38 protein-coding genes (2 of these 38 cut by a window edge) are annotated in these 57,671 nt (G+C 48.5%); 8 read left to right on the top strand and 30 right to left on the bottom strand.

The features are described 5' to 3' along the window. Positions 1-1,172, bottom strand: the 5' portion of a protein-coding gene (locus BLS69_RS21810) for a glutamine--tRNA ligase/YqeY domain fusion protein (protein WP_091036167.1). It extends 562 nt beyond the left edge of the window; 1,172 of the gene's 1,734 nt are visible here — the first part of the coding sequence; its start codon is at positions 1,170-1,172; the stop codon falls past the left edge of the window. Positions 1,173-1,431: 259 nt separating this feature from the next. Between BLS69_RS21810 and BLS69_RS21805 the strand changes: the two genes are divergently transcribed. Further along, positions 1,432-1,695: a DUF2164 domain-containing protein gene (locus BLS69_RS21805; RefSeq protein ID WP_076253656.1), complete on the top strand. Its 264-nt coding sequence runs from the start codon at positions 1,432-1,434 to the stop codon at positions 1,693-1,695. A 46-nt stretch (positions 1,696-1,741) separates the two neighbouring features. Then, on the top strand, positions 1,742-2,290 hold the full coding sequence (locus BLS69_RS21800; protein ID WP_036612698.1) for a GNAT family N-acetyltransferase: 549 nt from the start codon (positions 1,742-1,744) through the stop codon (positions 2,288-2,290). Positions 2,291-2,408: 118 nt separating this feature from the next. Here BLS69_RS21800 and BLS69_RS21795 read toward each other — a convergent pair whose 3' ends face one another. Then, the gene (locus tag BLS69_RS21795; protein ID WP_091036164.1) at positions 2,409-3,197 is read right to left on the bottom strand and encodes an SDR family oxidoreductase; all 789 of its coding nucleotides are present in this window, start codon (positions 3,195-3,197) and stop codon (positions 2,409-2,411) included. A 26-nt stretch (positions 3,198-3,223) separates the two neighbouring features. After that, positions 3,224-3,724, bottom strand: coding sequence for a GNAT family N-acetyltransferase (locus BLS69_RS21790; protein ID WP_091036161.1), 501 nt, complete (start codon positions 3,722-3,724; stop codon positions 3,224-3,226). Between the two features lie 262 nt (positions 3,725-3,986). Between BLS69_RS21790 and BLS69_RS21785 the strand changes: the two genes are divergently transcribed. Then, complete coding sequence (locus tag BLS69_RS21785; RefSeq protein ID WP_176872926.1) at positions 3,987-5,186, top strand: methyltransferase domain-containing protein; 1,200 nt, start codon at positions 3,987-3,989, stop codon at positions 5,184-5,186. A 78-nt stretch (positions 5,187-5,264) separates the two neighbouring features. On the opposite strand, the gene BLS69_RS21780 is transcribed toward BLS69_RS21785, so the two are convergent. Both BLS69_RS21780 and BLS69_RS21775 read right to left on the bottom strand, forming a co-directional pair. Further along, on the bottom strand, positions 5,265-8,657 hold the full coding sequence (locus BLS69_RS21780; protein ID WP_091036159.1) for a GH36-type glycosyl hydrolase domain-containing protein: 3,393 nt from the start codon (positions 8,655-8,657) through the stop codon (positions 5,265-5,267). A 162-nt stretch (positions 8,658-8,819) separates the two neighbouring features. Continuing rightward, positions 8,820-9,809 (bottom strand): LacI family DNA-binding transcriptional regulator, encoded by a 990-nt coding sequence (locus BLS69_RS21775; protein ID WP_091036156.1) that lies wholly within the window; start codon positions 9,807-9,809, stop codon positions 8,820-8,822. Between the two features lie 528 nt (positions 9,810-10,337). Here BLS69_RS21775 and BLS69_RS21770 point away from each other — a divergent pair. The 3 genes from BLS69_RS21770 to BLS69_RS21760 all read left to right on the top strand — a co-directional run bounded on the left by BLS69_RS21770 (position 10,338) and on the right by BLS69_RS21760 (position 15,076). Beyond that, positions 10,338-11,984 carry an AraC family transcriptional regulator gene (locus tag BLS69_RS21770; RefSeq protein WP_091036153.1) on the top strand — a complete coding sequence of 549 codons (1,647 nt, stop codon included), beginning with the start codon at positions 10,338-10,340 and terminating at the stop codon, positions 11,982-11,984. A 110-nt stretch (positions 11,985-12,094) separates the two neighbouring features. Beyond that, positions 12,095-13,123, top strand: a complete 1,029-nt coding sequence (locus BLS69_RS21765; protein ID WP_091036146.1) for an ABC transporter substrate-binding protein — start codon at positions 12,095-12,097, stop codon at positions 13,121-13,123. A 240-nt stretch (positions 13,124-13,363) separates the two neighbouring features. Continuing rightward, on the top strand, positions 13,364-15,076 hold the full coding sequence (locus BLS69_RS21760) for an ABC transporter ATP-binding protein (RefSeq protein ID WP_091036143.1): 1,713 nt from the start codon (positions 13,364-13,366) through the stop codon (positions 15,074-15,076). Between the two features lie 144 nt (positions 15,077-15,220). On the opposite strand, the gene BLS69_RS21755 is transcribed toward BLS69_RS21760, so the two are convergent. The 20 genes from BLS69_RS21755 to BLS69_RS21660 form a co-directional block, all read right to left on the bottom strand. Further along, positions 15,221-16,510, bottom strand: a complete 1,290-nt coding sequence (locus BLS69_RS21755; RefSeq protein WP_091036141.1) for an ABC transporter substrate-binding protein — start codon at positions 16,508-16,510, stop codon at positions 15,221-15,223. Beyond that, positions 16,489-18,264, bottom strand: a complete 1,776-nt coding sequence (locus BLS69_RS21750; RefSeq protein WP_091036138.1) for a sensor histidine kinase — start codon at positions 18,262-18,264, stop codon at positions 16,489-16,491. The genes BLS69_RS21755 and BLS69_RS21750 overlap by 22 nt, the downstream gene beginning before the upstream one ends. A 92-nt stretch (positions 18,265-18,356) precedes the next feature. Continuing rightward, positions 18,357-20,006 carry a type 2 periplasmic-binding domain-containing protein gene (locus BLS69_RS21745; RefSeq protein WP_091036135.1) on the bottom strand — a complete coding sequence of 550 codons (1,650 nt, stop codon included), beginning with the start codon at positions 20,004-20,006 and terminating at the stop codon, positions 18,357-18,359. A 27-nt stretch (positions 20,007-20,033) separates the two neighbouring features. Next, the gene (locus tag BLS69_RS21740) at positions 20,034-20,903 is read right to left on the bottom strand and encodes a carbohydrate ABC transporter permease (protein WP_076209737.1); all 870 of its coding nucleotides are present in this window, start codon (positions 20,901-20,903) and stop codon (positions 20,034-20,036) included. Between the two features lie 15 nt (positions 20,904-20,918). Beyond that, the gene (locus BLS69_RS21735; protein WP_235193717.1) at positions 20,919-21,779 is read right to left on the bottom strand and encodes an ABC transporter permease; all 861 of its coding nucleotides are present in this window, start codon (positions 21,777-21,779) and stop codon (positions 20,919-20,921) included. A gap of 548 nt (positions 21,780-22,327) precedes the next feature. Next, on the bottom strand, positions 22,328-23,875 hold the full coding sequence (locus BLS69_RS21730) for a response regulator (RefSeq protein ID WP_091036133.1): 1,548 nt from the start codon (positions 23,873-23,875) through the stop codon (positions 22,328-22,330). Between the two features lie 269 nt (positions 23,876-24,144). Continuing rightward, positions 24,145-25,059, bottom strand: coding sequence for a class I SAM-dependent methyltransferase (locus BLS69_RS21725; protein WP_091036130.1), 915 nt, complete (start codon positions 25,057-25,059; stop codon positions 24,145-24,147). 210 nt (positions 25,060-25,269) lie between these two features. Further along, complete coding sequence (locus BLS69_RS21720; RefSeq protein ID WP_091036556.1) at positions 25,270-26,493, bottom strand: MFS transporter; 1,224 nt, start codon at positions 26,491-26,493, stop codon at positions 25,270-25,272. Positions 26,494-26,686: 193 nt separating this feature from the next. Next, positions 26,687-28,750, bottom strand: coding sequence for a molybdopterin-containing oxidoreductase family protein (locus tag BLS69_RS21715; RefSeq protein ID WP_091036127.1), 2,064 nt, complete (start codon positions 28,748-28,750; stop codon positions 26,687-26,689). A 439-nt stretch (positions 28,751-29,189) separates the two neighbouring features. Continuing rightward, positions 29,190-30,041 (bottom strand): formate/nitrite transporter family protein, encoded by an 852-nt coding sequence (locus BLS69_RS21710; RefSeq protein WP_091036125.1) that lies wholly within the window; start codon positions 30,039-30,041, stop codon positions 29,190-29,192. Between the two features lie 376 nt (positions 30,042-30,417). After that, positions 30,418-31,779, bottom strand: coding sequence for an FAD-dependent oxidoreductase (locus BLS69_RS21705; RefSeq protein WP_091036122.1), 1,362 nt, complete (start codon positions 31,777-31,779; stop codon positions 30,418-30,420). 512 nt (positions 31,780-32,291) lie between these two features. Continuing rightward, a complete protein-coding gene (locus tag BLS69_RS21700) occupies positions 32,292-32,771 on the bottom strand; it encodes a glutathione peroxidase (protein WP_047840764.1) in 480 nt (159 codons plus the stop codon). Between the two features lie 239 nt (positions 32,772-33,010). Beyond that, the gene (locus BLS69_RS21695) at positions 33,011-33,895 is read right to left on the bottom strand and encodes an ABC transporter ATP-binding protein (RefSeq protein ID WP_091036119.1); all 885 of its coding nucleotides are present in this window, start codon (positions 33,893-33,895) and stop codon (positions 33,011-33,013) included. A gap of 485 nt (positions 33,896-34,380) precedes the next feature. Next, positions 34,381-37,572, bottom strand: a complete 3,192-nt coding sequence (locus tag BLS69_RS21690; RefSeq protein WP_091036116.1) for a GAP1-N2 domain-containing protein — start codon at positions 37,570-37,572, stop codon at positions 34,381-34,383. Next, complete coding sequence (locus BLS69_RS21685; RefSeq protein ID WP_024632789.1) at positions 37,569-38,828, bottom strand: TRAFAC clade GTPase domain-containing protein; 1,260 nt, start codon at positions 38,826-38,828, stop codon at positions 37,569-37,571. The genes BLS69_RS21690 and BLS69_RS21685 overlap by 4 nt, the downstream gene beginning before the upstream one ends. A gap of 90 nt (positions 38,829-38,918) precedes the next feature. After that, positions 38,919-39,566, bottom strand: a complete 648-nt coding sequence (locus BLS69_RS21680; RefSeq protein WP_091036113.1) for a beta-mannanase — start codon at positions 39,564-39,566, stop codon at positions 38,919-38,921. Between the two features lie 19 nt (positions 39,567-39,585). After that, the gene (locus tag BLS69_RS21675) at positions 39,586-40,869 is read right to left on the bottom strand and encodes a vWA domain-containing protein (RefSeq protein WP_091036110.1); all 1,284 of its coding nucleotides are present in this window, start codon (positions 40,867-40,869) and stop codon (positions 39,586-39,588) included. An 85-nt stretch (positions 40,870-40,954) separates the two neighbouring features. Then, complete coding sequence (locus tag BLS69_RS21670) at positions 40,955-43,402, bottom strand: transcription initiation factor TFIID (RefSeq protein ID WP_091036108.1); 2,448 nt, start codon at positions 43,400-43,402, stop codon at positions 40,955-40,957. A gap of 1 nt (position 43,403) precedes the next feature. Continuing rightward, positions 43,404-46,793 (bottom strand): tubulin-like doman-containing protein, encoded by a 3,390-nt coding sequence (locus BLS69_RS21665; RefSeq protein WP_091036105.1) that lies wholly within the window; start codon positions 46,791-46,793, stop codon positions 43,404-43,406. A gap of 258 nt (positions 46,794-47,051) precedes the next feature. Continuing rightward, complete coding sequence (locus BLS69_RS21660; protein ID WP_091036103.1) at positions 47,052-48,845, bottom strand: vWA domain-containing protein; 1,794 nt, start codon at positions 48,843-48,845, stop codon at positions 47,052-47,054. Between the two features lie 262 nt (positions 48,846-49,107). On the opposite strand from BLS69_RS21660, the gene BLS69_RS32225 reads away from it, so the two are divergent. Together BLS69_RS32225 and BLS69_RS21655 are read left to right on the top strand one after the other, a co-directional pair. After that, positions 49,108-49,251: a hypothetical protein gene (locus tag BLS69_RS32225; protein ID WP_176872924.1), complete on the top strand. Its 144-nt coding sequence runs from the start codon at positions 49,108-49,110 to the stop codon at positions 49,249-49,251. Positions 49,252-49,253: 2 nt separating this feature from the next. Further along, the gene (locus tag BLS69_RS21655; protein ID WP_091036100.1) at positions 49,254-50,186 is read left to right on the top strand and encodes a hypothetical protein; all 933 of its coding nucleotides are present in this window, start codon (positions 49,254-49,256) and stop codon (positions 50,184-50,186) included. A 480-nt stretch (positions 50,187-50,666) separates the two neighbouring features. On the opposite strand, the gene BLS69_RS21650 is transcribed toward BLS69_RS21655, so the two are convergent. The 5 genes from BLS69_RS21650 to BLS69_RS21630 form a co-directional block, all read right to left on the bottom strand. Continuing rightward, entirely contained in the window at positions 50,667-52,274 is a 1,608-nt protein-coding gene (locus BLS69_RS21650; protein ID WP_074092592.1) for a DEAD/DEAH box helicase, read from the bottom strand. Positions 52,275-53,138: 864 nt separating this feature from the next. Continuing rightward, a complete protein-coding gene (locus tag BLS69_RS31935) occupies positions 53,139-53,330 on the bottom strand; it encodes a hypothetical protein (protein ID WP_143023604.1) in 192 nt (63 codons plus the stop codon). A gap of 341 nt (positions 53,331-53,671) precedes the next feature. Beyond that, complete coding sequence (locus BLS69_RS21640) at positions 53,672-55,123, bottom strand: SulP family inorganic anion transporter (protein WP_091036096.1); 1,452 nt, start codon at positions 55,121-55,123, stop codon at positions 53,672-53,674. Positions 55,124-55,634: 511 nt separating this feature from the next. Then, positions 55,635-57,305 (bottom strand): ABC1 kinase family protein, encoded by a 1,671-nt coding sequence (locus tag BLS69_RS21635; protein ID WP_091036093.1) that lies wholly within the window; start codon positions 57,303-57,305, stop codon positions 55,635-55,637. After that, a protein-coding gene (locus BLS69_RS21630; protein ID WP_091036091.1) for a phasin family protein crosses the window boundary here: on the bottom strand, positions 57,306-57,671 show its 3' portion. The gene runs 15 nt beyond the window's last position; only the last 366 of its 381 coding nucleotides appear in the window; the start codon falls outside the window, past its right edge; its stop codon occupies positions 57,306-57,308.

Here is a 57,671-nt window from a genome sequence, read left to right as displayed (position 1 = left end):
ATCTCACGGGAGAACGGAATTTGGCGATTACCCATCTCTGGGTTCTCCACATTGTTCTCTGCTTCGAGCCATTCCACTTGTCCTTCAGGGTAGTTGGTAATAACCACTTTAAGCGGGTGCAGGACAGCCATCGTGCGCGGAGCTTTCAGTTTCAAGTCTTCACGTACAAAGTGCTCCAGCGTTTGCAGGTCGATAACCCCTTGGCTCTTGGAAATGCCTGTTTCGAATACAAAATCACGAATGGCTTCCGGTGTATATCCCCGGCGACGCAGACCCGAAATCGTTGGCATACGTGGATCATCCCATCCATCCACATGGCCTTCGTCCACGAGCAGTTTCAGCTTCCGCTTGCTTGTCACCATCTGGGACAGGTTCAAGCGGCCAAATTCGTATTGACGCGGCTTACTCTCCATCTCACATTCTGCAATAACCCAATCGTAGAACGGGCGTTGATCCTCGAATTCCAGGGAACAGAGGGAATGCGTTACACCTTCAATTGCATCTTCGAGCGGGTGAGCAAAGGCGTACATCGGATAGATACACCATTTGTCGCCCGTGTTATGATGGTGTGCATGTGAAATCCGGTAAATAACCGGATCGCGCAGATTGATATTCGGTGCAGACATATCGATCTTGGCACGCAGCACTTTCTCTCCGTTCTTGAATTCACCTGCACGCATACGTGTGAACAGGTCGAGATTCTCTTCCACCGAACGATCACGGTACGGGCTGTTCTTGCCCGGCTCCGTCAGTGTTCCGCGCATTGCACGGATTTCGTCGGCGCTTTGGTCGTCGATGTAGGCTTTACCCTTTTTAATCAACAAGACAGCACGGTTGTACATCTCGTCAAAATAATCCGAGGCAAAACGTTTCTCATTCCACTCGTATCCGAGCCATTTCACGTCTTCCTGAATCGATTGAACGTACTCTACATCTTCCTTGACCGGGTTCGTGTCATCAAAGCGCAGATTCGTTTTGCCGCCAAATTCGCCGCCCAGCGTAAAGTTAATCCAGATCGCCTTGGCATGGCCGATATGCAGATAACCGTTCGGTTCCGGAGGAAAACGGGTAATAACTTCCTGGACTTTCCCAGACCGGAGATCTTCGGTAATAATATTTTTGATAAAGTTAGGTGGGGTTGTACGATTGTCCACAGGTATCAAACCTTTCATGAATGGATTGGAGCCTTCGGGAATTGCAGCAATTCCGGCTATAATTCCTTAATAACGAAGTCATTTCCTGAAAAAATCTATTTTCTTGGAAAGTTTCGTACGCGTTTCATTTAAATATACCTTTAACGGGGGAGGAGTTCAATAAAGAACGGCACCAAAGTCAGGATCAGCCGTGCATAAATAGGCCCAAAACCATTTTGACGGGTTCGCTCGAATCATGTAGCATGATAGTAAAAACAAATTAAAGGGAGGGTTTCCCATTCCATCGAACTCGCTTAAACTGACCAAAGAACAGCAGGATGAAGCCATTCGCACCATACAGTCGTATTTCGAAGAAGAACGTGGCGAAGAACTCGGTGATCTGGCCGCTTGGGGTGTCCTCGACCTGTTCATGACACAGCTCGCTCCCTACATATATAATCAGGCACTCCGTGACGCACGCACAACGGTCAATCAACGCATGGCCTCAATGGAAGAAGACCTGTTTGCACTGGAGCAAAAGTTACCCAAGACCTCACGTTAATCCACTACAAACAAACCCATACTAATAAAGAAAGAAGGTTGCATTCATGTTTACCTATTCATTGGATGAATATACCGAACTCCGGCCACTGGCCATGGAACACACCAAACCGCTGTTCGAACTGACGGATCGTTCGCGGGATCAACTGCGACATTGGTTGCCGTGGGTGGATCATGTCACAGAAGTGGAACACACCTCAAACTTCATTACCAACGCGTTAAAACAAGGTGCCGAGAATGGCGGATTCACCGCCGGAGTATGGTCAAAAGGGGATCTCGCTGGCGTCATCGGATTCCACGAGATTAACTGGACCAACCGCTCCGTAAGCATCGGATACTGGCTTGGAAAAGGCTTTGAGGGTCAAGGCTTGATGACAAGCGCTTGTCGCGTTCTGGTAGACTATGCACTAGTCACACTGGATCTAAATCGCGTCGAGATTCGCTCGGCAACAAACAACAAACGGAGTCGTGCTATCCCAGAAAGACTCGGATTTGTTCTCGAAGGTGTCATTCGCCAGGCAGAGAAGTTGCCTAAAGGTTACGTGAACCATGCAGTATACGGCATGCTTCAGCATGAATGGGAACTCTTGCGCTAATTCGCTTACATAATGAATCGGGAGTGATCTCTCCCAACATAATAGATCAACACGAATACCCTCGATCTCCACGTATTGTGGTGACAGAGGGTATTTATGTTATTGTATTCAATGACTTTTATAGGGCTCGGACCATGCCACCATCCACGATCAATGAGGTTCCGGTAATGTACGTATTGGCCCCGGATAACAGGAACACCACCGCTTTGGCAAACTCCTCTGGTTGACCATAACGGCCGAGTGGAATCTCCTTGCGGAACTGTTCAGAGACTTCGTCTTCACTGACTCCGTTCTGCTCTGCCCGTGCGGCATCCAGCTCACGAATGCGGTCTGTTGCAATACGTCCCGGCGCCACCGTGTTGATCAAAATTCCGTATGGAGCCAACTCCTGGGATAACGTCTTCGCCAATCCGAAAACGCCGGTACGGAACGTGTTGGACAGCACCAGACCCGGAATGGGCTGCTTCACCGAAGTTGAAGCGATATTCACAATGTGTCCTCCGCTTTCTTTCATATAAGGAAGAGCAGCGCGAATCAGCCTTACATAACTGAGTACATTTAATTCAAATGCACGCTCCCAATCTTCATCCGTCAGTGACTCAAATGAACCCGATGGCGGGCCACCCGAATTGTTCACCAGAATATCAATCTGCCCAAACAGCTCCGCTGTCTTGTGAATCAGAGCCTCAATATCTTCCTTGCGTGTCACATCGGTTGCACAATATTCCACACGTCCACCACCACCAAGCGCCAGAAGCTCCTGCTTCACTGCTGCGAGCTTTTCTTCGCTCCGGCTGGCAAGCATGACGTCAGCACCTTCTGCTGCCAATTGAGCGGCTACCGCTTTGCCCAGCCCGCGACTGGAAGCCAACACCAGCGCTTTTTTACCTTGAAGTCCCATGTCCATCGTTGTTCCTCCTCCTCAGCTAGTTTCTATTTGGTCTGGATAAAATAACCCATAAGAATATCGTCCACATACTTGCCTCCGATATAAAACTCGGAAACCAACCTGCCTTCCTTCACAAATCCACACTGTGTATAAAACGTGATGGCTCCCGGATTGCTGGAGAGCACGCGCAGCCTGAGCTTGCGAACACCTTGTTGGGCCGCATGCTGCTTGATGGCATCCATCAAAGCTGTGGCAATGCCACAACGCCGATCATGAGGATGAACTGCAATATGAATCTCGTAGACATGACGGTTGACCGGCATACCTGTGGCTGGCTGAAAGCCCACATAACCACATACCCGCTCTCCCTGCACCGCAATCAATTGACTGCCTGGCGGGCAATGCTGCAGATATTGTTGTCTAGAACGCCATTGCATCGGTGCAGGAGAGGTGTATTTGTCCCATACCAGGGCATCCAACCCCATTAGCTGGGCTGCATCTTTAATCTCCGATGGACGAATCGTAAATGTATGGCTGGTAAGCATAATAATTCAACCTTTCGTGCTATAGTCGACAACGCTGTACGTTACAACGTCGGGAGATTTAAGAAAGTTAAGAAATTTATGAAACTTTAGAAATACGTTGTTCGTTTGCTTCATTGTTTACATATGTTCGTTCTATATATTGTAGCATAGCCTCAGCTTTGACTAAAATTCCGCTCGGTCTTGAACCTTTTAGCAAAATGAGAAAAACACTTAACCTTGCCGTAACGTCATGGTTTATACTGGTCCGATAAGGAGGGGATGCATGATGAATATCAAAGAGGCAGCAAGCAGGCTTGGTATATCGGCAAGAGCCATTCGTTTTTATGAAGAAAAAGGATTAATTCTCCCCGCCAAACAGTCCAGTAACGGGTATCGTACCTATACCGAGAATGATATCTGGCGGCTTCAGACCATTGCTGCGCTGCGTGAGATTGGCATGTCCCTACAGGATATAACACACGCGCTCGGAGAGATTGATCAAGGGAATCAGCAACGGCTGGAAGAATATCTGGAGCTGCAACAGGCCGTCATGTATGCCCAGTGGATTGAGTTGAAACGTATGATGGATACAACCCAGCGCATGATTGACCTGAATCGTCAGGACGGTCCGCTGGATGTCAGCCATCTACACGATCTCGCGGACAGTGCCCGTCGCCTGCGCGAAGCCCGGCAGAACTGGCATGATCGGTGGAATTATGACACGCAGGCAGCCATCCATGATCAACGAGTGCAGGCAGAAGGCAGAGTCAGTACTGAACACCCCAGCATAGAGGGCAGGCATCATTCAGCCACCCCCTCGCCTATAAGCGATGAGAATGAAGTTTCACCTCCACACCAGGATGCAGATCATCCCACGCCAGGCGGTTCCAATGATACGGTACAGTCTTCCTTTTATCTGTATCACAACTATGACGAAGCGCTCGAACAGACAACTCATTGGATCTCTCCCGCCCTTGGTGAGAAAGGACTCGATATTGGTACAGGCACAGGTAATCTGGCTGGGAAACTGCTACAGCACGGCGCAGACATGACTGCAATCGACCAATCCCGGGAGATGCTGCGCAGATGCCGCACCAAGTATTCTGAGATGCACGTGAAACTTGGTAATTTTCTGGCGCTGCCTTTTGCCGATCATTCCTTCGATTTTGTTGTATCCAGCTTTGCTTTCCATCATCTGAGTCCAGATCAGCAAACATTGGCATTACAGGAGATGCAGCGGGTATTAACCTCGCGCGGACGTATCGGCCTAACCGATCTGATGTTTGTTGATGCGACTCACCGTGATTCCTATATTCGGGAGGCAGAAACCACAGGACACGAGGAACAGCTGCGCGCCTTGCGCGAGCGTCACTTCCCTCTGCTGGGTGAGCTATGCAGCTGGTTGGAACAACAGGGCTACGTAACAAAGCATGTGCGGCATAATGAGCTGTTGCATACATTGCTGGCGGTTCCGCTGCGGTGACCAATCATGAGCATATGCCAAAAAGGCCATCCCGCCTTGAATAAAGGAGGATGACCTTGGTGTAATCATGCTATGAAATTACATATAGATATCAACAACCGTACGCTCAGTTGCACTGCGTGCTTGTCTGAACTCATCAAGCGAGATGCAGACCCCGCCCTGACGGTAACGGTTCGCTGTACGCTCGGTGCGAATGTCTTTGCCGTTCACCGCTACACGGCTCACAGCACCTTCGTTCAAGTGATAGATAAACGTCACCGGCTCACCCGCATACTCAAATTCGAATTGCATGCCGTTCAGCTCAGCTGGCAATACCGGGTCAATGACCAGATCGCCGCCCTCTTGACGAATGCCAAGTGCATTGGAGATCAGCTGGTTCATGTAGATTCCAGGGCCGCTGGAGTAGATTCTCCATCCGCCTTTCACTTGTACAGTCCCTTTACGAAGATGGTCAAAATGCTCCTGTGCCTCATAACGCGTATTAAACTTGCCGTCCGAACTACTGAAGTATGAGTTCGCTTGGCGAATCTCCGCGTTAGGCACAACCTCACCGATACCAACCGGGTTGATCATCGCGAGACCATTCCACACCTGATCTGTCTTACCGAGCTTCGCCATCGCTTCTACGTAACGGATATGGGCGTGTACATATTGCAACCCAATTTCCCGACCGAAGTTGGATGCTTGCTCTGCACGTTTGAAGTGTGTGCTTACTCCGCCAGCATACTGAGCCGGACGATTCATCAGACGCACGCCATCCGGGCACAGGAACTGTTCACGGATCAATGCATAATGCGATTCTGCTTGCTCCGCATTCAGCAATTCACCGATCATGCTGCGCGTCATTGGCAACAGGCGATATTGAATGCCTGTCTCTGTATCCGTTGGATGAAGCATCAGCTTCGCTTGGTCCGCTTCTTCCATGTATACAAAGCCTGGAATCACATCTGTGCCCAGCATGTAACGGTTAAAGTCCTCACGAATGCCTTGAGCCAGCACGTCCAGCTCCTGTGCAAAGTCCGCATCCTTGAATTTCAGCGCTTGCGAGAGCACATTCACGGACTGATACGTCAATGCCACCGTCCAACTGCTCACCATGTATTGCTTCAGCTGTGCATTGGCTGGTTGGAGCGTATCATCCCAGTCGCCATCTCCGTAGGAAGACAGGAACGTATCATGCAGGAAGTGCGAACGAATATATTCAATCTCTTTTTTCGCGTGATCCAGTACCGTTGCCGTCTCTTCCGTGAACCCGAAGCTATGTTTAACGGTATAAGGTACTTTCTCGTCCAGGATTGCATAGTCGCGAGTCGCTGTCAGGTAATCCGCCAGCACTTTCAACGGCCATACGATGATGTCGCCATGACTCTCTTCCTGTTGAATCGCAAAGTATTTATCAAACATGAACCATTGCGGCCAGTTGCCATCATCTTCATATTGGTGTGTATAAACCATTTTGATGATATCGCGAACTTGCTCATATTTTTGCGTTGCCATAAAGTACTCCACCGGACCTTGGCATACATCCCGTGTACCCCAAGCCGCGCCGCCGTACTGCTCCAAACCATGAGGCACGGAGTAGTGAACCAGCATGTTGTGGGTGTACCACCAAGCCAGCGCGTTTACTTTGAACAGATCCTCTGCACTCTGACCTTCTCCACGGGACAAACGGAACCCGTTCATCACACCTGCGAAGAACTCGCGGTATGCCTGCACTTCCTCTTCAAAAGTAAGGCTTGAACCTGCTACCACTCCGCTATCCGCTTGACCTTCCAATACCCCCTGTACCTTCAGCGTCCATTCAGCACTCGCTTCCAGACTAAGGGTAACCAGTGATGCGGAACCACTGCGGATACCACTTGCCAGCAACGTTTCGTCACCTACATTTACAGTCGCGCCATCCACCGACATACGGTATTGCAGATCCGGATACGTTCCAGCACTAATCGCTTGTGGATCAGCCTTGAAGATCAATGTATCGCCGTCCTGCGTCATATGCAGTGGATACTCGTATTCATTCACATTCATCGTAATCTGGTTTGTTACCAGGTAACGGTATGCCGCGCCACTTGTGGAGCGTACGTTCATGCTTACTTCCGTAGTATGTGCGTCTGTGTAATTGGTCACGATGATCGTATCGGATGCCGTTTTGTAGATCCAACGTACATAGTTAAAGCCAATTTCGAACAGGGAAGGCATCGTCAGCAGACGATATTGTCCGTCCATTTCCACATAAATGCGTTGTCCCGCCGTTTTCGGCACGTTTAATGCATTGCGGGCATTACTGATCATTTTATTAAAATTGGTGTTACCAATAACGAGTTGTGAGTTAAAAATACCGTACATATACGATGTTGTCGTAATAACCTGTGCTCCAAGTTGCACGTTGCCACCACTCATCAGAATGTGACCGTGTGGACGCTCTACGAGCAATTCTTTTGCTTTCAGAACGATATGTTCATAGCTGCCTGTGAAGAAGGATAACAGTTCCTCACCGCTGTGCTCTTCCTGATGACGATCAGGGAACAGATCATGAATCTCATCTTGTGTCAGATCAACTGTAACCAGCGGTTCGCCCAAGAAAGAGGAGAGTTTTACCTGTTCCAACGTATCTCCGTTTTCCACAGTCAGAGCCTGTACTTCATCCCATGCTGCTGTAACTTCATCTCCGAATTCCAGTGCAGAGATTCCTTCCGCATGATTAGGCTTCGCTAGTCCATAAAAGACCACCTGTGCTTCTCCGTTCAGATTCAGCAGTTCAGATTGCAGCGCCGTGTAGGCAAATTCATACTGATACGTCTCATTTGCCAGCGTTGGGCGCTTCAAGCTCTCTGGTTGATTCGTTTCCTTGTACGACAGACCGAAGAATTGGAATCCATCTGTGGAGTAACCGACTGCTTTCGTCAGGGAACCTTGTTGCATATAAGGAAATGCACCACCCTGAGGCTGGTTTTGACGGGAACAAACGACATAACCTTTCGCTTCATCTTCAAACACCGTATGGTCAATGTATTGTGACAGATAAGCTTCATTGCTGCGTACCGCACCTGGATCAGCAAGACCTACATCCTGTCCGTACACCACGTCTACGTTATGTTGTTGTCCTGTGAGCTTCACATCCCAGAACCATACACCTTGCGGTGTAGCCGTAAATACGACCTGATAGCCGATGCCTTGTTCGCTACCTTCCAGCTGGACTGTGCCCTCCCAGATCAACTGGTTGCTGGACTGTGCTTTGCTTGTAATCACCTTGCTGTTCGAACGTACACCGAGCAACGGGAACGAGCTGATATTCTCCCCCTCATGTACACGCAGGTACAGGTTGTTCAGAGATCCATCAATCTGGTTGCTGAGCAACTGGTTCAGCATGGTTGTACCGGATGTAGCCTGGTATAGGTCGCCACTGTTCAAAAAGGTAAAAGATAACTCTCCGGCACTTAAGCGGATCGGTTCATTAATCATCGTTGTCATAAGGTTCACTCCTTGAATTAGTTAAAATCGAAACGTTTCGATAATTTTGAAAAAGAATAGGGGCCTCTTCAAACCGGCTTTTTACAGCCCGTCCGGACGATAACCCCATCATTAAACTTTTACTTCCAGCATGCAGGCAGTTCTTTGTTGTTCAGACTCGGTCTAAACCGAACGTACAGAGCTGCGCTCGATCATATTAATCGTTAACGTATATGAAGGGTCAACCGCTTCGCCATTGAGCATCTGGAATAACAGATGTCCGGCGAGCGACCCAGCTTCATGCTTCGGCTGGCGTATCGTTGTCAGCGGTGGATGCACATATTCGGACAACTGAATATCGTCGAAACCGATCACGGAAATATCATTCGGCACCGATATACCACGCTCTTCCAATGCTTTCAGGCCGCCAATCGCCATCTCATCGTTACCGTAAAATACCGCTGAGGGAAGCTCGCCCTGCATGATCATCATTTTGGTTGCACTGTATCCGCCCTCACGCACAAAGTTACCGTTCAGACGCCATTTGGACTTTTCTTCAAGTCCCGCTTCCCGCATCGCTCGCAGATACCCTTGGTAACGGAGCGCGTTGTCATACGAGTTGGATGGGCCACTGATATAAGCAATCTTCTGATGTCCCGCCTGAATCAGGTGGCGGGTTGCAAGGTAACCGCCCTGCTCTCCATCCACCAGCACGTTGACCAGATGGTCCCTCGACAGCTGACGATCCATCACAATGATGGGAAAACGATGACCGGCAGATTCTACCAGAATATCATCATGAATGTTATGCGCCAGGATGATGGCTCCATCTACTCTTTTTTCACGCAAAAATCGCACTGCCGTTGAATCCCGTCCACCCATGGAGCTGCAAGCAATTAGGTCATACCCGTTCACGAGGGCTACATCCTGTACACTACGGATCAACTCCGAGTAATAAGGGCCCGACAGATCGGTCAGAATCAAAGCGATCGTGTTCGTCCGGCTCCGTTTCAGGTCCATGGCAAAGCCGTTCTTGCGGTAATTCAGTTCTCGTGCTGCCTCAAGCACTTTAGCCTTGGTCTTGGCACTAACCTTGCTATCCCCGCTCAGCGCATAGGAAGCAGTCGAGAGTGCTACACCTGCCAGCTTTGCCACATCCTTAATCGTTGCCATTCCACGTTCGCTCCTTCTAAACTAAAACAAATTCAAGGTTATCTACATTCTATACGATACATGGTTAGAACAACCACTAAATCCTTCATTATCGTTCATTAATCTTTGTACATATCATAGCTATGGATGTCAATCGAAACGTTTCGAGGTATTCTCAAAAAAAATCCTTGTTTCGATCCTTCCGGTACCACTGTTGAAGTACCTCATTCCAATCCGTACCATTAATGATGGTTATGACGCGTCTTTCAATCTGACGCCCCCTGAACAGTTTGTGCCTAACACAATGAAACTGGCAGTAAACGTCAGATTGAAACGTTTCGACATTTTCATTATAGTCGGTGTTGATAGCGATTTCAACCACTTTATCTATTTTTCATAGAAAAAGTTGATTTGTTCAATCTGTCCATCCACGTCACTTCGTTTATAGTATATACTGCATAATAGTCGAGATCCGAGAATTACGCCAGTACACCAGGGGCATGAGAGGAATAATGCCTTTGCTGACTTATGTAAGGAGACAGTTATCTAATGAATATTTCCAAGCCCATTTACCATAAAAAATCGCTGTCCCGTCCCATTTCCTTGCAGAAGATTCAGTCCGTACCTGTTGCCCTTTTCAAGCTGTGCCATCTGGTGCAGCTTCACGACCGCGAGGCATTCTCCCGCATAGATGAGATGTGGAGCACACTTCACGTACTATACGTCATTACTGCTGGCCAGGCCAGGCTGATTAGTGAAGAGGGTAAACTGACATTAAATGCAGGCTGTGCAGTCGTTCGGCAAGCTGGAAGCCTGCTTCAGCACGAGAACAAGCGCGGCACTCTGTCGCCAATACAGGGCATTGCTATTGCTTTTGATTTCACTGAAAATGAACAGCTATTCTGGCCGTTCGGGGTACCAGCTCCCATTGCGAGTCGTACTCTCACTGATAGGGCACTAGAGCTGGTTCAAGCAAGTTCGAAGGGCCATGATTCCAGCCCATTCAAGCCACATATGCTTTTCTATGAGTTACTGGATATTTTGCGGGATCATGTGGCTCACTCTGCTCATGAAGATCACTCCTGGCTCGATGCCGTGCTCAGACATATCCATCAGATGTATACCCATCCGTTAAGCCGCGAACAATTGGCACGGGATGCAAATGTGAGCCCTGAGCATTTTTCACGGGAGTTCAAGAAACATACTGGTCTTACATTTGTTGAATATGTGACTCGTCTCAGAATCAGGATGGCTCAAGAACATCTGTTGTTCGCGAACCCTACACTACAGGAGATTGCACAACTGACAGGCTACAGGGACACTTTCTATCTGAGCCGCAAATTCAAACAGATGGTTGGATCGGCACCAACACACTACCGGAAAATGCCCAAAAAGATTGTATCTTTGACTTACAATTATACAGCCTCACTTCTGGCATTGGGCCACACTCCCCACATGGGTGCCGTCGCCAGCTGGATGGAAGAAAAACGTGGTGAACATGGTCATGATGGTCATGAGCAATTTGAGCAACATTCCGAATACGAGCTGGTTAAACATACGGATCTGATTGCAAACGCTCAGCCCGATGTCATTGTCGGATATGCACCGCATCCCGCTTCCGATGAACTACGTCTGATCGCACCGACCATTCTGATGCCCTTTGAGGAACTCGATTGGCAGGAGCAGCTTCTTCATTTGGGCAGAATTACTGGGCTTGAGTCCAATGCACAGGAGTTGTTAGATCGATATCATCAACTTGAGCAAGAGGCCAATCATACGTTGGACCAACAGATGGAAGGAACACGTGGTTCCGCCGTTTGCATGTTTATGATTGGAGAAGACGGCGCTTATATCTATGGTCATGGCTGGGGCAGAGCTTCTCATGTGCTGTATCAATCGCTGGGCTTCACTCCACCCTCACGTATGGAGCAGGATGGACAGTTACTTACAGGGTACGTCCATGTTCCGTTGTCCGAGATTCACTTGTATGCCGCAGATCACATGTTTGTCGCCTTCCCTGAGGAACCTGCCGAACGAGAAATGCTGGATAACCTGCTGAATCAGGAATCCTGGGGGACCCTCTCCGCCGTTCGTGAAGGACGTGTATACGAGATTGATGCCGACATGTTCTATGGATTCGATCCCTTGTCCGTTATGGAGCAATTGCAGCATATCATGCATCACCTGACATCATAATTGTCCATGCAGTAGTGATCATAGTTGTCCATGTACAAATATTACATCTTCCTCTATGTTATTAATGAGAATAATAATCATTATTGATTATACACAGGGGGAACAAAAATATGTTTGCTGCAAAAAAACGCTTTTCCGGCTTGCTTCTTATGCTCGCCATCATTATGATTCTGGCTGCATGTAGCAGCGGAACAGGCTCAACCGCCACTGAACAGACATCGGCAGCGGGAACCGAAACGACAACAGCCTCTTCAGAGACGAACACAGACACGTCGTCCGGTTCAGACAATTCAAATGCTACACGGACCTACAAGTCATTAAGCGGAGATGTTGAAATTCCGGCTGAACCGAAACGAATCGTTACCGATATGTACGTAAGTGATCTGCTTGCACTGGGTGTGAAACCTGTTGGTGCTGTTCAATATTATTTGGAAAACCCGTTCTATGCGGATCAGGTGGCGGGCATAGAGAGTATCGGTGATCGGGCGGCAGTATCCATGGAGAAGGTTGTTGCCTTGAACCCGGATCTGATCATTACCTACTCTGATCAAGCCGAAGAGATTGAAAGTTATCAAAAAATCGCACCTACCGTGGTCATTCCGTATGGTACATTCACCAATGTGCATGACGAAATCCGGGGATTCGGAGAGCTGATGAACAAATCCGAAGCAGCCGAAGCTTGGCTGAAAACGTACGATGAACGGATTGAAGCCGCTCGCGCTAAAGTGAAAACAGTCATTAAACCGGAGGAAACCTTCTCCATCCTTGAAGTATCCGACAAAAGTTATTATGGATATGGAGACAATTTTGGTCGAGGAGGACAAGCGGTTTACAGTGCTTTGCAACTTGCCCCACTCGAAATCACCAAAAAAGAACTGATGGGTGATACCCAATGGAAAGAAATTTCGCGTGAAGTTGTTGGTGATTATGCAGGGGATCATATCTTCTTAACCGTTGGAGAGAACAATAAAAATTACCAAGGTGACTCCATCTGGCAATCCCTGCCGGCTGTAAAAAACAATCAGGTGTATGAGCTGCTGGAAGACCGTTACTGGTACTTCGACCCGATTGCGATTCAAGGTCAGGCTGAGGAATTCGCCGATATGATCGTAGAACGTGCCGAGCAAAACCGTAAATAACACAAGGATGAATACAGGTGTCCGGATAGGCTAGGGCGCGTCTAAAAACTCCGAAGGAAGCAGATTTTGCCGAATTTTCGTTCCAAGCCAGGAAGTTTTCCGCAGGCGTGCCGGGGCACGTCAAGGGAAAGTGACGCAGCAGGGGGCGAAAAGGCGGTAAAAGATGCACTTCAGCGAGTTTTGAGACACGCCCTAATCAGCCTGCTCGGGCATTTGTGTCATATCGAGGAGGACTTACATATGCTTCGCCGTTTTATGTCTTATTATCGCCCTTACAAAAGGCTCTTTATCTTGGACTTCTCCTGTGCCATCGCCGCCGCTCTGCTGGAGCTGGCCTTTCCACTCGCCGTTAACCGGGTGGTCGATCAACTGCTTCCGGCTGGCAATTGGTCCATGATCTTGGCTGCGTGTGTCGGATTGCTCGGCATCTACCTGCTCAGTTCCTTTTTCCATTATGCAGTGACCTATTGGGGCCACAAGCTTGGCATTAACATCGAATCCGATATGCGGCGTGAACTGTTCCAGCGAGTACAGAAGCAGTCCTTCCGTTTCTTCGATAACAATAAGACCGGACATCTGGTCTCCCGCATGACCAACGATCTGATGGATATTGGTGAGATCGCACATCACGGACCCGAGGACTTATTTATCGCCTTTATGACACTGGCCGGAGCTTTCGGGATTATGCTGGGGATCAACTGGCAGCTCGCTGTGATGACGTTTATCATCGTTCCGCTGATGATCTACCTGTCACTGTATTTCAGTCGCAAAATGTCCAAGGCGTTTAAGCGTATGTTTGCAGATATCGCCGATTATAATGCACGGGTAGAGAACAATGTGAGCGGCATCCGTGTGGTACAAGCTTTTGCCAATGAAAAGCATGAAGTAGGACGTTTCGTTGAGAACAACGAACGTTTCAGACTCACCAAATTGATCACCTACCGCATTATGGCCTGGAACTCTTCACTCAGTTTTATCCTGATGAAATTCGTATCGCTGTTTGTACTGGTATGTGGAACCTGGTTTGTCATTCAAGGCAGTATGACATACGGAGAATTCATCGCTTTTGTGATGTTATCCAATGTATTCCTCGGACCGATTGAAAAGATTAACTCCGTCATCGAGACGTATCCCAAAGGCATCGCCGGATTCAGACGTTACCTGGAGTTGCTTGAAGCTGTGCCGGATGTAGAAGATACACCTCAGGCGAAACCGATTCCGAATGTCAAATGCGATATTGCTTTCCATAACGTTACCTTTTCTTATGGAGAACACAAACCTACGCTGTCTCAGGTCAACCTTAATATTCAGGCAGGCCAGACGGTTGCTCTGGTTGGACCTTCGGGCGGGGGTAAAACGACGTTATGCAGTCTGATCCCACGTTTCTACGATGTGGATGCAGGACATATCTCCATCGATGGCATTCCGGTGAAGGACATGACACTGGAATCACTGCGCTCCCATATCGGGATTGTGCAGCAGGATATTTTCCTGTTTGATGGAACGATTCGCGAAAATATTGCATACGGCAAACTGAATGCTTCCGATGACGAAATCTGGCAAGCCATTCGCCGGGCCCAATTGGAAGATCTGGTACAATCCCAGCCAGATGGACTGGACACCATGATCGGTGAACGTGGCGTGAAGTTGTCCGGCGGACAGAAGCAACGTTTATCCATCGCAAGAATGATCCTGAAAAACCCGCCAATTCTCATTCTGGATGAAGCTACCTCCGCACTCGATACCGAGACGGAAGCTGCCATTCAACTGGCGTTGTCCGAGCTGGCCCAAGGACGTACGACATTGGTGATCGCCCATCGTCTGGCGACGATCAGACACGCCGATCGTATCGTAGTGGTGGAGAACGGCAGCGTAGCCGAACAAGGAAGTCATGAAGAACTACTCGCTCGTAAAGGCCCATACAGCCGACTGCATCAAGCCCAGTTTGGTTAAAGGTAGGCTTAAACGCTTTAAGTTCAATATATGAGTTGTACAAATAAGTCACTACAGCAGTAAAACAACCTTCCTTCTGTACAAGAGGGAAGGTTGTTCTGTCATCGAAGTGGCAAGTGTAAATGACATTTAGTTCAATTTATATCACTTACCACCCAAAATGGCATTCGCTCGCTCACGAAATTCCACCGCCGCCTGCTCAGGCGTAATTTTGCCAAACAACAGGAGATCATATAACTCACGCAATACCGCAGTGACCTCGGGCGCACCTACAGGATCAGGCGGGTCCATCTGAGTGCTGTTATCCGCAACCCAATCAATATAGTCAAACACCTGCGCCAGCTCCGGTTCAACCACCAGCTTCATCCGCTCTTTGACACTGGATGAGACGGGCACCCCCCGCTCCCCTTTGAGCAGCAGATTGGCATCCAAATCATTAACAAAAAAGCTGATGAACTTGGCCGCCTCCTCCTTATGTCTGGAATTGCCCGCCATGGAGAAAAACATGCCTGGCTTCAAAAACAATCCATCCTGGCTGTTTGGCCCAGGCATTGGGGAGATGGTTAAGGGTTTGCCATAACGCTGAGCGGTGCTGATAAATTGGTTGGAATACCCCCAGCTAAACAAAGCCTCTCCCAGATAAAACGGGTCGTTATCAGGCTGGCCAATGTCGGATGTCCAGATATCCGGTGCAAAAATAAGCTTTTTCTCCGCGAGCTGCTGCATCCTGCCAAAGTAATCAATAAACAATCCATCATCCTCATAACCCAACCTCTCGCCATCCTCGGCGTACAGCTTGGAACCGTACTGTCTCAAGTAATACGCGAAAAACTGTTCCGGCGTGAAATAGGTTCCCAGATAGATGCCTTTCCCCAGCAATTGCTCGCCCATCCTATCAAAGTCCGCCCATGTCCACGTCTCCGTTGGCAATTCAATATCATTGGCCTTTAACACTTCCGGATCATAGATGCTGAGCATGGCGTTAACCCCCAAACTGAGACCATAGGTTTTTCCATTCAGGCTACCACTCTCCAGCTGCTCCTTCTCAATATCTGTCGTGTCAATCAACCCGCTCTGCATGTACGGCGTCATGTCTTCCAACAGTTGCAGCGAACTGTACTGGGACAGATAGGAGATGTCCATCTGGATAATGTCGGGCAACGCATTGCCTGCTGCATGTGGGGCAAGTTTTCTCCAGTATTCGTTGAAACTGCTATATTCGTATTCAATGTTTACATGTGGATTCAACTTCTCATACAGGTCGATAACAGCTATCGTTGCATTGTTGCGAAACTCCCCACCCCACCAAGCGATTCGCAGCGTTATCGGCTCTTCGTCCACAATCATGCCTGGCCTTTGATCCAACTGGTTCACGCAGCCAGGAAGAGTCAGCATAAGGCAGAGCATGCCTATCATTCGCATCCATCTTCCCATAACTTCTCCTCCTTACCTGGTGATGGGGGTGGCAGCAGCACCGTTACTCTCGTTCCAAGCCCCGGATTGCTCTCCAGCAGAACATCATATTCTTCGCCAAAAGCCAGACGTAGCCGCTCCCTGATATTCAGTAGACCAATACCTGTGCCTCTGGTTTTCACTTCACCGCGCAGCACCTGTTCCACATATTCGGGTTCCATGCCGGGACCGTGATCCTCCACGATAAGGGCCAGTTTGCCACCTGATATCTCGGCATACACTCGAATCAGACATGATCCAACCTGTGGTTCCAAACCGTATTGAATGGCATTCTCCAGTAGCGGCTGTAGGGTCAACTTGGGAATGGCACAACCCAGATAAGAAGCAGGCACATCCATACGGAAATCCAGCCGTTGCCGGAAACGGTAGGTCTGAATGGTGATGTAATGATTGACAATCTCCAGTTCTTCGGCAATGGTAATGATATTTTGCTTAAAACTGATGGAGGAACGCAGCAAATATCCGAGTGATAACACCATACTGGAGATTTGCTCCTGTCTGTTCTTTTTGGCGAGCCAATGGATCGAATCCAGCGCATTATACAAAAAGTGAGGATTGATCTGCGCCTGTAATGCCTTGAACTCTGTTTCCTTAATGACCAGTTGGCTTGCATAATTTTCTTTGATCAATGTATTAATATGTGTAATCATCAGTCGATACGTACGCTGTAGTAACCCCAATTCATCCATGTGCTGGTGGGTTGGAATGGACAGATTGGCGTCTATGTTCTCCAGATCCCCATACTGAACCTCCTTCATCTGACTGATGAGCTGCCTGATCGGCCTTGTCAGACTACGTGCGAACACCATACCAAGCGCGAGAACAACCAGAATGGCGATAAGATAAACGACAATCAAACTATTTTTCAACCATATAATACGTTCAAAAATTGCATCATAAGAGGCCATATTATAATACACCCAGCCGGTGTATGCGGATTTCTTCTGGGAAAGAAATATCTCCCTCCCATCCAGATTTTTGATCTCATATCCCCCACTGCCTGGAAGTGGATTCAGCCCCGTGGACACCGCTTCTGGAAGCTGGCGATAAGGATAGACCACCTCACTGCCTGCTTTTAAAATAATGTCACTGTCCTGGCTATCAATGCCCGCATACTCCTCAACGAGTCGCTCGATATTAATACGCAGAAACAGTATGCCTACCGGTTCCAGGGTCATCGGTTCGTAGGCTCTCACCTGACGGACCATAACCAGCATCGGGTCATCGTCATCAGGGTATAACCAGCGTACTGCACCATTGGCCTGCTCCGCAGCCGCAATCATCCGATCATATTTTTCCTGGGATACGGTTAGTGTCTCGCCATATTTATTGACTCTTCCTCTGGAATCAATCAGATGAACGGACTGCACATAACGTGCAGCCCCACTAATATGCTCCCATAGCCGATCCGTGATCTTCTTTCGTTCAATAAAGCTTGAATATGCACTATCGTCATCCAGCAACGACTTCAAAGCTCTTTGAATCTGAGTATCGGAAATCACGTTTAATGATAACGCTTCCAATTTCTGAAGTTCAACATCCACTGTAGACGAAGAAAGGTTCAGAAGTCGGGACGACTTATCAAACAGCTGTTTGTCATACACCGAGTACGTATAATACAAGGACCCAAACGCCAGGATGATGATAAACGCCATCATGAACATAATCATCAGAAACATTTTCATTTTGATGCTGAGTTTGCGGTAGGCTGTCATGACCAAAGCGCTCCTTTGAACCACGTGATACTACTAGGTATATCACATGCAGGAAGGTTTTCCCAAAGTTTTAGCGCTCGATTTCTCACGTATTATTTGGACTGATATCGGTCATAGGCCGCCTGATGAACCTCAATCGCCCGGTCAATGCCCATGCTCTTGATTGTTTCGGCCATCGTGTCAAATTCGGTGATCGGCTTCTGTCCGCTAATGATGGCAGTCATCGTTTCATTCAAATACGTATTCACCTGGCTCATGATGGACGTACTTGTGGTCACCTCATCTGTTGACAAACGAATTGGAGGAAGCGTTAAAGCTGAGCTTGCTTTCATCCATTCCGCATTCGCGGCACGTTGTCCGTCGTCAAATAGTAAGGCATCCAAATAACGACTATCCTGATTGATCGGACCGTCCATAATGGATAAGGTATAAGAAGCCAGTGCCTGATCATACGTCAGACCGTTCGGATTATTAATGATGGTATCTGTGAATTTGACACCTTCCCCATCACGAACATAGCTGTCATTTTCGATACCAAAGTTGAACAGATCACTACCCTCTTCGCTATAGTTGTAGTCCATCCACTGTACAATATATTTCAGTTTGTCTTCGTCCGCGGAAGCTGTAATGGCCTCACCATAAGTCAACACTTTAGCGTCCAGATTAAATGTCGCATACGAAGTTCCATCCGGAGATACAGGCCACGGTACACCAGTCACGTTAAAGTTCGGATCCGTATCTCTCATCAGATTAAAGTATTTCCCCATGCCGCTGAACACACCACCCTGATATGCGCCTGCCAGATTGCTGGTGACCTTGTAATCGAAAGCTTTACCGTCATTGGTCATGATCTCGGGATCAATCAGCCCTTCCTTGTACCACTTGGCCATGGTCTCCAAGAAATCACGGTAGCCCGGCTGAATCGGTCCAAACTCCACCTTGTCTCCATTCATTTGGAAGCCACCAATTACACCAAAGGCCGCGGCAAAATCATGGAGCTTAGTCAGGTTACCCGGTCCCCAGTTTCCGGTGAATGGCAGCTCATCTGGCTTGCCGTTGCCGTTGGGGTCCTGTTCCTTGAATGCCTTAAGCACCGTATACCACTCATCAATGTTGGTAGGTACTTTGAGATTTAATTTATCAAGCCAGTCCTGGCGCATAATTAAACCGGAAGTAGCATTCAGCTTCAATGCATCCAGCTTGAGCAGCGGGAACATATAGATCGTGCCATCGTCGAGTGCAATCTGTTTCTTCACATCCGGATCGGATTCAATAATCCGCTTTAAGTTCGGTGCATAACTGTCGATCAGTTCGTTCAATCGAATGATCCGACCATCCTTGATCATTTTTTCCGGTCCGCCAACGGCATCCGCCCAGTTATAATAAATGACATCCGGTAGTTCTTTCGTGGAGATCAACAGATTGAACTGGTCACGTTGTTGTCCAAGCGGAGGATGTGTGAACTTCACTTTGATTCCCGTCAATTTCTCCTTTTCCTTGTAAGACGCCATATCGCCAAAATTGTTCAAGGAAGCTGTCAATTTGGCATCATTGGCGCGCCAGTAGTCAATGGTAAATGGCTCACTTGTAATCGGTAGTGGAATCTCGGTTAATGCCTGCACCGCAGGTTCTGTTCCTTCTGCTGGCTCTGCGTTACCTGGTTCATTATCACCCGTACAGCCCGCCAGTAAAGACATGGTAAGTAGCGATGACAACAGGATGGACCCCATTCTTTTTTTCAAGTAATTCGCCTCCATAGGATACATTTTTTATTGTTTCACAGCACCGATTAGAGCGCCCTGAACAAAATAACGTTGGATGAACGGATATACCAGCATAATCGGCAGCGTGGAGATAATAATGGTCGCATATTTGATGTTCTCCCCAATGGCAAAGCCGGTATCAGCGCCAGCGCCCATGGCCTCCGTACTGCTGCTGATCAGAATATCACGCATAATAATCTGGATCGGATACAGTTCCTGACTGCGCAGGTAGAGCATCGGTCCGACATAATCATTCCAATGGTCAACCGCATAATACAGCATCATGACCGCCAGGATTGGCTTTGACAAAGGCAGTACAATTCGGAACAAAATCAGAAAGTCATTGGCGCCATCAAGCTTCGCCGATTCGATCAGACTGATCGGAATGCCTTCAAAGTTTGTTTTCATAATGAGGAAATAGAATGTGCTGATGGCACCCGGAATAATAAGCGCAAAACGGGTATCCACCATGCCCAGATTCTGAATCAACAGAAAAGTCGGAATCATGCCCCCGCCGAAGAACATCGTGAACGTAATCAACTTCATCAACGTTTTTCTGCCCATCAGATCACCTCGTGACAGCCCATAGGCGGCCAGCGAAGTCATGAGCAGATTGATGGCGGTACCCACCACAACATAGAACAAGGTGTTCATATATCCCGTATAGATGCGAGTATCTTGAAATACCGACTTGTACGCTCCCAGCTGAAAACCTTCAGGAATGAGCATCAGTGAACGGGAACGCAGCATCTGGTCCGGGTCGCTGATTGAGGAATTGAACACGTACAGCATCGGGTAAAAACATAAAACCATGATCACCAAGAGCAGCAGTGTATTAAATACATCAAAAAGTCGTTCCCCTATAGACTGTTTCATCGCTTCACCTTCCGATTACCATAGACTGGTTGAGTTAAGCTTTCTGCTGATCGCGTTCGCGATAATGAGCAGCGCGAAATTAATGACGCCGTTAAATAGTCCGATGGCGGTTGAATACGTATAGTTCCCCTCCAAAATACCGGATCGATAAACAAAGGTGGATATGACATCCGATGTCTCATAGGTCGGTGCCGTTTGCATCAGCAATATTTTCTGAAAATCCGCGTTCATGACCGCCCCCATACGCAGAATTAACATGATCACAATCGTTGGCATAATGCCCGGCAGTGTAATATGTAATAGCTGTCTCCAGCGGCCTGCACCATCAATTTTGGAAGCCTCATACAACTGTGGATCAATCCCACTAAGTGCTGCCAAAAAGATAATCGAGGCCCAGCCTGCTCCCTGCCATATGTTGGACAGGATGTACATCGGACGGAACATATCTTTTTCCGCCAAAAACATAATCGGCTGCAGATCGAAAAAGTCACGAATGACGTTAAATAACCCACCGTCCAGAGATGAGAACGTTTTCAACATTCCCACCACGACGACAACCGAAATAAAATGCGGCATATAACTGATGGTCTGTACTGCACCTCTGAACCACTTTTTCCGGACTTCATTCAGCAACAGTGCTAGTAGAATCGGAGCCGGGAAACCAAACACAATACTGTAAAAACTCAAAATCAGTGTGTTCTTAATCAGTCGCCAGAAATAATAACTTTCAAAAAACATGGTGAAGTTGTCAAATCCGACCCATTCGCCTGCCAAGATTCCTTTGATCGGGTTGTAGGATTCCTGAAATGCCATCAGTAGCCCGTACATTGGCCCATAGCTGAAAATCAGATAGTAGGCTACCACAGGAACGAGCATCAGATAGACGTATCTGTTGCGGACAAGTTCCTTTTTCACCGAACTCCATTTGCCAGCTGGCTTCAAACGCCCAGGTTCAATCCCCCGGCTTCGATTCAGCTCCATCCACTCAACCTCCACTCTCGATGTTTATTCACTAACATGACACTTCTAATGATAGAAGCGAGCGACTTTTCTTCCCATGCTCATTTCCGATAAATGGATGTTCAAAACCGAGTTCCGTCCGACAAAAAAAGACCCTGCTGCCGATGAATGGCGTACAGGGCCCGATCACAGATTAGATGTAGAGGTTGCTATCTATATAAATCGAGCTAAAGAATATTTACACTTGCCACTCCGATGACAGAACAACCCTCTGATCGCTGTTATCCCCAGATTTTTATGATTCCCTTTTCTAAAGGGAAAATCCGGGGATAGCATATGCTTACGATGTAGCTTTCTTTTAGAAAGCTTTTAGGCGAACGCTCCGCTTCTTCGTGTTATTTCTGTCTTCTCCGTTTTCGTGTAAATGTTTAGTTCAATGCTGTAGAAGCGACAGCAACGCTGGCCTAGGGTACTTTTTTATACTCGGAAGGGGAGAATCCCGTGTATTTCTTGAACATTTTGCTGAAATACGGCCAGTTGGCACCAAACCCTGTCTGCTCGGCAAGCGAGGATACAGTGCAGTTCCCGTCCTGCTCCAGAAGCTCCAACGCTTTACGGATGCGGTAGCTTAACACATAGTTCGTAAATTTCTCACCGGTTTCTTTTTTGAACATTTTGCCGATGTAGTCTGGATTCATGTATATTTCCCCGGCGATGGACTGGAGTGTCAGTGTCTCGTCCCTGTAGCGCTTCTCTACCAACTGTTTCACACTACCTACCATCTGCGATTGTCTGGAGCGATGTTGTTCATAGCGACGCAGGGTGATTTCCTTGGCGACAGCAAGCAGAAACTGTTGAAAAGAATGCAGAGTGCTGGATTCAATCATGCCCGGCAACTGGTCCATATAGCTTTTCATCTCGGCAGAGCCGCTGAGTCGAATCATCTCCATAAACATCTGAATAAGATAGGACTTTGTTTGGGATATATCGTATCGCAAGCTGGCAAGCATCTGAAACATCCGGTTCAGCTCTGATCCGACTTCCTGCCAGTGCCCCGCCTTGATTGCAGTAACCATCCGCTCCGGATCGTATTCGAATTCAGGAAGGGTGCGCTCCCCGGGAGAGTAGACATCCCGCTCCATAATGAGACTGCCCTCACCGAGGTAAAAGCGGTAATTGAGATAGACCAGCGTCTGCATGTACAAATGGCGTGCCTGCGATAGATCTCCTGGCTCGCTCAGCGCAATCGTGAGATCGTCATGATAATATCGGGTAAATGTGGCGCGAATCTCATCGATATTATGGAACAACTGCGTTTCAGACAACTTGTCCTCCATAATTAGTAGCATATGCCTTCCAACCGTGGCACTTAAGATGGGATTGTGAAAAATATCCTCGGCAATGTTCTTGACCGCGAACAAGTGCAAATACTCATGATCCCCCTCGATCTCTACCAGCAGCAACCGCACACGTTGATCCTGAAACTGTACATCGAATAATTCCTCGAAATACTTCCATTCCTTGACCCCGTATGTTCTGTTCGTGACCAGCTCTTTCAGAAAATATTCCTTGGCATGCGGCAGTACACGCTCCAGATTATATTGGATCGTCTGTACAAAACGCTCCTGATCGGTCAACTCCCGCTTCTCACTGACCAATTCACTGATAGCCTGTACGAGATGCTCTTCACTGCAGGGCTTAAGCAAGTAGTGCTTCACCCCATACTGCATGGCGGTCTTCGCATATTCGAACTCCGTAAAACCCGTGAGCATGATAAACGAGATATGCTGATACTTCTCTGCCACAGCTTCAACCAGCTGTAACCCATCCATTCCCGGCATACGGATGTCCGAGATGATGATATCCGGGCGTTGCCGCTCAATTGAAGCAAGCGCTTCCAATCCATCTTGAGCAATGCCTATCAGTTCTGTTCCTAATCGGGACCAGTTCACCACACTGGAAATCCCGTCCGAGATCATAAATTCATCATCAACCAGCAAAACCTTGTACATCGTATGCATCCTCCTGCCTTTAACCAGATCCATTCTATTATATGGGCATTATGCACAAATAGAGGAGAGAACGTTGAATGACATGGAATTGCACCCTAACAAGTCTGATTTCTAAACATTTGTATCACGTGTGATTTTATTGGCTACAGAATCATGGTTTGTGCTGGTCCTTTGATCAAACCAAACAACCTTCACCCTGCCACAGGGTGAAGGTTTGCCGCTGCTATGCAAATGCGGGCTATTAGGTGACCATACATGCCCGGATTGATTTATTTTTTTACTGCGTGAATGAAATGTATCGTTTCAAATGCCCTTAGATAATCGATTCGATTCTGGAAAAACTGTTCCTGAATCGCCTCCGGAGTCAGATGCTCATAGATAAGCAACCCCGCTTCATCAAGCAAAGCCTCCATCTCCGCATATGCGTACCCGGATTGCATCGGCTCACCACCCATTGCAGCCAATTTAACCATATTTTCAACCCGATTAAACATTCCTTTTTCCTCAAAAAGATGCTCATCTGCATAATCCAGAACTATAGAGCTTCCGGTTGGCAGGTTCGCAAACACATGACGAATCACGTTAAACAGATCATTTTTGGGCAAATAATACGAAACACCCAGGAGACTAGCCAACGTCTTCCGTTTCTTCAAACCTTCAAGAGTCAAGCTGTCATTCGAAAGCTCACGCGTAAAATCCATGGGTACAAAGTGGAGATTGTCCGGAATAGTTAGCTCGACCTGATTCAGCCGCTCCTTCTTGAATTGCTGTGTAGCCGGATAATCTACTTCAATGATATCCAGCGTGTCCTCCAATTCCGGATGCCTCATAGCAAACGTATCCATCCCGGCGCCAAGAATGACTACCTGCTTCAATCCCAACGCGACTTCATGCAAAAGTACATGCTCACAGTAAGCGGCCCGAGCCAGAGTTATCGGAGATAACTGTACCTGGGTAATCCATTTTAGAACCTTTTCCGGGTCGTCCTTGAGCTGGTGAGCCATATCCGGGTTGAAAAAATGAATGCCTCTAACCATGTTATTGCTGATATCTGAAAACTCTTGAGGAGTGATAAGCGCACTGGCTATAAAATCATTGAAAATAAGAGGTGTATCATATTGGCAATGATAGGCTCGGCCAAAAGCCGAAATCAAAGATGTAATACTGGATTCATTTTGCTTCATACCTATTCCTCCCGTACAAACAAAAATAAGATTCCCCCTGGCCAGGAGAACCTTAGTATATACGAAGAGATTTAATATGTAAATTATAGCACAAAAAGCTTTTTTTGTCAATACAAATCAACGGGATGATCTGACAGGTTAAAGTAGCATTCTTTTCTCCTCCACTAAAACCTGTCCTCTCCCTTCATCATACGATTCAGCCAACAAAGGCTAGGCGTCCATCCCATACTCCTTCACTTCACGATTACGGTTCAACACCGCATGCAGCACAAAACCAAGTACCGCAATAGCTGCTGTGCCTGTTGCCAGCCACGCTACCGGAATAAGTCCCTGTTTGTCATACATGACCCCCATCGCATAGGGCCCGATAACCCGGCCAACCGCGCCGATTCCACCCGATATCCCGATGTAAAAAGGTGCTGCCCTGCCGGCATGCTCGGAGATAAATGCAGGTGTTGCAGGGGAGATCAACATCTCCCCAAACGTGGCAAGTACCATTGCAAGCACCATGCCTGGATAGCTGTACATGGTAATCATGACAATGTAGGCCATGCCATAGAATACCGCACTCGCCGTCATCTGGGCAGTGGAGGTACGGGCCATGGTCCGTTTCACCCAGCTGGTAAAAGGTTGGCCCACAAAGATCAGCACCCCGTTCAGGGTCCAGAGCAGACCGTACATTCTTTTTTCCATACCCTCAGAAATGATATATGGGGACACACCTGTGTTCCAGATGGAATTGCCGAATAACAGGAACAGCACGCCCAAGCTCATAAACAGATATAATCGGGTATTGCCCAGCAGAGCCCAGACGCCCGGCCCATCGGAAACGGTTTTGCGTTTGGTCAGATGCACTTCCCCCTGATCCGGTTCGACTCGCGACAGATAATACCAGAAGAATATCGCAAATCCGGCTGAGGTCACTCCGTTCAGTACAAAGCTGAGGTGATAGGAAAAGTCAGCCAGGAAACCACTCAGCGCCGTACCAATCGCCACCCCGATATTGTTCGCCACATAGATAATATTGAATAATTCACCGCGTCGCTCCGCAAACCTGAAGCCAATAAAGGCCTGAATCGCTGGCAGCGACAATGAACTGAACAGACCAATCCAACCCATCGCACATATAAATACGACCCAGTACGCGCTAATCCACGGCAGCGCAAACAAACCTAACGCATTAAGCGCCAGTGAGCCAATGATCAGCTTCTTCACGCCCACCCGGTGATACAACGAACCTCCGAGCAACTGTCCGAAGATGCCACCCAGGGACTGAATGAGGATTACAAAACCCGCGTTGGCCATCGTTCGTCCAAGCTCATCAAACACATACATGGTGGTCAGCGGCCACATCAAGGCACTGCCTGTTGCGTTAACCAGACTTGCTAATAAAAATATTCTCACTTCTTTTGGATAGTTATCCAGCCATCTCATCATCGTTAATTCATTCTCCTTAGTACCTCTGCACAAACAAATAACCATAAAAAATAGACCTTTGCCCTGACGGCATAACCATAACCAGCCAGAGCGAAGGTTTTATGAAGTGTCACATGTATTGCTCTTTAGATCCTGCTCAAGTTTTATCCTTTGTTCATCTTACCTCAAAAAAATCATGCTGCAAGCACACTCATTGACGCTTCACTTCGACAGTGGCCGAGAAGAAGGTCGCCCCGTTACCCATGTCAGACAATCTGTTGGACGTGAGCGAATTGGCTCGCTGCTTCTTGCCATCACCATCCCACCATAAACCTTGGCTGATGACGGTTCCCGGCAGCATAGCTTCACTCACCTTGGCGGTAAGTTCGATGCGCCCACGATCATTCCATACGACCACTGCATCTCCATCCTCCACGTTTCTGCGGGCAGCGTCCTCGGGGTGCATTTGCAATAGAGGCATCTTTTCCAAACGTTGATGTTTGGCTGAATTACCAAAGGTGGAGTTCAGGAAATTATGGTTTGGCGGCGATAGGAACATCAATGGATACGTATCGGCAGGTCCAGCCGGATTCTCCCCATCATATCCTTCAACCAGAGCGCTATAGGTAGGGAGCGGCGGAAGACCTCGCTGTTCCATCGTCTCCGAATATAATTCAATTTTGCCTGAAGGTGTGGGTAGCTGATCCAGAAACGCAGCATGTGGCGACATATCCAGTTTCACGAATCGGTGTTCCTTCAGTCCCTCCAACGTGACTCCATTCATGTAGGGGTTGCCTGTGCCCTGAAGTGCGTCCACAATCATCTGTTCCGGTGTTTCTCCGAAGATTGCAGGATCGTACCCCATAGCCTGCCCAAGCAGTGAGAACAGTTCCACATTGCTCTTGCTCTCCCCAATCGGTGCAATCACCGGCTCTTGCAGATGAACGTACTGATGCCAATAAGAGGTGTACAGGTCCGTCGCTTCAAATGAAGATGTGGCTGGCAAGACGATATCTGCATATTTGGCCGTATCCGTCATGAACAGATCATGTACAACCGTGAACAGATCCTCCCGTGCAAAACCTCGCTCCACCCGCTCGGTATCCGGTGCCACCACCAGTGGATTGCTGCAGTAAACCATCATAGCCCGGATTGGCTGCTCTGCTTCCAGCAACGCTTCACCAATCCGGTTCATGTTCACCACTCGCGGCTCCGAATTCTGCCGCAGTTCCGGACGTTCGAGCGCGTCGCTATTCGTGCTCGCGTAGCTGTTGGTGCGAACAGCACCGCCACCTTGCTTCAGCCATTGCCCTGTGATGGCAGGCAGACATGCAACGCTACGCACGTTCATTCCCCCATTATCATGGTGCTGGAGGCCATTGCCGATGTGAATATGGGCTGCCTGTGCGTTGCCGTATAGTTCGGCCAGCTTCACAATGGTTTCCTCCGGCACGCCCGTAACGCGTGCAACACGTTCAGGGGTGTAACTGCGGACATGATCACGTAGTGCCTCATGACCTATCGTATACTTTTGCATAAACGCTTCATCCGTTAGTCCCCGTTCGAACAGCACATGCATCAAACCCAGCGCCAGTGCGCTATCCGTGCCCGGATACAAAGGAATAAACCAGTCGCCCCACTGTGCGGTACGATTGCGATGAACGTCGATTACGACGATCTTGGCGCCTTTCTTACGGGCTTTCTCCGCTAAAACGACCTGATGCATATTCGTACTGACGATATTACCGCCCCATACCAGGATGAGATCCGCATGCTCCGTATCTTCCGGCACCGTACCCCGGTTGGCGCCCATCGTATATTTCCAGCCGGTATTTCCAGCGGAGTTACAGATCGTCTGCTCCAGTACACTCGCACCAAGCGCATTGAAGAAACGCCGATCCATGCCGTCTACGCCGAGAATACCCATGTTACCGTAAAAGCTGTAGGGCAGGATGCTCTCCGGGCCGTAGGTTTCGGACAATGCAGTGAATTTGGTCGTAATCTCGCGAATCGCTTCATCCCAACTGATTCGTTCGAACTTGCCCTCACCTTTGGCTCCTACACGTTTCATCGGATATTGTAGACGCTCGGGGTGATACACCCGCTCAGTCATATTCCTAACTTTATTACAGATGGCACCCTTGGTTATCGGATGATCCGGATTGCCTGCCACCTTCACAATTTTACCGTTCTCTTTATGTAATAACAGACCACAAGTGTCCGGACAGTCGAGCGGGCACACCGCCGCAAATATACCATTCTCCTGATCGATCATCGTAAGGCTCCCCTCTTTAAAAGCTATCCCTATATCATATCTTCTTCGAGGTTAGCGCGTAAAGAGAACAGTATGTTTTTGCTTCATATTCGCCGCTATAGCGGCTTTAAATTATTTTCAAAAAAATGTTTTTGAGTTTGATTCAACTTCAGAATTCAGGGGTAAATTAAAAATAAGGCATTAGGCTAGTGTTTCCCCACTTCCTCCTCATGCCATATCATGGACCACTCCCGAAATTCGCCATGAACAGGTTTCGTTCCCCCGAACCTTGTCATGGCGAATTTATTTTGGTTAAAATCCACAAGGATCTCTTACCAAAAAACGATCCCTACCTGCTCCATCACAGCATATTCGCCATGAACCGAGCAAGACCAGAATCGTCTTTACTTCTACATGAATGTTCCATTTCGCGTGTATACATACGTGTATATATGCCCCGCTACGCCTGCTTGCTCCACATCGCTCTGACTTCCGTCTCCACAGCTTCGATCGACGTTGCTACCTCCGGTTTCACTTTCGGCTCAGCTTGGCGCAGGTACACCACCCAATAGGCTGCAGCTACAAACAGAGCACCTCCAGTCAGATTCCCGAGCCATACCGGAATGAAATTCATCACATATTGGCCCCACGAATAATGTCCTTCGAAGATTGCCGCCGGGATGAGAAACATATTGGCCACAACGTGCTGGAATCCAATCGCCACAAATGCCATCGTTGGAAACCAAATGCCCAGTACCTTGCCACTCATCGTATCGGATGCATAAGATAACCACACGGCCAACGCCACGAGCCAGTTACAGCCGATGCCAGAGATGAAAGCTTGCAGGAAGCCGTCATGCAGCTTATGCCCAGCCATATCCACCACTTTCGCCAGATATACACCCTCTCCGGTCAGACCAAGCACATGTCCAAACGCGTATGCGACAAACAAAGCTCCAACAAAGTTACCCATCGTTACTAAGGTTAGATTTTTCAACATATTACCTACGGATAACTTTCGAGCAATCGTCGCGAGTGGAACTGCCATCATATTTCCCGTTAGCAACTCGCCACCACCGATGAGTACCAAGATTAGTCCCACCGGGAACACTGCTGCACCAATCAGATTAACCAGACTTCCCCACTCAGCAGGAGCAGATGCAATTACCCGAATATCCAGTAGAAAACCCAGCGCAATAAAAGCCCCTGCCAGAAAACTAAGCACCAGTACAGAAGACACCGGATATTGAGCCTTCTTCATACCTGTTTGCGCCGTATATTGTGCAACCTCAAGAGGTGTTTTTGCTGCCATATCATTCATCCTCTCCTTCATTGTTCATCGTTTGGGAAAACGACCTGAATTTCATTGTTTATGTGTTGAATGCCATATCTCAATTGTATATTGGTACAACGTGAAACTTTGTGTAAATTATCACAATGTTATTCAAAAATATGCTTTAAGAGCGTCTTTAAATAGTTAAGTCAGCAAAAGTATAGTAAAGCCTTTTATAGCTAAAAAACCAAAAAAAAGACTGACGATATACTCGCCAGTCTTCTTTTTCCTTTATAATCGTCCGCCTTGTTTCGTAATCCTGGCAGTTAGTGTACACCTCATATTTACGGACAAGCATGACTTATCTTTGTATGGCGTTTATCATGCTCGCTGTTCAACCATCTATTCTGCTTGCTTACACCATTGCTGGTTCTTTTACTTCTACCGGTGGCAGTGCTTGCAGACCAGCCGTGTTCAGGAAGTTCCATGGTTTGTTGTAATGTGGCTGGAAGAAAAAGTCGATGAAGGCCAGCTCATCTACGGTCATGTTGTTTTGGATGCAGACCGAGATCGTATTAATCGATTGGGTCAGATCAACCTGAGACATCACCTGTGCTCCAACGATCCGACGAGTAGCCTGCTCATATACCACTTTAAGCAACAGTTTCTCAGCGGTTGGCATGAACTCCGGACGGTAGCTGTCTTCCAGTAAGACAGCTTCCACAATCAAACCTTCGTCAGCAGCAGACATTTCCGTCATTCCTGTACCTGCGATATTTTGCTCATAAATTTTGATACCGGATGTTCCTTGTGTACCCATGTATGGTGTCGTAGGACGAACCAGGTTGCGGGCTACAAGTGTACCCATCCGTACGGCGTTGGTTGCCAGCGGAATGTAAGATGCTTTGCCTGTTGGGTTGTAATGAATAGCACAGCTGTCACCCGCAGCGAAGATGTCTTTTTGACTGGTTTGCATATATTTATCCACGATGATTGCGCCGTTTGGCAGCATATCCACTTGGCCTTTGAGCAGCTCTGTATTTGGACGGAAACCAATGCACAGAATAACCAGATCGGTTTCAAACTCTCCTTTGGACGTGATCACTTTAGTCACTTTGCCATTTTCACCAGTAAACTTCTGTACCGTTTGACCAAGAGCCAGCTTGATGCCGCGTCCAGTCAACGTATCTTCGATCGCATCCGTGAACTCAGGGTCCAGGTATTTGTTCAAAATCCGGTCCACACTGTCGATCAGGGTAACTTCTTTACCGTTCATTTGAAAAGCTTCCACCAGTTCAACGCCGATATATCCCGCACCTACAACGGTAACACGTTTGGCATCTTTGGCTTTTTCAATAATGGTGTTGGAATGATTGTAGTTTTTGCAAAGTAAAATGTTATCCATCTCGATGCCTTCAAGCTGCGGAACGACAGGCCATGAACCCGTTGTCACGATCAGTTTATCAAACGTATCTTCAAATTCTTCCCCGGTTTGCAGGTTTTTAGCCCGAAGGGTATGACCCTTGGCATCAACTGCTGTAACTTCATGAAGCATCTTTGTCTCAACACCAAGCTCTGCCAGTTGATTAGGCGAAGAATAGAACAAACCGTCAGGGTCTTTCACAACCCCACCTACGTAGAGCGCAATGCCACAAGATAGGAAGGAGATATTGTCATTGCGCTCATACACGGTGATGGTAGCATCCGGGTACAATTTGGCGGTATTTACGATGGCTGCGGTCCCTGCGTGTGTACATCCGATAACTGCGATTTTCATTAAAAGTTCCTCCTCGAAATATATAAATGAGTTTGAATATAACGTTATTTCGGTTGTGAAATATTTCACTTCTTATTCGAAACTGTGTATGTGATTTATTTCACTTTATACACTCATTATAATGTGATCTTTTTCACATTGCAATAGGTTGTGCAAATAAATTTTGTCGAAAGAGGTTATTTCCCTGTATTTAAGCCTTTCTTCCCTTCATTGTATTGATTTCATTGTCCCCGGATATGGGTCGGTTTATGCTATGTAATGGCTTCCGTGATCCCTGTATGAACTCAGTATGGACGTATAAAGTTAGAGTTCTCTCCCACATTCATCTTTTACTTGTACAACATAAATGCATTCCATTTCCGCTACAGTGTTAATTTTTAAATTGGTAAACGCTCACAAATTGCTCCTGAAGCCAACCCCTACCTGTGAAGAGAATGTAGCCACTCTATATAAAATAATCAAAGAAGCCTATCCTTGCACATGCAAGGACAGGCTTCTCAAACGTTCATGTATTAACCGAGCAATTTCTCGATATCTGCAATCATTGTCTCCGGAGATTCTTTTGGTTCAACACGACCTACCACTTCACCTTCACGGTTAACAAGGAACTTGGTGAAGTTCCATTGGATGTCGCTTGTTTCACCTACGCCAGGTTGTTGCTCCTTCAGGTATTGGAACAGGGGATGAGTGTCCTCACCATTCACATCTACCTTGGCAAACACCGGGAAATTCACACCATAGTTAATCTGGCAAAATGATTCCGCTTCCTCACTTGTACCTGGCTCCTGCCCTCCAAACTGGTTACAAGGGAAACCCAGTACAACCAAGCCTTGATCGCGATAACGATCATAGAGCTTCTGCAATTCACCGTATTGCGGGGTCAGCCCACACTTGCTGGCTGTATTAGCAATGACCAATACCTTACCTTGATACAGATCCAGTGAGACTTCTTGGTTCGCGGTGGTTACCGCCTGATATGAATATACGGACATGACTGATTCCTCCCATGACATATGTTGGTTTGGGCTGTTGCGAGCACGTTGGTATAACCAATGAACCCACAGCCTGTCCTATTATTATAGACCTGATCCGATGCGATTACCAAATCCCGGGTCTGCCCATATCCCATTGCTCCCATGAGTTGCAAATTCCCCTGAATGCAAAAGAGCCGTGTGCGATAGCGCACAGCGGCTTCATTCTATAATGTAAGGACCACATATGGCCCATTTCGTTAACTTCCTGTCGCTTGAACACGTGGTTCTGTCCGTCCTCCAGCATGAACCATCGCACTGTTCATGACCATTTGTTCCGGCGGCTTCGCTTGTTGGCGTTCACCTGCAAGCGCGTAAGGCAAGCAGAGTGGTACACCCGAACGCGGATCAATCACGATATCTGCTTCAATGTTGAATACTTCACGAAGCACATCCGAGTTCATAACTTCCACAGGTGAACCATGAGCAATGGCTTTACCTTTTTTGATACCAATCATGTGATGTGCATAACGGGAAGCATGATTCAAGTCATGTACAACCATAACAATGGTACGGTTAGCTGTGGCATTCAGCTGCTCCAGCAGTTGCAGTACTTCAAGCTGGTGAGCCATATCCAGGAACGTTGTAGGCTCGTCCAGGAAAAGGATATCTGTCTCTTGAGCAAGGGCCATGGCAATCCAGGCACGTTGACGCTGTCCACCGGACAGTTGATCAATCGGACGATCGTGGAATTCTGTCATGCCTGTCACTTCGATAGCCCATTCAATCATGCGTTTGTCTTCCGCACGCATGGAGCCAAATCCTTTTTGATAAGGAAAGCGACCATACGATACCAGTTCAGTAACGGTAAGACCTTCAGGGGCTGTTGGATTCTGTGGCAAAATCGCAAGTTGCTTGGCAACTTCACGCGTGGACTGTTTATGAATGGACTTCCCGTCGAGCAATACATTACCTGCTTTTGGAGCCATAATACGTGCCATCGTTTTCAGGATGGTTGACTTCCCTGAACCATTGGCTCCAACAAGTGCTGTGATCTTTCCTTGGGGAATCTGAATATTCAGATCCTCTACAATTAGTCTTTCCTCATAAGCGATATCCAGCTTGGTCGTCTCCAGACGAAACATGCGATCATCCCTCTCTCATTTATCCCGGTTATGTAATCCGGCTATGACAACAAAAACGAAATTGTAATTCTGTGATTTCCGACGCAAATATCTTCTACACTAAAGATACTGATAATCATTATCATTTGTCAACATAAAAAACCAAATTTTCTTCTCTTTTCGTGCTTTATTTGGTCTTTCTGTAGCAGAAATCCCCCTCTTTTCTCAAGTAAACATGAGACCTTTTCTCATTCATTCCGCGCACTTTATCACTTCTGACTGTTTTTCAAACTCTTGAATCGCAAATTTTGTGTCTGAATTGTGAATGTGTGAGTTTTTTTCATGCGTTTGCTATATCCGCCATATCAAATAAAAAAAGATGACCTTGAAATTCAAGTTCAAGGTCATCTCACATACGCTCGATTAATAAGGTATGAAGTCAGCTTTTTCATTATTGGATCAAAAGACACTTAATGAATCTATGCAACATGTTCATATAAAATAACTTACAGCTTCGGCTGTGGCATCAATTGGATTACAGTCATCCCACCCTGAGTGCTCTGCACACTGGCAATACTCTCGGCATCAATATCTGCTGGAAGATCGATCTGCAATCCATACGGATAGAGACGATCTACCTCTCCAATAGACATCTGTGCAGGAGTGGTCGCATCCTCTTCATTGGATACAGATGTGTCAGGCGATGTGGAACCAGTAGCTTGATCGGCATCCGTACCTTGATCCGTGTCTCCACTCGCAGCATTAGACGATTCATTCGTACCTGTATCCGTTGTTGTATCGGTAGCAGGATCTGAAGTGGAATCACCCGATGTTGAAGAATCGGCCTGTTGATCGCCATCCTCCGTCTGCTCTACGTTCCCCGCGTTTCCCGATGATGAGCCATCCGTGCTTCCTTCGGAAGTACTTCCTGAACTACTATCGGAAGGAACTTGGTTATCTGGCTCCTCATTCCGATTAAAGCTCTCCCACTTGCCTGTGGTATCCAACTCCTGAGTACTGCCATCTTTCATCGTCAATTGAAGTTTGCCTTGCTCAAACTCAGTGCTTCCCGTATCGTTCCTGAAACGGATCACCAGTTGAGCAGGTGATTGCGTACCCTCCTGTTCACTCGCAGGAATCATATAAGCAATCTGCTCCGCGAGCTGTACCTCAGGTTCAGCCGGAATGGCAGGATCCTGGGTGGATGGAGGGGATGCCGCCGGCGGCTCTACAGAATTTTTCATCCATGCATATGTACCGCCAGCAATACCCAGAACCAGGATCAATAGGAGTAATCCGAACAGATTTTTCCTTTTACCCGTTAGCATCCGCACCAGTGGAGAGGACAATTCCGTCTTCGCACGGTCATAGACCGGCTTCATTGTCTTGCTGGCTCTCACGTAATACGGTTTGAAAGCTGACTTCGACTTGAATGCTTCACGGTCATGGGCTTTGAAATACGCCACGATGGCATCCGCATATCCTTTATGCGCATTGGAACCCCGGACAAACATTCGATGATCTCCTGACCATTCGAAGAATGGATACAGCCCTTCAGCACGACTTGCATTGGTGCGGATGAATTCAATCAGGCCAGGATAATCCAACCGATTGCTGCCGCTTCCTCCCCGATAAAAAGCCATCGGCAAAGCTTCATATGCCGCGATCCCCGGATGAGCCTGCAGCTCTCCGGCAAGCCAGCGACGCGTCCAGCGTTGAAGTTCATTGCGTTCTGCCAGGGAAAGTGCCTCCAATGCCTCTTCTTCATTCCCCTCGCCACTAAGCCACGCTCTTGCAGCCAGCATCATGTTCGTTCGAGCGGATACATCAGAGCCCTGTCGTGCCGCCCAATCCCGAACCTCATTGCCATGCTGCAAAATATCAATGCTTAATAGCTGTTCACGGTTAACCCGATCCAGATCCAGATCCTGAATCATAAACAGGTTAATGACATAAGCAAGCTTGTCTGCAAGGCGGGTTAACTCCTCCTGATATGCCGAATCTTGACTGGCAGTCGGAGATCCCCCTTTGCGATTAGGGCGGGCTGTAGCTTCAGATTGACCAATTCGTGCCGTAATGCCTATATCATAGGTGACATCAGCGGATACCCGATCCAGTATGCTAACACGCTGGAGGGCTTCATTCGCAGACTGTACCGGATTAGGCGAACATAACCGTTCACGCAGCTCATTGGCTGTCCGCTCCTGCAAGAAGCTGTAGTGGATCGCAGATGGATGGGACGTAACCCATCTTCGGATCACTTCCACAACGTTCGCTGCCGATTCCGTGCGTTTCAGCTGATTGTCCAGATAAGGCTCGAACAACAGCTTGGTGAGCGATTCATTGGCCAGCACTTTATCAAAGAAAGCTCGATTCAGCTGCGGATCCCGATCCAGCACAGCATACAATTCCTGTACAGCACGCATACGCTTCTGGGCGCGAGCATTATTCACACCATAGATGAAATAGTCCACAATCCGGGATTGTACCACGGGTGCGGCAACACTGAAATATTCTCCAATGCGAGCTGCGACATCTTCTTCGGGTACGTTCTCACGCTTCACGCTGTCCAGTTCCCTGCTGAGCAAGGTCAGGAACAGCTCGTTCAGACGGGAACGTTGCTGCGATCCACCATCCGGCTTCAGATAGGTCAGCAAGCCACTCAGGACATGACTTTTGCTATCTAGATAGAGGTCTTCCATGCCTTGTTCAAGACCATAGAATACCGCAAGTTCGCCATAGGCTTCAATGGAAAGTTCCCGTCCAAGCTCCATGCCGGACAGCATCTCATCCGCAAACGTATAGAACGCATCCGCAGCACGAGGTTCCTGCAATAAAGCCCAGGCGAATTCCGCGTAAGGTAACTTCGCCACAGATGCATCCGCATGTGTCACTCTGCCAGATACCAGATCAAAGGTGAAATCCTTCTCCGTATTCCGGTCTTTCGGACGTAACGTTCCTCGCTCTACAAACTGGACGTGGATGCCCTTCTTGGCCTGCGGCTCCTTGGCAAACGTCATGAATCCCAGCTGCCGCCGGAATGCGTATGGTAAAGCCGTGTACAGCAAACGCAGCAATCCTTTGGCCCCTGCGGTCACTTCCTCTGCGGGAAGGTCCAGCGCAATGTATACTTTTCTACGTGTTGCTACAGACTGCATTACGGCGTAGAGCAAGCGCTTGAACAGCACTTCGTTCATTTTCAAGGCGCTCAGCACTTGGGTTGGTGATGAATCAGGACCACTTCCCGGTGAGATGGGCAATTCAGCAAGCGCCGGCAGTACTGTACCTTGTTCGATGTCATAGGACGTGGCGAACACGGCATCCAGCCAGCCGCCTTGCTTCATCTGTTCTTCCGAGCGTTCGGGAGACAAGACGTAATTATGAGCAAAAAAGGCACTGCGCAGCCCCGTGAAATCCGCAGACTGGTACACATTTTGCCCAAGGATCGTCTCCCCACTCTCCAGATGAAGCAGGTGAATGGAAGCCGGAAACTTCGTCTCGTCCTTCTCGCTACGGCCTGTGAGCTCCGCTGGAGCGTCATAGACACAGTAGGGGTGAAGCACTTTTTTGATAAAAGAAGGGTCCAGTCCCGGCGATGCCGCAACCGTATCAAACCCCTCTGTTGTGCGAAACACCCCGCGCCGCTCTCGGGTATACAATTGTTGTTCAATGGGCGGGGTTACGGAAGAACGCATCATCCCACTCTCCCCTCAATGTACTTCAGCTTGTACAGCAACCACAGGAAGGGTTCATCCACGCGAATCGGGCTAACCACACCCTGCAATTTCATATCCACCGGATTGCTGCCCAGCGCAGAGACTGCGAAATAGGCTGTATCCTTGAAGTACACATCCATCGTACCCTTGAACGGACGATCCACCTTCTCGATAAAACGCCGGATCTCCCCGTCGATATTCTCAAACTCGGTTAAGTCGAACCAATCGCGATGCACCATGTTGCGGAAGACATTACTGTTGGATTTGATATAGTCACCCTCTTCATCTTTGAGGGAATGCAGCATGTCGCTTTTCGTAAGCACAACGGCTGTTGGAATATTGGTCTTGGCTTTATCCTGATACGCGATAAAATCTCCGAACATCGTCAGTACCACGTCACGTGGCTCATCATATCTTGGTGTCCACTCTCCCGGCTCATTGCCGAGGTTAATGCGGATTTTGTCCCGAATCGAACGAATCTGAAGTGGGTCCACCATAAACAGGATACCTGCCGAGTTCTTGATGTGCTGCCCGTGAAGTCCTAGATAGTCCTGCTCCACCATACCTTCACCCGCAACGTCAAAGAAAACCAGTGTCAGCGGCGCTTTATCTTCGTCCTTGAACACAAACTGAAAGATAAACGGCTCCTGCAACTTTTCCTTCTGTGTGGAATCCAGCAGATCTCCCCGTTCGAACAAGGGTTCTTCATAATCCGCACGGAACCGGCGGCTGATCTCCGCATTCAATGGCATGCAAGCGGCGTCAAAATGATCGGCCGTATAATGCTGCAATGTATGAATTAGTGAAGTCATGTAGACGGATTTTCCCACCTGGGATGCACCAATGATAGAGATGATGTTGCTCGGTGCTTTACCTGCCGTAACAGGCAACTCGTTATGACATTGCGGACACAACCGGCGGCGTGTAACGACACCATACCGATCGTTAAGACCCATCACGATGTTATCGGAATAAATACGATGTTCCTCCGGTACATCATGCGGAGCCAATACGGCCTCCATATCAAATACCGTGTCGAGTCCGAATCTTTCACGATACCGATTCAACTTTGCATCTTCCCCGAGTGCGTAGTCCTCATCATCATCGCGGTGATGGGCGGCGCGGAACACCACCTCTTCCGGTGAAAACTTACTGAAACAATAAGGGCATACAATATCGTAAAACAGCGGACGTTCCTCCGGCTGTTGTCTCTTCAAAAACCGACTAAAAAAGCTCATAGCCACTCCCCTCCCCTGATAAGTCAGACTAAGGTGATTTACACTTGCACTACGATGACAGAGTAACCTTCCAATCGCTAGTCCAACTATCTAGTCTGATATAAGCCGATAGGCGGCTCCATATTTCGGTCCGTCCGTGAAGAATAATCGCACATAATCATCCTTGGCAACTTCAACGGGCGGCATCTCATTTCTTCCGGGAGCAAAATCACTCACAAAAGGGTACACCGTACCATCTTCCTTATTCAACGGAACCCCGCCCTGTTTGCGAACATAACAGAGGGCTTCCTTTGGAACAGGTACTTCCGCTGTGACGGTGATCAACACACTTTTTCGTTTCTGAAAAAAACCGCTCTTGTAGCGAATGGAAAAGCGGATATCCGCCTTCCCTGCGCTTGCAATCACCATGTTGTCCTCGTCTCGTTGACGGATCAGTACAGGTCCCTCTTCCTCCATCTGACACACATACACCGTGTACTTGATGGCACCAAAACCTGTGATCCGATCCGTGTAACCATTGCTTGCCTTGTATTCCTCTCTCGTGTACAGCTTCAGCTTGCCCTGTGCAGGCTGTTCTTCAGTACGATCATTGCTCATCATATCCAGCTCCAGCCGTTCCACATACACAGCTTCTACCCGTTCCGGCCAGAGCCAGCGAAGTGTACAACGTCCTTCGTCCACCGCAAGTGTCAGTTTTCGAATCAAAGGTGTCGAAGGGTCTGCATCCGTAAACCGCATTTCCATTGACCTCCCGACGTTAGAATCCTTTGCTGCGTGTATCTCTTGGTCTCTGACCAAACCCTTCGGCAGATGAAGTTCCGCCGCCAGCTTCACGACGACCTCGGCTCTTCCGCGGCGTGTTCTCCTTAATCGGAACAATCCAGGAGAAGAGGGTCAATACGCCAGACAAAATGAGCATCGCACCAAGTCGTACGAATGTATCACCCACGTTCGAACCGTCGAGACCCCATTCGAGCAGAAGCCCTGCCAGTAGACCCGACACTGCACCACCAATACCAAAGCTCAGCGCGAGATGACGGTTATCAAACACGAGTCCGAGTGACACACCCAGTGCTACTCCAATTAGCAGTACGGCAACGACACGGAAAATCGACAGATAAACGCTGTGCTCCATCATGCCTGTACGCTCCGTTACCAGCGTCCGTTCATCAATCGTATCGTAGATCTGCTGGAATGCCAGATTCAGACCACCGGAATCTGGTACATCATAGTACATGCCACCCGTTTGCTGGGCAATATTACGCAGCAAATCCGTTCCTGATGGGTCAACCAGACTGAGGCCGACTGTATTAATGGAAATCTGTTCGTTGTTATATTGGGACAAAATATCTGCCGTATCCGCTTCACTGAAGCCATCAGATAACAAGATGACCACGGTACCACGTTTCGGGTCCTGTTTGCCTTGAATCTGTTCCATGCCTTCCCGCAACACGGCATCGAAATTGGTGCCGCCCGAAGTTGTGACAATGCCATCAATTTTGCTATAAACCTCATTCTTGGCCGCTTCACTATCCAGCGCAATAAATGGCTGCAACAACTGCGGCTGGTCATCAAATGTAATGACAGCTACCTGTTTGTCACTCTCCATTTGACTGATCAGTGTCTTGGCGGCTTCAAAGCGTCCATTATCCGGATCTGTCTCGCTCATGCTGCCCGAGTTATCGATCATGAGTACGATGTCTTTCACTTGCTTCACACCGCCCGGATTGATCTGATACAACAATTGCAGGGCGAGTCCAACAACAAACAACAGAGCCAGTGTTGCCGGAACAAGCAATTTCCACGACAGTCCCAGATACCGGAGCTTCCATGAAGCGCCATTCAGCTTGGGTGAGATCATCTCTGCGATCAAACAGAACAATCCCACACTCAGCGCCAGTACGCCAAAGTATAATCCCATCAGCAACAGACGTGGCATCTCCCCAAGCCATTGACGCAGCATGATTTCTCCTGCCGCAAAGCCCACTGCCCCGCCAATCAGGCTGAACAGGACCAGGAGAAGATTGATTTTTCGCTGCATGTCCATATGCATCCTTTCCATACCAGCCGTAAGCAGGCTGAGTTAATACAAAATTGGTGCTGGGTATAGGACACCGCCAGACGTCTTAACGGATGGGTGACAACTTCTCCACCAGACCTGCGGGGTGAAGTTCATAGCCATTTTCCGTATACGAGTCGTAATATACCTTACCGTTCCGATACACCATGAGATCCTCCAGATGGAAACCTCCCATCAGATTCAGCTTCTCTACACCACTGCTGCGTTCTTCGTACACTACACCCAACTTGTAGATGCGTGACGTCTCTTCGGCATGCGCCGCGTAGTCCATGAAAGCACTATGATGGTCACCAAAGAAATACTTTTCTTCATACCGATGTTCCTGTGTATAATCGAATACCCTTACTCGAACAACCGCCTGATCCTCCAGCGTGTGGTACAATCTGCGGAACAGATCATCCCGGGTCAATACGTCTTTGTCTCCGTAGGCAATCGTTACATTGGCCCGCTGCAACAGCTCTTCTTCAAATGGCAATCGCAACGGCTCGGCCGTAAGCAGCAACGAGTGACATACCTCCATCAGCCGTTTCAACAGACGGTCATCGCCTTCCGTTGCGAGCCGGTTCATGTCACCCATGTAACGGTCCTCAAACCATACGTCCCGTCCGCGCTTGGCTTCCAGGTCGATGATTAGCTCTTCCGTCACTTTACCGTAGTACTCCATCACGTTCTGGCCGATGTATTCATCCGCAGCGGCGATACTTTGGGCAGCTGTCTCGCGCAGTGTGCGTTCCAGCGCTTCAAGTGCTGCTGTGACGTGGCGACTAAAACGGTGAAGCTCTTCCATTTCCGTATCGCAGATGCGCAGCAGATGTAATTCATTTTCCAGTCGCAATAATTCTACCTTGGGTACATATACTCGCTCCAGCATGCAGTCAATCAGATTGCGTACATTCTGTTTATCACGGAACAACGCTCGTTTGAACGACTGATCTTCCACTCGCTCTTGCTGACGTTGCTCCAGCAAAGCACGTGCGGATTCAAGCTGCATCGATTTATCCCGAATCAATCCGAGCAGCGCTTCACGTACACTGCCAGGCTCACTGTCACTCCAAGCCGCCCACTGGAAGTAACCGACCTCTGGTTGCTCCACGCGGGATTGCTCAGCCTGACGGCGCAGAGAGCTGCCAGAGCTGCGCTCGCGCACACGCTCTTCGACAAGACGGACAACGTTATCGCGGAAGTATGCTTCAGCTCCTTGTCCAAACAACACTCTCTCCGCTTCACGAAGTGAGAGCGGCTTCAGATCAGAGAAACTGACGTTATGTGTCATGATGCCGCTCATGCCACTAACCAGATCTTCATTGGGCAGCAGACCTTCGACTTTGCGTTCCACCGAGGCCGCGTCCAGTTCAAAGAAAGCGAGCTTGTCCTTAATGCTCCAGTCCGGCTCCTGCCGCATGCGTGCAAGCAGATACCGATACATGTGATATAACACCGCCAGTGCAATCGGCTTGTTTGGCCGCCTAATCTCGGCAAAACCCGCGCTTGCATAACCATGCTGATCAGAGGTAGTACGAATATTGTTTTTAAAGGATGTATTGTTGTACGTGTTCGCTCCTGTGCTTGAAACGGTACCCGAGTGATTCCCATCCTGTTTCCTGTTCTTCAGCAGGCAGATGCGGCAGATAATCTCGGCATTTTCGATCCAACCACCGGGAACGCCGGTTCCACGCTCATTTTTGTCGGACAACAGATATACAAGATCAAACAACGGTGACGCGGGATGTGTAACGGGAATGGAGATCCCATCCTCCGTCACCAGTAGATTGCCGCTGAACGTGTAGCCCAGCGACTGCATATAATCCAGTTCCCGAAGAAAAGCGAGGCCTGCTGCGCTGGCATACCCGAAGGAATCCACCTGTTCCATCTCGCTGACCAATACATGCAGATCCGTCTGCACCGACTTGAAGGCTTGGGACAAAATGGTCTCCGTCAGTTTGGTGAGCTCTGGCAACAATACATTTAACGGATCATCCGCTCTGGTTACCACCGTAACGTAAATCCGATCAAATGACGAGTATAACCGTCCATATTCGGCAATCCGGTTACTGACCCGCCGAAGCGTACGATTCAGGTCAAAGAGCGCCTGATCCGATTCGTGGAAACTACGATGTACGTCCTTACGCCGTGTTTTGGACGGTCGCTCCGTCTGCCCAGCGGACAAAGGCAAGCGGTGACGAGTCACCTGACCATCATCGGACGAGCCACCATTTCTCGTTTCACCCGGACGCGCTTCCTGATCTTCTGTCCCGATCTGAACGTAGACCACACCGTCTCCATTATCCCACTTCAGCCGATTGATCTCCTGTACGGCAGACACGGCAGGTGCAACCAGATCACCCACGAAAAGGAACAAAGCCGGGTAATGGATACTGCTGCGTCCATCACCCAGGCTGCCTTGACGTTCCTGCTCGATTGCATACTGTGCTGCATACTTCTCCAGATCACGCTTCAGGGTATTGTTCGAATTGAACTCCATCCCGGCCGCCATCTTACTTCAGCCTTCTGCGAATGTCGTTCAGCTTGGACGACATCGTTCTGTAGAACTGATAGATGTCTTCTCCGTTAGCCAGCTCTACCCGCTCGTATTCGAGACGATCACGCGATTCCATGAACAGCGCAGCCAGATCATCCAGCTTTGTCAGCAATGGGGTGATATCCTCAGAGGCTGTAAGATCGTTATCGCGACGGGAGGCTTTACGCAGCAATGTACTGCGATCCTTCTCCGCCAGACCGCGGAAGTTGCCAAACACTTCATACTCGGCAAAGTTACGGCTCTTCATCAGGTTTGCAAACGGCTCCCATGCGTCTTCTTCCGGGTCACGGTCATAAACGTAAAGTGCACCTTTTTTGACGATGGTGTCGGTATATAACGCTTCGATGAAGCGGTCATACCACTGCTCTTCGTCCTGGTACTGGGCAAGAATGCCTTCGAGTTCGGCGACTTTGGCCGAGATGGCATTCATCTTTGCCAGTTCCTCACGTACACGTGCGATCAGCTGCGGAGAGCGTACCAGGTTTTCTTTGGCCATATCTTCATTAATACTTCCGAAAATATCCTTAACGCCTACACGCGGTAACCCTTCGGATTGCAGACGTTTCAGCTCGATCACGGCCCGCTTCACTTCGCCGAGGTTCGGCGTGGTGGACGTCAGACGCATGTCGTAGGCTCCCAGTTTGGCAGACAAATCAAACGCTTCTGTTGTCACAATCGCATACCGGTTGCTTGTATTCTCATCAATGGATTTGGCTGTCACAATGTTGTATCCGAGCGCCTGCTCAAACTCGTTACGTACACGGGCGTTATACTGCTTCACGCGGGCGTTCTCGTACACATCTCCCCATGATTTCTCCGGAATCGGAGACGGCAGATAGGTCCAGTTGTTTTTCTCCGTTTGCACCAAGTGACGACCAATGCCTTCTTTGTCCAAAATGGTACGTTCATAACTTTCCTCATATACCTTGAGCGGTGTATACACAAAGAGTGGTACCCCGTTGCGGGTGTTCAGCCAGAAAATCCGGTTACGCACTTCACTTTCCTTGACGGTAAAATGAGACTTGCCCACCGCATTGTTCTGATAATTACGAATCCCTTTCAGAATGCCCGGCGCCTGTGCCGGTACCGATACAAATCCCCATGAAGGGAAATGCAGACTGCCTGTACTGTTGCTCAGATTAAACACCGGAACGGCCTCATCATCCAGCTTGCCAGCAATGAAACGTTCCACGAATTTCTCAACCGACTCATCCTGACCATATTTGATCACCAGGAAATCTTCCATGGAACGCGTAATCAGATCACCGAATTTCTCACTCAGGAAGTCGGAGATGGAGCTGACGATATCAATCTCGTTCTCTTTCACCCACTGGCTGGAGTTTTCCAGCAATTCACGGGAGAAGTCACGAATCAGATCATCCGTATCACGCTTATCCAGCAGCCCGTCCACCACACTGACGATATCCGGTACACTTACGACGTTCCAGTAATATGTTTTGTTGCCTTTGTGATCGGCTTGTTCTTCACCGCGTGTCAGCAAATCACCATTCTTGGCGAATATCGAGCTAAGGGCGTTCAGCGTTTCGGTAAATACGTTATAAATGCGGCTGTTTTCCTGGTTCAGCAACTCATACAGATCTTCATAGAACTCGATCATCTGATCGTTGCGTTCCACGTCGGCGTGCAGCCAGTACTCATGAATTTTTGCTTCAATATAAGCATTCTTTTTCTTCTCTTTGGAGACAAAAGCACTCTTCGCATCGCCCAGCTTCTCTTCGGACTGCTCCTGAGCTGCTTCAATATCACGCGGAATGCGGAAGGCATTCTCACGCAGGGTTTCGATGTACGACTGAATCATCTTCAGTACACAGAAACCTTTTTCCGTATAAATCAGACGGGAGACATAGAACGGACCTTGTTCGGGATGCAAAAACATACGCCGGATCTGTTCAGTGAACTGACCCGCAATCTCACCCGGCAGCTGTTTCTTCGCCTTGATATATTCTTCACGAGCACGCGCCAGGAAGTTCTGCTCCAGTTCGGTATCCATATTCACAACCTGTGATTTCACCACGTTGCCATAGGATAAACGCTCACTGTTCTGATAACCAGGCAGCGGCTCAGGCACACGGGCTTCAAAGGACTTGACCACACTTTCGAGATCAATGCCCAGCTTGCGGGCAAACTTCTCGGTATCCTCCTGGTTTGGTGCTTTGGAGAACATGGTGTTCATTTTGTCGAACATCCGGTAAGCCAGATACGTTGTCATCTCTTCAATCGGCAGTACAGCCGATGATGCACCAATGATGTTGTAATCATAGTTCGCCGGGTACACCTTATTCATCTGTGCAATGTTGGTGCGAATGTTGCTGATATAGTCATGGATCGCAAACTCCTCACCCGACTGCTTCTCCTCACTTGCCATGAAGTTGGTAATGTTCTCGGCCGTGACGTTCATGCAGTAGTCGTAGGCGTTCTCCAGCAATTTGCCCTCTGTATTCGTCGCAGAGATCAGGTGACACAGGTTAAATGGCGGTAGTGGTGAGTTGACTGTTAAAATATTGCCGTACTTCTGTGTAAACCGCTCACCGCGGCTATCCACGTTCATCCAGTAATCCAGCTCTTTGAGCGCAGCATATCCGTTCTTACGAATGTATTCGCGAGTGTGTTCGCTCAAGCTTTTGTTGGACAGGTTCACGTCTGGCGTGAACAGATACCCCAGCGTATTGACACGGTCAATCCCGGCAGAGCCGTGATCACGTTCGATAATGCCGCGTACGATATAGGAAATATCGAGGAAACAGCCGCTGCCTGTACCGCCGGACAGACCTGTCAGCAGGAACACCATCAGTTTTTTGTTGGTGCCTACGGATAAGGTTTTGATCTTTTTGTCGATGGCCTGTACGACCTGATTAATCTTCGTGAACAGGAGCAGACGTCCAGCCTGACGCACACCTGCGGCGCCGTTCATGCCGTCCGTGATGCTCAGTTCTGGAGACAGCCAGTCCGTGATATACGGTTCCAGCACGCTGCGGTTCTGTAGAAGTCCGCCAATCTCGGCATTGGACAGCAAAACGAATTCATTGATCGGATCAAGTCCGATCCCTTTATACTTTTTGGCGCGATCCTGTTCGTTCGTCTCAAAAGCCAGAAATTCCACATTGTCCGGCTTGTCCATTTTTTTCTTGGATACCGGATCCTGTGGCAGCTTGAAACGACGGTTAATCTGATATTTGAGGCGCAGCAGCGCGTCAATTCCCGTTCCCCCCAGACCAATAATCAGAATGGGGTTATCAATTGTATCAACTCTGATCTTCTCACTGACAATACCTCCGCCAAGTGATACATCCAGTTGCTGAATATGTTCTCTAACAATCGGTTTCATTCCATGTCCTCCTTTGATTAACAAAGTTGGAACTGCAACTTCATTACACTTGCCACTCCGATGACAGAATAACATTCCGATCGCTGTTATCCCCAGATTTTTTCAATTCACTTTTACAAAGTGAAAATCCGGGGATAAAGGCGAACGCTTCCGCTTCTTCACGTTATTTCTGTCCTCTGCGTTCTCGTGTAAACAGTTGGTCCCAAATTTTATTGGCATCCTTTTAAACTAAACAATCAACTTAAATCAAATAATCCTTCACACCAGATATTCAATTAAAATGGTCTTGTCCGCCTGTTGCAGCGGGATGCTCAGTCGGTCACCGTTCTTCAGTTCAACGCCTGAGCTTGCATCGACTGCACGACCGGATTTCTCCAGCGTACCGCCTGCGGTGTTACGGATTATAATTCGATCCCCATTGCTGGGCGTAAATACGTATTTTTCGGTTTCCTTCAGCTCAGGGTCCAGTTGCAACAACTGATGCAGATGGAATCTGCCCCGGAAGGATACCAGCTTTTTATATTGCGGATAGGACTTGTCTCCCGTGTTCTCATCACGAATCTCCACAACCATCTGGCCTACAAATCCCCGGTTTTTGCGTTTCAGCCAGCCCATTAGGAACCAGGCACCAACACCGACCACAATCAGGGCTATAACACCCAGGATGACAGGTAACCAAGGAAACGGCTTGTCCTGTTCACCGCCTGACGTTGTTGGTTGAGATCCACTTCCGGCTGCTCCGCTCGCGTTGATCGTGATTGGCTCACTTTCACGGTAGAAGCTGTCTTCTTCCGCACGGATGACTAATTCATAGTTATGATTGTCCGGTACTTCAAATGTACCAGCAAAACCAGAACCTGTGTTTTCCAGCGATTGTTCTTCACTCTTGCCTGTATCCACATCTTTTACAACTAACGTGGCCTTCATATCTGCATACAGATCATTATCCTGAAGTGGCTGACCGCCATTCTCCAGTTTGGCTGCAAGATCAACCTTGTCCCCTTTGGTATAGGACTTGGTCTTAATTGGGTCCACAACGAGCTGAAGATCATAGTTGAACAACAGGTTGATATCGATGCTGTCTTTCGGAGCCCCTTTTACCCGAAGTTTCCAGTCTCCCTCTCGGGGTTTCAACAGCTTCACGAGTGAATAACTCTTCGACGTTGAGAGCTTGGCTGCATCCGAGTTCAGGTCCACGGCTTGTCCGGAAGGGTCTGTCAATTGTACTTCTACCGGCTTTGAGGACATGATCGAAATGTTTGCTTCCAGCACACTGTCGTTTGGCACGTTCACGGTAACTTCCTGATAACTGCCGTTTCCCGTTACAGAGGGCAGCTTCACCACATTCAGTTTGGCATGATCGGCGAAGATCTCACTCAGAATCTGTGGCAGATCATCCGGCGTATCGGTAATGAATGACTTGCCTCCGGTCTGCTTGGCCAGGTCTGCAAGTGCATCCTTGTTCAGCTTGCCATCGGCGTTCAGTCCAATCGTATATACCGGGATACCCTGATCCTGTGCTTCCTTCACGGATTTTGCCAGATCAGCGTCGGATTGTGCCTGTGTACGGCCTTTGGTTTTGTTAAAGTCATTGTTACCATCCGCCAGTAGCACGATCATCGGCGAGTGGGATGGGTCTGCACCATGATTCAGTATGTTCACGGCTTCGGCGACACCAACTGAGACATCGGTATACGGCCCCCGGCCAAGCTGATCAATAAAATCTTTCAGGCTGCTCTTGTCCGCATCGGACTGAATCTCCAGCATAGCCTTTTCCCGCTCCACCTGATCGGTATAAGCGACAATCCCTACCTTGTCCCCCTGGACTGGCAGCATATCAATAAACATTTTCATGGCTTCATTACTGATCTTGTCACGGTCACTTGTATTCATTGAGTTACTTACATCGGCTACAAGTACCGCATCGATTCCGCTCGTCTGTGCCTGAGCCGCTGCAGCTTGTGGCAGCAACGCTTGAGGTAGCAGTAGCGTTAGAATTGCCAGCAGAACCATCGTTCCGCTGAGCCAGCGTATTTTGCGTGTCCGCAGCATTGGGTGTTCTCCTTCACGTTTGAGATTAAAATGGGAATAGTTTATTATAGGCGTCAAGCCTTAAGGAAATCTTAACAGTCTACTAATAAATTCTGAAAAGCACCCCTATCTTGAGTTACAGTTTTGTAATGACTGACAAAAATCGACGATTTCACGCCTGTAACTGGCACAAAAGTACCAACTATGGAAATATGATATAGTTATTGCCAGCAAACTGCAATATAACAGCGCTTGTTTACCAAGCCATAGAAGGGAACGGATTATGGTTACATACGGATGCCTCGCCATATTGTTTCTTTTTGTCATCATAAAGGTAATTGCACTCCAGCTTCATCGGCGGAAACCGGTCTCCCGCGAAGAAACGGATCGTACCCTCTACACTATTCTGAATGGTGAGCGTGATTGAGCATGAGTACTAAACTAGTTGTATCCATACGACCATTTCAACGAACGACATATGCCTATGAAAAGTTGCAAGTCTGCACCCGTTGTGGACAGTATACCTGCCTGTGGGAAGAGGAGTGCACGGCCTGTGGCCGGGGTACCCTGAATTCCGTCCAAGCGAAGGCAACTTCCCGTGTGAAACGCCGCATTGCACGCGACCTGTTCATTACGATATTGTTCGGTGCAGCTGCCACCTATTTCGGTGAGACCATAGATCAGACCATGGCGGCAGCCAGCGTTTCCCTGCTGCTTCTGGCCTTACTAATCTTCATGCAGAAACGTTCGTTCGAGGTAGAGCAGCAGCGCGAGTTGAAGCGCATGTTGCAACAGGATGAGGAACTCATCCGCCAGGGCATCAACCGCAACTGGGCTCTGGTCGCCGAAGCCCGAAAGCAGGATGAAGCACTCGCCTATGAGATGCTCCGCGAGATCGGCTCCCTCGTCTACAATGACCGGATTCGACTGCAACAGGTTGCGCTGTTACAATCCTTTGTCCTGCGCAGTGATATGGATCTGCAGCTCAAGCCCTTGCTGTTACGCAGCTTCGAGCGGCTGCTGGCTGAATATATCGGTGAGATTGCACGGCTTAAGCCGGATTTGATCCGGGAAGATGCGATTCGTTATATCGCTACCTATGAAGTGAACATTTTACAGCTCCACAACGGAATTCAGATTCTTACAGCGGTAGCTGCTGCTGCCGTGCGCAAGAGCAAATATATTGAGTTATTCCCTAGTCTTATTACCCGCTACGCCCGCTTTATGCCCAAGGATCGATTCATGAGACTTTATCATACGATTGAACGCTATCCGAGCAAGGCACGCGGGGGACTGGCGGAGTCGGTAGGCCGGGTGTATAACGAGAAATATCGGGATCAATACGCAGATGTTCATGTATAGGAATGATATATTGAGAAAGAAAAACGTAATTTAGTGCAAACTCACTCCGTGTATATAGACGAATGGAATTTCAACCACCCCTGCATGCGCGTCAGCACCACAGATCAAAGGTTATGATTCTAATGATATAAGAATTAATCCAAAAACACCCCATCCTTAGGTCTAGGATGAGGTGTTTTGAATTTTATGGCAGCCTGCCAAGTCCTATGCGCATTACACGGACACAAAGAAAAAATACCCAAATGGCATTTCCCATGGAATGAAGCAGGCGCGCAAACAGGCACTCGCAGACGACAAAAACAATAAGCGCAAATGATCATCATCCTGTTGAAAAAGGGCCGCGACGTGGTTCCGTCGCGACCCTTGATCTGAGGGTTCGGTACATCTGCACCCGAACCCTCTCATATGTGCCATGCCAAACGCTGTGGCATGGCGTGGTGCCTGCGCAAGTGCGGCTATATCGCCGCTTGCGCCAAGGCTTTACCGTCCGCGACGAGAATCGCGACGGTCGCCCTTCGCCGGTCCGCGTCCTGCAGATTCCGGACGGCGAGAGCCTTCGCTGCTGCGCCCGGAGGTGCGCTTGTCGGCACTACGGCCAGCCCAGCCGCTGCTAGCTGCACCGCGGCCGCCTTGGCCCGCTGCACCGCGACTGCTGTCGCTGCTGCGCGCGGAACCACGACCTGCGCTGCGCTCGTCGCCACTGCGACCCGCACCGCGTCCACCTTGGCCTGCTGCACCGCGACTGCTGTCGCTGCTGCGGCCACCGCTACGACCACCACTGCGTCCGCCTTCACTGCGTCCACCTTCGCCACCGCGAGAACCACGACCCCCACGTCCGCCATCTCTGCGATCGTTACGGCCTGCACCGCGACGGGCACTACCAGTTCCGGAAGAGCGTCCGCCTGAACGTTCGTCATCTCCTTGACTGTTGATGGAACGTCTAGCTGCTCCAGTTGAAGCAATTGGACCTTCGCTCGTCCACTGGATACGGGACAACTTCTGGTCGATACCTTGTTCAATACGTGCAAGTTCCGGTCTGTCATGCTCTGTTGCAAACGTTACAGCAAGACCTGTACCTCCTGCACGTCCCGTACGACCAATCCGGTGGATATAACTTTCCGCATCATGCGGCATATCGTAGTTAAATACATGCGTTACACCTTCAACATCAAGTCCACGTGCAGCTACATCTGTAGCAACTAGCACTTGCAGTTTGGCATCACGGAACGCTTTCATTACGTTCTCACGCTTGGATTGGGACAGATCTCCGTGAAGTTCATCACTTGCATAACCTGCTTCACGCAGATCTTGATTCAGCTTGGATGCACGACGTTTGGTCCTGCAGAAAATAATCGCCAAATATGGGCGATACGTATCAATCATGCCGCGAAGCGCTTCGAGTTTACCGCGATCCGTACATTCCAGCACTTGCTGGCGAATTTGTTTGATCGGAATAACAGATTGGGAAGATACTTTTACATCTTCCGGATCTTTCATGTAGGTTTTCGCCAAGTTGCGAATACCCTTTGGCATCGTTGCTGAGAACAGCATCGTTTGGCGTTTGTGTGGCAGCTCGCTAAGAATCGTCTCCACATCGTCTAGGAAGCCCATGTGCAACATTTGGTCGGCTTCATCCAGCACCAGTTTTTTCACATTATCAAGCTTCAATGTGCCACGGCGCAAGTGATCCAGAAGACGACCCGGTGTACCAATAACGATCTGGGTACCGTTCTGCAATTTACGCAGTTGCTTGTCCACATCCTGTCCGCCGTATACGGCAAGCACATGCAGTTTATCGTCGTTTGCCGTGAGCTTCTTCGCTTCTTCCGTAATTTGCAGCGCAAGCTCACGCGTAGGCGCGATAATCAGCGCTTGCGGCGAACGGTCGGATACGTTAATTTTCTGAATAATCGGCAGCAAAAAAGCCAGCGTTTTCCCTGTGCCTGTCTGTGCCTCAGCAATAATATCACGTCCACCCAGCAGTACCGGAATCGAACGCTCCTGTACCGGAGTCGGCACGGCGATGCCCTGATGTTTCAGGATCTCGCACCATTCCGGGCGAATGCCCAGTTGTTCAAAGTTTGCCAATCGTTACACCTCTGTATATTCATTTAGATAAGTCCATTTCATAATGACCTTAGTATCAGTATCTGCCATCAAGACTAGTTTTCCTTATATCAATCATGATTATGAAATGAATTTTTTAAAAAGCAATCCACTCGTTGCTCTTCTTCTCCATACCCTGTAGTTTACACGTTAGTCAAGCAAAACAAAAGGGGATACAGCGTTACACCCCTAACTTGTAGCACAAAATTCCAAGATAGGCGTGACTTGTATCCACCAAGTGAGTTTGAGGATGGTTTTGAGAGTAACTACAGAAGCCCTCTGAGCATGGTGATGAGTGAAACAAGCTAAAGCGCTAGCTCGAAGTATGACCCTGACTCTGTAGAATGGGGTTGAGGGTTGAGGATTGAACTGCATGTGGTCAGGCGGAGGGCATAGCGGGGGTATATGTCTAATGGTACTTTTTGAGAAGTATGTAATGGATCGTGATGTTCATAACCCAAGATAGTTTAGTGATATCGTTGAGATAGCTGTTATGCTTCTATGTCATCCTGAAAACAGATAAAAAGAGAGCTATTTTGCAAAAGTTTCAGGAATTGAAAGGTCCTTACACAACTCTCTACATTGAGATCAAGATTCAAGATTTCTCGCAGTTCAAAAATAGCTCTAACGATGCAATTCCCACGTACCACTAATTCTAACGAATCCAGGACACCCTATTACGCCAATTAGAGCCGTTTCGATTTTCTAACGAACCCCAGTCACCTTATTACTCGGAAATACACGCGAAACATCATCAGTATGGGTGGAATCAGCAAAATAAGATGTCTGAGATTCGTTAGAATAACGACAATAGCAAATAACCCCATATAAGACGTGCCAGGTTCGCTATATTTTACACACACAGAAGGACACAAGCTTGAGCACAATAACATCAGCTAGAGAAATAACAACATTGACTAGAACCAGAACACCAACACCAACACCAACACCAACACCAACACCAACACCAACACCAACACCAACACCAACACCAACACCAACACCAACACCAACATTATCAACCAAAAAAACCAACAATATCTATACTTCTACTAAAAACTATCACTACTACTACTGCTGCTGCAAGAACTACTACCACTACTTCCAGTACACACGACATTCTCTAATAAAAACAACGACGCCCTCTCCCCGACTTACATTAGGGAAAAAGTGCGCCGCTGAAAAGTATCTTTTTATGTTGTCTACTTCATAGGGCTGTCGCATGTCTGCTCAACACTACTTTAGGGCAGTTGCCTTCCTAACTTCATTACTTGTTTAGATCCTTAATTCCAGATTTACTAAGCCGTTCATTTTTCAGCTTGTCTGCGTAACTACGTTTCGACATTGTACCTTTGTACAACAACCTTTGTACAACCAAGTTACGAACTGTGCCCGCCCGCTGTGGCAAACCCACTCCGTTCAAGAATACGGGAGCTTTCCTCGTTTAAACCGCGCAGGTGCACGGTTTTGCCAAGCTTCGCGTATTTGAACTTCACCTTGCCGATAGCCACAACCGCGGTATTATCCCAGATATGTGACCCTCCGAAATCAATCGTGATTTCCTTCGGATCAGCTTCTGCATCGAACTCATCTACAAAGCGGGACGAAGAACCAAAGAAGAACGGTCCGTGAACCCGATATACTTTCTGCCCTTGCTCTTGGCTCGCCTGTACGCGAATCTTGGTCTGTTTCCAGCCAAAATGCAGCACACTGAGCACAACGCCAACCATAACCCCGATCGACAGATCGTGGGTATAGACCACAATTGCCACTGTCACGATCATGACAAAGGCTTCCGCGCGCGGCACGCGAGCAATATTTTTGATAGAACTCCAGTCGAATGTTCCGATACACACCATAAACATTACACCGACGAGCGCCCCCATCGGTACCTGTTTCACCACACCGCTAAATAACAGCAACAGGATTGCCAGAAACGCACCCGCAGTAAACGTCGATAATCTTCCACGTCCCCCAGACTTCACATTAATGACCGACTGCCCAATCATCGCACAGCCGCCCATGCCGCCAAACAAACCGTTCACGAAATTTGCGATACCCTGACCACGCACCTCACGGTTCTTGCTGCTCTTGGTCTCGGTCATCTCATCTACGATGGTTGCGGTCAGCAGCGATTCCAATAGCCCAACCAGTGCCATAGTGAATGAATAAGGCAGCAGAATCATTAGCGTGTCCCAAGTCCATGCAATATTGGGCAAGTGGAACATCGGCAGAGTACTCGTTATATTCCCCATGTCTCCGACCGTTCTTACGTCCAGATGAAACACCAGGGTAATAATCGTCATCACGATGATTGCAATCAGTGGAGCCGGAACGCCTTTGAAAAACCGTGGCAAAATATAAACGATCGCTAACGTGCCCGCCACCATCGCATACATGATCCAGTTCGCTCCCGTGAAGTGGGTTAACTGCGCCATAAAGATCAGGATAGCCAGTGCATTCACGAATCCGGTCAGTACCGAATGAGGCACAAACGTAATAAATCGCCCAACCTTAAATATGCCAAGTAGAAACTGGATAATGCCCGTCAAGATCGTCGCTGCAAAAAGATATTCCACGCCATAATCCTTGACGAGTCCAACCATCAGTACCGCCATGGCACCTGTTGCTGCCGAGATCATGCCTGGTCTTCCACCAGCAATCGAGATCACAATCGCAATCGTAATCGAAGCGTATAATCCGACCATCGGATCAACACCTGCAATGATGGAGAACGCAATGGCTTCCGGAATTAACGCCAGCGCTACCGTAATGCCTGCCAGCACGTCTCCGCGAATGTTGCCAAACCATTGTTGTTTTAAAGTATTCATATGTTCTTAGCCGTTCCTCCTACGTGTATTCCTCATATTGGACAATCCTACTGAAGAGTAACGGAAGCCGTCCACACTAACCAACTAACCAGGACAGCACAAAACAACGGAACCCTCTCCGCATCATTCGCCTATGCTGTTGCCTGAATTGCATCATTCTTCACCATCTGTATATCCTTGACGGGTTAATGTGCATTCACGTTTTTTCCGTTCCAATGTGTACCGCTATTGTTCCATTACCTTCAGTTGTCTTACTCATGCCACATCAGGAGTTGATCCTGATGCCAATAGGTTTTCCCCTCTCAGAAAAACCGGGTCCGTTAATGTACTGACCTATTATTATAGTCACAGGACCGGATATGTACTAATACAGTTAAGGCGAAAAAATAGAGCCTTTTCTTCTATTATCTTAATCTTTCTATAATTTACTCACCAATTCTCTTCTCACAAAAAATAACCCGCAAAGATCCTTTGAAGAAAGTCTCTTTACGGGTGTTCATGTGATACTATGCTAGAACCTTCCCGATTTGAATATCGAATAGAGCAGGAAAGCCACCATCAGAATCGCCACCAGGAAACCAATCTCAATGACCGGAATATCCCACAGCATCGTGGACTGATGACTGATCGACGAACCGATAATCAGGCCCACCATGATGATACAAAAGGCGAGCAGCACGATACTGAAGGACAGCCGATTACTGATCTGATCCATTCTGCGCATGAGTGCATCCAGTTCAGGGACACTGATCTCCAGCCTCAGCTTGCCTTTGCTAATAATGGATGATAACTGTCTTAACTGTCCTGGCAGACCGATGACACTTTCGGCCATATCAGCCGCACTGCGGAACAACCGATTCTTGATTCTTCCTGCGCTAAAACGTTCCTTGATCAGCTTCCGCCCAAAGGGCTCCGCCATATCTACGATGCTCAGGGAAGGATCGAGATGTTCGATCACACCTTCCATCGTCAGCAACGATTTACCGAGCAGCAGAATATCGGCAGGCATGACAACCCGGTGCCTCTGGGCTACGCCGAACAAGTCATTCAGCGCCTGACCCACACTAATCTTGGAAAAGGGAATATCGTAATATTTGTTACGCAACTTGTCCAAATCCACATGAAGCCCACGCAGATCCATGTCATCTGGCATCATGCCAAGTTTCTCAATTGCCCGGATCATACTGTCCGTATCTTTGCGCATTAACCCAATAATAAGCGAAGCAAGCTGCTGTTTCATCTCATCACTCAGACTGCCCACCATACCAAAGTCTATAAAGGCAAGACGTCCATCCTTCAATACCATCAGGTTGCCCGGATGTGGGTCAGCGTGAAAGAATCCATGAATAAAGATCTGATTCAATAATGAGTCTACCAGCCGCTCAGCAATATTGTTCAGATCATGACCGCGTCTGACCAGTTCTTCACGATCATTGAGTTTGATACCTTCGATATACTCCATCGTGAGCACACGGGACGACGTCTGATCCCAGTAAATTGCCGGGATTTTCACCTTGTTGTCCTGTTGGTATTGCTGTGCAATCTTTTCCGTATTGCGGCCTTCGACCGTATAATCCAGCTCGGCCATCAGTGCCTGAGCATATTCTTCGACCATTTGCGGAATCTGATATTGCTTCACCCAGTCCCAGCGCTTCTCGGCCATGGCTGTCAGTTCACGCAAAATATCCAGGTCACGCTGCACAATACGCGATATACCCGGCCGCTGAATCTTGATGGCTACCGACTCACCGCTTCGAAGTTTGCCCAGATGCACCTGTCCAATGCTGGCCGCAGCTACAGGGGTATCCTCGAACCGGGAAAAGATCTCCTCCAGCGGTGTATCCAATTCCTGTTCCAAAATACCCCGTGCCGTCTCGGAAGAGAACGGCGGGACCTGATCCTGCAACTTCACCAGCTCACGAATGACAGACTCAGGCAATAGATCTGCCCTTGTGCTTGCGAGTTGCCCCAGCTTAACGAAAGCTGGCCCCAGCTCCTGCAGCACAAGCCTGATGCGTTCACTCAGCGTTTTGGTGGTGTGTGCTTCACGCGACATCCACCGTCTGGGCAGAGCCAGCAGCTGGAACAAACCCAGCTCCTCGACCATATAACCGAAGCCATGACGCACTAGCGCCATGGCAATTTCACGGTATCTGCCGACATGTTTGATTCGCACTGCCATCTACTCGATCTCGTTTCCTTTGAGAGGAGGAGGAACTTCAAGTGGAGCTGGGGATTCATCAGGTTGGAGTTGTGGTGATTGGCCCAGTTCCGCAAGTTTTTTCTCCAGGACAGCAACGCGCTGTTCCAGACTGGTTACATCACTTTCGGATGCCACACCAGCTTCCTGAAGCACTCGCTTGACCTGTTCCTGAATCATTCTCTTGAACTGGCCCTGTTCTTCATCGCCCCGTTCCAGCAGACGTTCAACCAAAGCTTTGGATTCACCGGGCGCAAGTTCCCCGCGCTTGACCAAATCATCCACGGTTTTCTCAATTTTTTCTTTGCTTACAACAGTAAGACCAAGCCCTAACGAGATCGCCTTTTT

This window comes from Paenibacillus sp. CF095 (assembly GCF_900101225.1).
Classification (GTDB): Bacteria; Bacillota; Bacilli; order Paenibacillales; family Paenibacillaceae; genus Paenibacillus.
Note: the sequence above shows the minus strand (reverse complement) of the source record. Positions and strands in the feature narration are given on the sequence as shown.

Excerpts from the sequence above, each read along its gene's own strand:
- BLS69_RS21800 (WP_036612698.1), top strand. The coding sequence starts at position 1,742 with ATGTTTACCTATTCATTGGATGAATATACCGAACTCCGGCCACTGGCC.
- BLS69_RS21795 (WP_091036164.1), bottom strand. The coding sequence starts at position 3,197 with ATGGACATGGGACTTCAAGGTAAAAAAGCGCTGGTGTTGGCTTCCAGT.
- BLS69_RS21790 (WP_091036161.1), bottom strand. The coding sequence starts at position 3,724 with ATGCTTACCAGCCATACATTTACGATTCGTCCATCGGAGATTAAAGAT.
- BLS69_RS21785 (WP_176872926.1), top strand. The coding sequence starts at position 3,987 with ATGATGAATATCAAAGAGGCAGCAAGCAGGCTTGGTATATCGGCAAGA.
- BLS69_RS21780 (WP_091036159.1), bottom strand. The coding sequence starts at position 8,657 with ATGACAACGATGATTAATGAACCGATCCGCTTAAGTGCCGGAGAGTTA.
- BLS69_RS21775 (WP_091036156.1), bottom strand. The coding sequence starts at position 9,809 with ATGGCAACGATTAAGGATGTGGCAAAGCTGGCAGGTGTAGCACTCTCG.
- BLS69_RS21770 (WP_091036153.1), top strand. The coding sequence starts at position 10,338 with ATGAATATTTCCAAGCCCATTTACCATAAAAAATCGCTGTCCCGTCCC.
- BLS69_RS21765 (WP_091036146.1), top strand. The coding sequence starts at position 12,095 with ATGTTTGCTGCAAAAAAACGCTTTTCCGGCTTGCTTCTTATGCTCGCC.
- BLS69_RS21760 (WP_091036143.1), top strand. The coding sequence starts at position 13,364 with ATGCTTCGCCGTTTTATGTCTTATTATCGCCCTTACAAAAGGCTCTTT.
- BLS69_RS21755 (WP_091036141.1), bottom strand. The coding sequence starts at position 16,510 with ATGGGAAGATGGATGCGAATGATAGGCATGCTCTGCCTTATGCTGACT.
- BLS69_RS21750 (WP_091036138.1), bottom strand. The coding sequence starts at position 18,264 with ATGACAGCCTACCGCAAACTCAGCATCAAAATGAAAATGTTTCTGATG.
- BLS69_RS21740 (WP_076209737.1), bottom strand. The coding sequence starts at position 20,903 with ATGAAACAGTCTATAGGGGAACGACTTTTTGATGTATTTAATACACTG.
- BLS69_RS21735 (WP_235193717.1), bottom strand. The coding sequence starts at position 21,779 with ATGCTCGTTCCTGTGGTAGCCTACTATCTGATTTTCAGCTATGGGCCA.
- BLS69_RS21730 (WP_091036133.1), bottom strand. The coding sequence starts at position 23,875 with ATGTACAAGGTTTTGCTGGTTGATGATGAATTTATGATCTCGGACGGG.
- BLS69_RS21725 (WP_091036130.1), bottom strand. The coding sequence starts at position 25,059 with ATGAAGCAAAATGAATCCAGTATTACATCTTTGATTTCGGCTTTTGGC.
- BLS69_RS21720 (WP_091036556.1), bottom strand. The coding sequence starts at position 26,493 with ATGAGATGGCTGGATAACTATCCAAAAGAAGTGAGAATATTTTTATTA.
- BLS69_RS21715 (WP_091036127.1), bottom strand. The coding sequence starts at position 28,750 with ATGATCGATCAGGAGAATGGTATATTTGCGGCGGTGTGCCCGCTCGAC.
- BLS69_RS21710 (WP_091036125.1), bottom strand. The coding sequence starts at position 30,041 with ATGGCAGCAAAAACACCTCTTGAGGTTGCACAATATACGGCGCAAACA.
- BLS69_RS21705 (WP_091036122.1), bottom strand. The coding sequence starts at position 31,779 with ATGAAAATCGCAGTTATCGGATGTACACACGCAGGGACCGCAGCCATC.
- BLS69_RS21700 (WP_047840764.1), bottom strand. The coding sequence starts at position 32,771 with ATGTCCGTATATTCATATCAGGCGGTAACCACCGCGAACCAAGAAGTC.
- BLS69_RS21695 (WP_091036119.1), bottom strand. The coding sequence starts at position 33,895 with ATGTTTCGTCTGGAGACGACCAAGCTGGATATCGCTTATGAGGAAAGA.
- BLS69_RS21690 (WP_091036116.1), bottom strand. The coding sequence starts at position 37,572 with ATGATGCGTTCTTCCGTAACCCCGCCCATTGAACAACAATTGTATACC.
- BLS69_RS21685 (WP_024632789.1), bottom strand. The coding sequence starts at position 38,828 with ATGAGCTTTTTTAGTCGGTTTTTGAAGAGACAACAGCCGGAGGAACGT.
- BLS69_RS21680 (WP_091036113.1), bottom strand. The coding sequence starts at position 39,566 with ATGCGGTTTACGGATGCAGACCCTTCGACACCTTTGATTCGAAAACTG.
- BLS69_RS21675 (WP_091036110.1), bottom strand. The coding sequence starts at position 40,869 with ATGCAGCGAAAAATCAATCTTCTCCTGGTCCTGTTCAGCCTGATTGGC.
- BLS69_RS21670 (WP_091036108.1), bottom strand. The coding sequence starts at position 43,402 with ATGGCGGCCGGGATGGAGTTCAATTCGAACAATACCCTGAAGCGTGAT.
- BLS69_RS21665 (WP_091036105.1), bottom strand. The coding sequence starts at position 46,793 with ATGAAACCGATTGTTAGAGAACATATTCAGCAACTGGATGTATCACTT.
- BLS69_RS21660 (WP_091036103.1), bottom strand. The coding sequence starts at position 48,845 with ATGCTGCGGACACGCAAAATACGCTGGCTCAGCGGAACGATGGTTCTG.
- BLS69_RS32225 (WP_176872924.1), top strand. The coding sequence starts at position 49,108 with ATGGTTACATACGGATGCCTCGCCATATTGTTTCTTTTTGTCATCATA.
- BLS69_RS21655 (WP_091036100.1), top strand. The coding sequence starts at position 49,254 with ATGAGTACTAAACTAGTTGTATCCATACGACCATTTCAACGAACGACA.
- BLS69_RS21640 (WP_091036096.1), bottom strand. The coding sequence starts at position 55,123 with ATGAATACTTTAAAACAACAATGGTTTGGCAACATTCGCGGAGACGTG.
- BLS69_RS21635 (WP_091036093.1), bottom strand. The coding sequence starts at position 57,305 with ATGGCAGTGCGAATCAAACATGTCGGCAGATACCGTGAAATTGCCATG.